This is a genomic window from Microbacterium helvum, from assembly GCF_014779795.1.
Lineage (GTDB): Bacteria > Actinomycetota > Actinomycetes > Actinomycetales > Microbacteriaceae > Microbacterium > Microbacterium helvum.
In genome coordinates, this window is record NZ_JACXZS010000013.1 from 1 (window position 1) to 56796 (window position 56796).

Below are 56796 nucleotides of genomic sequence, written 5' to 3' on the forward strand. Positions count from 1 at the left end.
GGTTCGCGTGATCGGGCTTGGCCTCATCCAGCATCCGCAACGCGCGCTCACGCATCTCCGCCGAGTACTTCTGATTCATCGTGTTCCATCCTTACTTCAAGAACGGAACGAAACCCAGGGCGATTCAGTATGAGGAGGCCGGCTGGACAATCCTCCCCGAAGTCGTGTCCGGAACCCGCGTGGGAACCTGCATGCTGGCGTCGCACTACCCCTACTTCGGAGACACCCAGAGCGATGATCGCCATGTCTCGCATCGACCCGTCGACCGGGGACTCCCGCTACTGCATGGACACACCCACGATCGCGAGAACGGCCCGATCGGTCACCAGTTCCACGTCGGGGTTGATGCCTTCGCGTTCGCACCGATCCCGATGGCTCTCGTCGATGCCTGGCTCGAAGACCTTCGCCGAGAAGAAGCGGAGATCGCGACCATCGTTCGCGAACGCTCCGCGGCCGGGCCGAGCACACCGCTGTCCGAGGTGGCGGAGCGGCTCGGGATCAATCTCGACGACTTGTGACCCTATCGACGCGGAGTTCGGACTCGGCGGCCAACGCATCAGCTCCCGTCTGAGCCCCTCGATAACATCGAAGACAGGGGTCGGGATCCCGGATCCCCGCTCCGGAAGTGTGCAGTTCTGCGGTTGTGCCCGTCGAAAAGCAGTGCGAGAACAGGACGTTGTCATGGCGAGACTCAACCTCAAGGCCGTCGAGGAGCGCGTCGCACCATTGGCTGGCCGCGAGAGCTACGACCGCGAGTTCATCTTCGACCTGCTGCTCGCGTACGGCAAGCCGCAAAGCAGCGTCACACGGCTACGCAACGGAGACCTGAACGTCGCCGCCAACCCCGCGACGGAGGTCGCACAGAAGAAGGTCGTCTACTTCAAGGAGACGACCGCTGACCCGCTCGCCGTGCTCGAGGAGTCAAAAACCTCTCCCGATGTGGTGCGCTTCAGCACGCGCTTCGTCATCGTCACCGACTACGACGAGCTCGTCGCGCACGACACCCAGACCGGCGAGACGATCGGCTTCCCGATCCGCGAGATCAACCAGCACTTCACGTTCTTCCTGCCATGGGCCGGCATGGAGAAGGCCCAGTACGTCGCCGAGGCGCACGCCGACGTCAAAGCCGCCGAGCGTATGGGCAAGTTGTTTGACGAGCTGCTCCACGCCAACCCGGGCCTGTTGGAGGAGCCGCACGGCCGACACGCGCTGAACCTCTTCTTCACGCGTCTGCTGTTCTGCTTTTTCGCCGAGGACACCGAGATCTTCGCGCAGAACCAGTTTACGAATGCCGTTGGATCGCACACATTGGCCGATGGCTCAGACACCGCCGAGTTCCTCACCGATCTGTTCTTGGCGCTCGACACTGAGAGTCCTGCAGGCAAGCCGAGCCACGTTGCGGCATTCCCCTACGTCAACGGGCGGCTCTTCCGAGCGGACAACCGGTTCGTTGTGCCTCAGTTCACGAAGGTGGCCCGCGACGAACTGATCAACGCTGGCAAGCTCATCTGGCGTGAGATCAATCCCGACATCTTCGGCTCGATGTTCCAGGCGATCGTCACGCCCGGCAAGCGCAGCGACCTCGGCCAGCATTACACCTCGGTGCCGAACATCCTGAAGACGATCGAGCCACTGTTCCTCGATGCGCTCAAGGACGAGCTGGATGCCGGCCATGACTCGATGAAGAAGCTCGAAGCCCTCCTCGAGCGCATCAGCGCGATCAAGGTCTTCGACCCGGCATGTGGCTCGGGAAACTTCCTCGTCATCGCGTACAAGGAGCTGCGCCGACTGGAGCATGCGATTCTGGAGCGCCTCGCCGCGCTGAACGAGAAGCACCGCGTACTGTTCGCGGAATCGAAGATCAACATCGAGAACTTCTTCGGCATTGAGATCGACGACTTCGCCGTCGAGGTCGCGATCCTGTCGCTGTGGATCGCCAAGCACCAGATGAACTCTGAGTTCAAGGACAAGTTCGGCGTCTCGATCCCACTGATCCCGCTGAAGGAGACCGGACAGATCAAGCACGGCAACGCGACCCGCGTTGACTGGAACGAGGTCTGCCCGAACGACGGCGGCGAGATCTACCTCATCAGCAACCCGCCGTACGTCGGATCGAGTATGCAGACAAAGGAGCAGAAGGCCGAGTTTAGGTCGGTCTTCGGCGCGAGGCCCTTCTCCGCGAACCTCGACTACATTTCGCTCTGGTTCGTCAAGGGGTCTGATTACATTCGGGGGTCACGGGCACGACTCGCCTTCGTGACGACGAACTCAGTCTCGCAAGGTGACCACGTGGGTTTGATGTTCCCGACAGTGCTGTCCGGTGGTATCGAGATCGGGTTCGCGTACACCTCTTTCAAATGGGAGAACAACGCAAAGCGCAACGCGGGCGTGACGGTCGCTGTGATAGGCCTTCGGAATGCCTCGACGACGGAGAAGTACATCTACACCGACGGTCTACAGATCGCGGCTACAAGCATCAACGGATATCTGGCTGACGGACCAAGCGTTTACCTCGGACGCCGCTCTGCTCCTCTCGCCGCTGGGTTCCCGAGAATGGTGCGCGGATCCCAGCCGTCCGATGGCGGCCATCTCATCATGGATGCGGCAGGGCGGGCAGAGCTGCTTTCGACCGCATCTGAAGCGGTCCAGTTTGTGAAGCTGTACATGGGATCGTCGGAGTTCATCAACGATGCGGAACGATACTGCCTTTGGGTGGAGCCCCGCGAGGCCAACCATGCAATGTCGATCCAGGGGATGCTGCCGCGACTGAACCGAGTAGCCGAGTTTCGCAGCAGTCCGGACCGAAACGACGAGACAACGAAGGAGCTCGCCGCCAAGCCCTGGCAGTTCAAGCAGCCGGCGTACAAGCCGACAGACTCGATCATCGTTCCTCGGGTGTCATCCGTACGGCGACCGTACATGCCCATGGGCTTTCTCGGGCCGGACACCGTGATCTCGGATGCAGCTTTTGCTGTGTACGACGCAGAACCGTGGGCATTCGCCGTGCTGACCTCCTCGATGCACATGGTCTGGACCAGAGCTATCGGTGGCCGAATGAAGACCGACTACCGCTACTCGAACACAATTGTCTACAACAACTTCCCGGTGCCGCCGCTCTCGGACGCAGTGAAGGAGAAGCTCACGGTCGCGGCGCTGCGCGTGCTGGATGTGCGCGAGTACCACTGCGACCATACGCTCGCCGAGCTCTACGATCCGGACAAGATGCCCGACGATCTGCGCGCGGCGCACGCCGAGGTCGACGCACTGGTCGACTCGATCTACTCCAAAAAGCCGTACGAGACCGACGAGCAGCGGCTCTCCGATCTGTTCGCGATGTACGAGCGCATGACCGCCGCAGAGGCCGTCAAGACGCCGGTGAAGAAGACCAGAGGAAGCCGGAAGTGAACGCGAGCAAGAAGCCCGTCAACATCGTCAACGTCACCTACGCGCAGACCAAGGCGTCGGTGAACACCGACAAGCTTGGCATGCGCGAGATGCAGCAGCGGGTGTTCGCGCAGCGTGACGCCCAGCACCTGCTGGTGAAGGCCCCGCCGGCTTCGGGCAAGTCGCGCGCGTTGATGTTCGTGGCGCTCGACAAGCTGTACAACCAGGACCGCAGGAAGGTCATCGTCGCGGTGCCTGAGCGCTCGATCGGCGCGTCGTTTGCTCCGACGGCGCTGACGAAGCATGGCTTCTGGGCCGACTGGGAGATCAAGGACGAGAACAACCTCTGCGACGCGGGGTCGTCGGCCGGAAAGGTCGACGCGTTCCTCAGGTTCCTCGAGGGCTCCGACGCGACGCTGGTCTGCACGCACGCGACGCTGCGGTTCGCGTTCGAGAAGCTGGCGCCTGACGCTTTCAACGGCACGGTGCTCGCGATCGACGAGTTCCACCACGTCTCCGCTGACACGGAGAGCTCGCGCCTGGGCGCGCTGCTGCGCGACGTGATGAACGGCTCCGACGCGCACATCGTCGCGATGACGGGCTCGTACTTCCGCGGCGACTCGGTGCCCGTGCTCTCGCCCGAAGATGAGGCGAAGTTCACGCCGGTCACGTTCAACTACTACGACCAGCTCAACGGGTACGAGCACCTGCGCTCACTCGGTATCGGTCACCACTTTTATCAGGGCCGGTACACCGACGCGATCGGCGAGGTCCTCGACCTCGACAAGAAGACCATCGTGCATATCCCGAACGTCAACTCCGGGGAGTCTACGAAGGACAAGCTGGAGGAGGTCGGCCATATCCTCGACACCATCGGCGAGGTCGTTAACGAGGACGAAGACACCGGCATCATCAGCGTGCGCCGGGGCGACACCGGCGAGATCGTGCGAGTCGCGGACCTCGTCGACGACACCGACCAGAAGAAGCGAGGCGACACTCTCCACTTCCTGGCGCACACGGCCTCGAAGGACCGCGACGCAGTGGACGTGATCATCGCCCTCGGGATGGCGAAGGAGGGCTTTGACTGGCCGTTCGCCGAACACGCGCTGACCGTCGGGTACCGAGCCTCACTCACCGAGGTCATCCAGATCATCGGGCGGGTGACGCGCGACAGCCCCGGCAAGGCGCACGCGCAGTTCACGAACCTCATCGCTGAGCCGGATGCCTCGCAGGGCGAGGTCAAGGTGTCGGTGAACAACATGCTCAAGGCGATCACCGCATCGCTGCTCATGGAGCAGGTGCTCGCGCAGAACTTCCAGTTCAAGACGAAGAAGTTCGACGGCGACGATGTGAAGAAGCCTGGAGAGCTAAAGGTCAAGGGCTTCAAGGAGCCCTCCACCGCGCGCGTGACGCAAATCGTCGAGACAGACCTGAACGACCTAAAAGCGACGATCCTGCAGGACGACACCTTCGCGAAGGCCGCGGCCGGCTCGGTGGATGCTGAGACGACGAACAAGGTACTGATTCCGAAGATCATCCGTGAGAAGTACCCGGACCTCAGCGAAGCTGAGGTCGAGCAGGTGCGTCAGCAGGTGGTCGTCGATTCGGTGATCAAGACCGGTGAGGTGCGCGAAGTCGGCGACAAGCGCTTCATCAAGCTCGCGGAGAAGTTCGTGAACATCGACGAGTTGAGCATCAACCTCATCGACTCGGTGAACCCGTTCCAGCGCGCGTTCGAGGTCATGTCGAAGTCGGTCACGCCGTCGGTGCTGAGGATCATCCAGGACCAGATCGCGGCCACCCGGATCGAGTTCACCGAGGCAGAGGCGCTGGCGCTGTTCCCGAAGATCCAAACCTGGGTGAAGGTCAACGGGCGCCGTCCCGACGTGCGCGCTGAGGACCCGAACGAGAAGCGTCTCGCGGCCGCCCTGCTGTTCCTGCAGAAGCTCAAGCAACAGCGCGAGGCCGAGAAGCGCGCAACAGAGACGGCGACCGAAGCGTGAGCACGAATGAGAACATCGGGCCCGTCGACTTCGTCCTGACCGACTTCCAGGCGGTTCTCGACGCCGACGTTGACGGCCTGCTCGATGCGCCGGAGAAGCCCCGAAAGGTCACCTCGTCCGATCGCCTCGCGCGAGCATTCCTGGAGATCGTGGAGTTCTACCGGGCCCACGGCCGGGTGCCGAGCTCGATCACCCGCGAGATCGCCGAACGCAAGCTCGGTGCGAGACTCGACGGCTTCCTCGCCAGTGAGGAACGCGCGACCGCCGTCAAGCATCTCGACGAGTTCGGTCTGCTCGAAGCGCCGCAAGCACCGGCATCGATCGACGAACTCCTCGAGGGGGACGACCTTGACGACCTGCTGGGCGATGACGGCGGCATCCTCGACGTTTCGGACCTCCCAATCCGCCGGAGTTCTGACGCGCCCGACTCTGTGGCGAAGCGCACGAAAGCGCAGGACTTCGAGAGCTTCGAGCACCTGTTTCGCGCCAAGCACGCCGAACTGAAAGAGGGAACGATCACGCTGGCACCCTTCAAAGGCGTGCACACCATTCAGGAGGGCCGGTTCTTCGCCCTCAACGGCATGCTGCTCTTCGTCGCCGAGGTCGGCGAATCGCTGTCAATGGTCGTCGGCGGCAAGGCCGAGCAGAAACAGCGACTCCGTGTGATCTTCGAGAACGGGACTGAGTCCTCGTTGTACCGGCAGTCGCTCTCGATCCGGCTGCACGAGCAGGCAGGGCGGGCGCTCGTCCGAGCTGGAGCGTCAGCTGACGACATCCTCGACGGCGATGTCGAAACCGGACACATCTACGTTCTTCAGTCGCTCAGTACCGACCCTCTGGTTGCGAACATGAAGGATCTGCACAAGATCGGCTTCTCGACCACGAGCGTCGAGCAACGCATCAAGAACGCGGAGAAGTCGCCGACCTACCTCATGGCCCCCGTGAAGGTTGTGGCCGACTACCGGCTTTACAACGTGAAGGCGTCGTGGCTCGAGCATCTTCTGCACCGGGTTTTTGCGGAGGTACGGCTGGACCTCACCCAGGTCGATAAGAAGGGCCGGAACTACGACCCCTCGGAGTGGTTCGTCGTTCCCTATGATGTGATCAACCAAGCCGCGACGATGATCATGTCCGGCGAGATCACGAACTACGTCTACGACAGGGCGGAACGTCGACTGGTCGAACGGGATTGATAATTTGTGGGCCGCGGCGCGCCGCGCAACTTCCTAACCGGTCGGCGATTGCAACGGCAAGTAGTACGCGTCCAGATCGATCGCCAACGCCGTGCCGAGGCGGGAGAGCGCGCGATACAGACGTGTGGCGAACCAGATCAACTCCTGCCCGGGTGTCGCGTAGGTAAGCCCCTCCGTGCGGTCGAACGCGCCACCACGGACGGCGATGCCGAGATCGAGCGCCGTGGGCACGGTCTCTGTGATTGCGCCGACACCTGCGGCGCCGCGGATGTCGCTCCAGTCGAGGTCTGTGCTGAGAAAGACACCCAGAATCGGCTTGGTGTCCGGGTCCTGTGGCGGGTAGGTGCCGCCGGCGTGCCGGATTTCTGCTGAGGTTCGGTGAAGCCGCCGGACGCTCGCGACCTTGTCCCGAGCGTAATCGAGATTGTCCTTGTTCATGCGAGGTTTCACTTCGCACACGGCGTACACGCTTTCCGCGGGCACGAAGCTCACATTCCCCTGTTCGAAGAACAGAGGTGAGTACTGCCGATCGTAGATGCCGATATCGATCTGCCCGCTCTGCTGCCCGAGGGAGTCGATCGCGAAGATCGGCCCCACGCCGTACCGCTGAGGAAGGAACTCTCGGAGCACGCTGGTCCACTGCTCCTCGGTCGCGTCGCCCTTCGTCCCGGGATGATCGGTGAACTGGGGCATGAGTCCGAGCCCGGTGAGCATGTGATCCTGCTTAGCCGTGTAGGCCTTGGCGAGGTCGAACGGTTCAACCATGTGTGTGCTCGTTCTCTGTCGACGGGACGGGCAGATCGCCCGTGGGGATGATGGCACACGTCCGCAGCCGGACACCGCGCGCGAGGTGCAGGTCGATCGCGTACTGGTCCTCGACGCGTCGTGCGATCAGCAGCAAGGTCGGCTGCATCGTGCGGACCGCTGTCGTAACGGTGGTCAGCCTGTCAGTCGCGCTGGCGGGGACATCCATCGGGTGAGAGTGCCAATCCCCGAGATACCCCACCCGCGGATCCAGATCGCGCAGCCGGCGCACCGCTCGTCGCGTCACGCCGGCGGGGAGGCGATACGCGGTATGCCCTCGTTCGACGGTGGCAAATTCGACGGCGTGGGTGACCCACGGGTACCGGCTGGTGTGGACCCCGACGAGGATCCCTCCGGTCTCCAACGGATGGGACAAGGTCGCCGCCGCGCGGATCGTGTCGAGGGCCGACTCAGAGACATGCACCGTCGTGCTACGCATTTGCCCGCTCATGATCCCACTCCTCTGCCGCCGGAAACACGAAGCTGCCTCGCGTATCGAACGGTGCGGCATCAATCGGATGGAGAACGGTGACGACGTCCTGCGCGCCGGTGTCGCGACCCGTGAGGAGTTCCACCGCCAGGAGCGCTGCGTCGGCGGCCGCTCGGAGGACGGCAGTCGGCGGCGCGTTATGTACCGGGGCGGTGCAGCCGAGCTCCAGGAATCCCTCCGTCTCCTCGTCGTCACCAGCAGGGATCGCCGGGAACGCCGGGCTCGTGCGCTGGAGAATCGGCACGTCCCCGTGGGTTTGCCGCTGGATGCGAAACAGGCGGCCGCCACGATGCAACGACACCGAGACAAGCGGAACGTTCTCCAGCTCGCATGCGCGGGCGAGCGCGAGAGTTGCAGCGAACATGCCCGTGCAATCGACCACAAGGTCGAACCCTCGAATGATGATCGCAACCTGTTCCGGGGCCAACGGAAGCGCTGCTCCCTCCACCGTCCGACACCACGGTGCAGGACCCGCGATCCTCACGCTCATTCCCACGGTCTTCGAGTAGCCGACGAGGTAGTCATCGAGGACATGCCGGGCAAGGTTCACCGATCGGAGATCATCGTCATCACGAAGGTGAAGCTCACCGACACCGCTACACGCCAGCGACAGCGCGACCTGACCGCCCACCGCTCCCACACCGGCCACGAGTACACGCTTGTCTTGCAGAATGCTGGCGTCAGGCCCAGCGCGACGAATGCGGCTAGCCACATCACTCGGAGAGGTCGAGTGCGGAGACGCACCCAGCTCCGCTCCGGCGCCAGCGAAGGAGAGCACCAGCGCCTCGAACTGCCCGTACTTCGGCCAAGCGAGAACCGCGAAGTCATATCCACCGCTCGCCTCTCCTTGAGCCGCGCCGTCGCGCCGCCCAAGACCGTGATTGAGATTGTCCCGCTGCCGACGCGTAAGAGCGGCGCGGAATTCGTCGAGCGACCGGGGGGCCACCCGGACACTGTCGCGGTACATCACCACACCCTCCAGCGGGTGATCGTCGCGTGCGTTCTTCGTGAGAGTAAGGGTCGCTTTGGACTTCCCGTGGACGACATGGATGTCACCGTTGCGAGGCGCCCCTAGAAGTGCCGGCAAGTCGAGCTCGGCGCGCACAGCGGCGATCCCGGGGAACAGGACCCACGAGTCAAGCGCACGGTCCTCGAGTTCGAACCCGTCCCGCGCACTGGCGGCCCAACGATCCAGACGCGCGGAGAACGCGGCCCACGTCTGCCCGTGGATCTGCGCCGGATCGTCGTCGGCCCACAGGCAGATGTATCCCGATTTCGGCAGCACGTGATCAGCGATCAATCCCGGGACGAACGCCTTGGCTGCCACTGCCGGCCACCCGTCGGTGATCGCGATCTCCATCACACGCGCGTCAGTGAGCGGCTCGAGCGACTCAGGAATCGCTCCCGTCCAGTGGCACCCATCCGAGCCGACCGTGGGGCTGAATCCTGCGCGGACCAACTCCGCACAAAACGCCTCAAACGCCGCCTGGTCGTACACGAAGGACCCCGACACGACGCAGTCACCCGTGCGATCGAGCGAAGCCCCGTGCCCGCGCCGGCCCCGTCGCGCTCACCGCCGCAACGCCAAGGATCGGCCTCCCGTCCGCTCCGCAACCGGGCGGAAGGGGAAGCACCTGGCCGCGGTCATTCGAACCAAGGATCTCTCGCCAGATCGCGGCCGCGGCGCACGCATCTGCACGGAGCGCTTGCTCGGCCCGGGACGCCAGTAGAACGAATCGCTTCGAAGCGATATGCCACTGAGCCTCGGATAGTGCGGGACGAAGCGGCGTCCCCAGGATGGGGTCGGACAACTCCGCCGTTGCCGCCCGTTCGAACTCGGTGGCGACTTCGCGGAGCGAGCCGGCAAGCAATTCGGCCCACGAACCGCCGACCACGCGACCAGCTTTCCACGCGTAGTACGCGGCGATCTCGACATACAAGCCGCCCGGCTTTGCTTCAGCCAGGTGTGTGTGGCGCACCTGCCGCAACAGTCGCACCACCGGCTTGTACGCATTCCGAGTTCCAACCGTCGGACTCGATGCACTCGTCGAAAGCGCATCCGTCTCCGCGGCGAACAGCACTGGACTCGTCTTGATCCATCGCGTCGACGGCTCCGACCAGGAATCGCGGTCCCGAGTCGGGATCCCCCAATGCTCCCCCCACGGGACGGCGGGAACAGCATCAACGCTGAACGCCAAGTCAGCCTGCGACCCCGGCGCCGCGAAGTCGATCTTCACGCTCCGCGCTTGCAGGGTCACCCGGCCACCCTGCCCAACTAGCCCGTAGTGAGCAATCAAGACCTTCGCAACCCGGTCGTAGATCGTCGTTGGATTGGACGACGTCGACAGTGCCTTGAAACGAAGAAAGACATCGACATCTTTCCCCGGGTAGCGACCGGTCTCACGCGCATACGACCCGATCAGGATCGTGTCGATACCCCATTCCTTGAGACCGGAATCCGTCTCCAGCAGCTCTCTGACCTCAGTGTGAGCCGCAATGGCACGCTGTCGCTTCTCCCCGCTGATTGACACGTTCGATACGGCGCCTTCGAACTGATCCCCCAGGATCTCCATGGATCGCATCCTCCCAGTGCTCAAGCGGTCGACAGATTGGCGGTTGATTGACTGTCATCTGACCCAGCGTCAACCCCAGACAGTAGCGGCGACCCCAGACACCGGCGGTTGGCGACTGTCGAAACGAAAGTCCAGCTGGCACTCACCGCGCCCCACCGCATTCTCTGGAGCGTCCCGGAGGGCCAGCTAACCGGCCCTCCACCATCATCGCCGGGAACCCACAAGATGCCATTACGGCTTGGGACAGACGCGCGACCCAACGACTCGAAATGTCCATCTGGACACCGCGTGGACATTTCACCCGCGAAATGGACATCTCAGAAAAATCCCTACACTACCCGAAGTCGCCGGGTGCCATGTCGGTGAAGCGCGAGAAATGACCCTGGAACGCGACCGTGATGGTGTCGGTGGGGCCGTTGCGGTGCTTGGCGACGATGAGGTCGGCCTCGCCGGCACGCGGCGAGTCCTTCTCGTAGGCGGCCTCGCGGTGCAGCAGCACCACCATGTCGGCGTCCTGCTCGATCGAGCCCGACTCACGAAGGTCGGACAGCGCCGGCTTCTTGTCGGCGCGCTGCTCGGCACCACGGTTCAGCTGCGACAGCGCGATGACCGGAACGCCGAGCTCTTTCGCGAGCAGCTTCAGCGCGCGCGAGAACTCGGAGACCTCTTGCTGACGCGACTCGACGCGCTTTCCCGACGTCATCAGCTGCAGATAGTCGATCACGACGAGCTTGAGGCCGGCGCGCTGCTTGAGGCGGCGGCACTTGGCGCGGATCTCGACGAGCGTCATGTTCGGGCTGTCGTCGATGTAGAGCGGCGCGTCGTTGATGCGGCCTCGGGTAGCGGCGACCGTCGTCCAGTCGCGGGAGTCGAGCGTGCCCTTGCGCATCGACTGCAGCGGGATCGCACCCTCGGCGCTCAGCAGTCGCATGGCGATCTCGCTGCGCCCCATCTCGAGTGAGAAGAAGATCGTGGGCATGTCGTGCTTGACGGCCGCCGAACGCGCGAAGTCGAGTGCGAGCGTCGAGTTGTGCGTCGGGATCATCGACGTGCCCGCGAGGTACAGGTGGTCGTCGTTGTCGACCTGCACGCATCGGACGGGAACGCTTGCGATCGGGCGGATCGCCTTCACATAGCGAGTGCCCGTGCGCAGTGTGTTCGCGGGTCGCTCCTGCCGGTGAAGGTTACGCTTGCGCTCCAGCCAGAAGACGTCATCCGTCGTCGAGAAGTTCAGGATGTAACAGGTCGACGACGCTTCGGTACGCCCGTTCACACGCTTCGTCGTCCGGCCGCACCGGTAGCCGAGGCTGACGATCAGCTCGTACACCGAATCGGCGAGCTTCTTGCTCGTGACGGCGAACTGGCACGAACCGACGCCCCTGACGACGGTGCCGTCGGTGTCGAGCAGCCCTGCGAGCAGTTCACGCCGCTGCGCCTCGGATGCACGCAGGTACGCCGCCGGCACATGCTTGTCACCGAGCACTCCGGCCTTGCGCAACAGGGCAGTGAACGACCCGTGGTCGCGATAGCACGCAGCGCACTGCTGCGCCTCGCCCGAGAACGGCTCGCCGCAGTCGGGGCACGACAGCCGTTCGGGATGCGCGCCCTTGTTCTTCGGACCGCACGTACGACCGCACGTGCGCACGTGCGGGTGGCGCGCGAAGAACTCGACGCCGCACACCTCGCAGTTGCGGACGAGGGCTTCTCGTTCGAGGAGCTGGAGCGAATACAGCATCCCGCCGCGCGACTCCACCCGCAGACCGCCGCTGCGCGCGACGAGCGACGGGATCTCGTCCGTCTCGCTCGTCATCCGCGCGCCGTCGCTGTGGCCATCGCCCAGCCAGGCACCCAGTGCGTAGGGAGCAACAGGAAGATCGGCCTCGGGCGCCTGCAGCGCGTGAGCGTTGCGCACGGAGTGGTTGGCACGTCCGTCGGCCGCCACGGTCAGCGTGGCCAGCATCTGCTCTGTCGTGATCACAGCCGGACCGCGACCGCCGCGCCTGGCCGACCGGGTCTCGGTGACCCACTGGTGCTCGGCGTCGGCGATGATCGTCGAGCCATCCGAGAACTCGACCTCGTAGCAGGGGCGACCCTCCATGATCTCGGTCGCGGCGACCACCTTCGTCGGTCGCCCGCCGGCGTCGTACAGCTCGTCGCCGACCTTGACCTCGCCCATCGTGGTCCACCCCGTCGGCGTGGCCAGCGGAGTGTCGAGGGCGAGCGCCTTACCCATCGCCGGTCGCGCCGCGATGATGATCATCTGGCCGGGGTGCAGGCCGTTGGTGAGCTGGTCGAGACCCGAGAAGCCGGTGGGGATGCCGGTCATCTGACCGTCCCGGCCGCGGGCGGCCTCGATCTCTTCGACGGCGGCATCCACGGCGATCGTCAAGGGGACGTAGTCCTCGGCCTGCTCGGCACCGGTGACGGAGTAGATCTCGGCCTGCGCGTTGTTGACGAGGTCGAGGGCCTCGCCTTGGCCCGAGTACCCCATCTGCACGATGCGCGTGCCAGCCTCGACGAGCCGGCGCAGCAGCGCGCGCTCCGACACGATCGACGCGTAGTAACCGGCGTTGGCCGCGGTGGGGACGATCGAGGTCAGGGTGTGCAGGTAGTCCGCACCGCCGGCACGCTGCAGGTCGCCGGTCTTGATCAGCTCGTCGGTGACGGCGACGACGTCGGTCGGCTCGCCGTGCGAGTAGAGGGTGAGGATCGCCTCGAAGATGAGCTCGTGCTTCGGGATGTAGAAGTCGCTGCCCCGGAGCGTCTCGATGACGTCCGCCACGGCATCCTTCGAGAGCAGCATGCCGCCGAGCGCGCTCTGCTCGGCGAGGAGGTCGTGAGGGGGCGTTCGCTCGTAGTCGCTGCGGCCGTTGTCACGGGGCCCGCCCATGCGCTCTTCGGAGATGTCGGCGATCGACATAGGGTCGGGGCCTCCTATCGTTCGCTCTTTCAACGAAGACGCGCGCGATCCTGCGCCCCCGGGTAGCCGCAGACCACGCTAAGGACGGCCTCCGACACTCGCAACACGGCCTGTGGATAACTGTGTGGAAAGCCTGAGAGAAACGCCGACACACCTGTGAAGAACCTCTGTGGAGAACTCCTGGGGTTTCTGGGGGATATATCGCGGAAATCCCCTCTGATCAGGCATCCACGAATTCACACCCTGTGGAGGGATTCGTGGTTGAAGTCGAGGTTGAAGGTTGGGTGCGACGCTGTGGCCTGTGCACAATTCCGGGGACACCGCATCCGCTCGCGCCCCGCGGCTCCGCGAGGCCGTCGATTCGGAAGACGCCCTGGACACGGCGAGGAACGCTGCGCTACCCTCGGAGCACCAGGCACCCTCACGCACGATCCGTTCGGCCGTTCCACTGTCCGTTCTGGATGTGCGGCTTATTCGTCGTGGGAGGTGAACGTGGAGATCGCAACCTCTGTCGGTGCAACAGCACCGTTGCCGAGGATCGTGCGGCTGGCCCTCATCGGGGTCGGGACCGCGTTCGCCTGGATCGTCGTCTCGCTCCTGCTGGGCCTCGGGCTCGGCCAGGCGCATGCAGACGACAACGACCACGACGGACTGCTCGGGGGTGTCCTCGGTGCCGTGACCTCGACGGTCGATACGACCGCGTCGACGCTGACCAACACGGTCACCGACACCGTCTCGACCACCACGACGACCGTCACCGACGTCGTCGACACGGTGGTCGCGGTCGTCCCGGCGCCGGTGCAGAAGCCGGTGAGCGAGGTCGTGCAGACGGTCGGCTCGACCGTCACCGACACGGTCGCGGCCGTCACGGAGCCCGTCACCCAGGTGGTGTCGGGGGGCGTCGTCAGCGGGATCACTCAGCCTGTCATCGACGTCGTGACGCAGGTTCCCGTCGTCGGCGACGTCGTCACCGGAATCGGCCTCGACGACACCGTGGACGACCTCGGCGAGACCGTCGACGAGACGGTCGGCGGGGTTGTGGGCGGGGTCGTCGACGCCGTGGAAGACACCGGCTCCGCAATCGGCGGGACGCCGGCGGAGAACCCCGGAAGCGGCGTGGTTCCGGCGCTGCCGGAGCTGCCGATCGTCTCGGAGCTTCCAGAGCTCCCGATCGTCTCCGAACTCCCCGAACTGCCCATCGTCTCCGAGCTCCCGCTCGTCTCGGGGCCGCCCGCCGGCGCGGAATCTCCGACGGCTCCTCCGCTTCCTGAGGATGCCGGCGCTGCTGCCTCCCCCGACCAGCCCTCCGCGGGTTCCGCCATCATCGTCGATGTCGTGGATGCTGCCGACGCTGCGTTCGCGCAGCCCGCGAGCATCCGTGACGCGTGGGGTGCGGCATCCGTCAGCGCGACCGGCTCGCCGGCGGTCATCGTCACTTCTTCCGCGGCGCTGCCTGGCAGCGCGGGCGGTACGACCAACAGCGGTGGCGCAGGGCTCTGCCTGCCCACGTCATCGACTTCTGCGGGACCCGGCGGTGCGGGTCCCGGCGCCTGGGCGTTCGACGCCCTCGATCCTCTCGACGCAGACCGTGCCTGGGTGCGTCGCGCAGGACCCGAGGACGAGCACGCGCCACCGGCGCCTATCGGCTCCACCGACGTCTCCCCCGACTGATCGGCTCGCGGCCGTCTTCCGTGCTCCTCGGAGCCCTCATGACGGCAGAGCATCGGCGTGCCTTCGCACGCCTGCAGCGCTGCGCTCTCTCGCGCGCGCCGCGAACCGATCAATCCTTGAAGGGGAACATCATGCGCACTATCTACAAGCGCGCCCTCTTGGGCACGCTCATCGCCGGCGGCATCACGCTGCTCGGCGCGACGGTCGCGAACGCGGCCGAACCTCCCACCGACCCGGACCTGCTCTCGTCCGTGGTCGCCGACGACGGACTCGTCGACTCCATCGTCGGCGACGGCATCGTCGACCCGCTGCTCGGCGACGACGGCGCTGCCGCGCCCGTGACCGATGCCGTCGCCGAAGTCGTCGACGGCGTGACCGGCACGACGGCCGGCACCGCGATCACCGAAGCCCTGACGGGCGACGACAGCGCGCTCAACGACGTCGTCGGCGACGGGGCGCTTGTCGAGGGCGGCACGGCAGGCAACCTCGCCGCCAACGGTGATGCGGTCCTGAACGACGTCGCCGCGGGCGACGTGCAGGCCGCGGTGACCGACCTCGGCACCACCGTCGAAGACATCGGGTCGGACGTCGGCCAGACCGTCACCACGGCGGCCGCGAACGTCGACGACCAGGTCGTCGACGGTGTCGTGGCCGATGCCCTCGCCGACACCGCGGGCATCCTGGCAGGCGGTGATCCCGCTGCCGGCCTCGACACTCTCGTGCAGGACCTCGGCGACAACACCGCCGACGCGATCGACACGAGCGGTCTCGCGGAGGACGCGCTGGAGCAGACGCTCGAAGGCGGACCGACCGCGACGCCCGCCACGCCGGTCGACGACGCGGACGGTCTGCTGACCGGGCTGACCGAGGACGACGGGCTCGTCGACGGCCTCGTCGGCGACAGCGTGCTCGACCCGATCCTCGGCGAGGACGGTGCCCTCGAGCCCGTGACCGACGCCGTCGGCGACCTGCTCGACGGCGTGACCGACACGACCGCCGGGAGCGATCTGCTCGACGGCCTGCTCGGCGAGGACTCGGGCCTCAACGACGTCGTGGGCGACGGCATCCTCGTCGAGGGCGGACTCGTCGGCAACGCCGTCGACAACGCCGACAACACGATCGACGACCTGCTCGACGGCGATGTGGACGGCGTGGTCAACGACCTCGGCACGACTGTCTCGGACCTCGGCTCGGACGTCGGCACCACGGTGACCAACGCGACCGAGAACACGGCCGACCAGGTCATCGACGGTCTCGTGAACGATGCCCTCGGCGACGCCGGCACCATCGTCGACGAACTGCTCAACGGGGGCGACGTCGTGGGCGCGGTGACCGACACCGTGCAGCACGCGGGTGACAACCTGACCGATGCCGTCGACAACACGGGACTCGTGGACGACCTGCTGACCGACGTGCTGGGCGACACCGATCCGACCGATCCCACGGACCCGACCGATCCGACGGACCCCACGGACCCGACCGATCCCACGGACCCGACGGACCCGACCGACCCGACCGATCCGACCGATCCGACGGACCCCACGGACCCGACCGATCCCACGGACCCGACTGACCCGACCGATCCGACCGATCCGACCGATCCGACGGACCCTGGCACGCCAGGAACCCCTGGAACGCCCGGCACCCCCGGAACCCCGGGAACGCCCGGCACCCCCGGCACCCCCGGCACCCCGGGAGTGAACGGATCCAACGGTTCCAACGGTTCCCACGGCGCGACCGGCTCGGCGGCTGACGCCGGCTCGGCCACCGCACTCGCTGCGACAGGAGGGGCGGGCGCGTTCCCGTTCCTGCTGCTGGGACTCTCGCTCCTGGCGGCGGGCGCGTTCGCGCGCGCGTCGCGGCGACGCTCCGCGTGACCCGGCGGGGCAAGTCGACGTTCCCCAGACGCCCCTCGCCCCGACTCGCGTGAGCAGGCGGGAGGACCGCCCCCACCGGTCCTCCCGCCCCTGAACCGCCCTCGGCCGTGTGACCGGCTCTTGCCTGGACCGGCCGCGGCCGAGGGTGCCACACCGATCCCGGTTCGTATCGTCCGTCACTGCCTGGACCGGACGATACGAACCGAGATCCACCGAGCGGATGCTGCGACCCGGGGGGCTCGCAGCATCCGCTCCGGCATGTCCTGCCAGAGCTCCCGCGGTCTGGGCGTCTTGTCCTCGCTCGCGCCTCGCTCCGCGGGGCGACCGGAAGCAGGGCGACCGGAAGCGGAGCGTCCGCGTTGCGCACCCCACCACGGGCAGCCAGAGTGGAGGGATGCCGCCGCCTGAGCCGTACTCCCTCCAGCCCATCGGCGAGGACCGCCACGACGACGTCCTGCTGCTCGACGTCTGGGCGTTCCCGACCGGCGACACGGTCGAGGCGCTGCGCGACCTTCCCAGCCCACTGAGCTGGGACCGCACGTACGGCGTCGTCCATGCCGACGACCCGACGCTGCTCGCCGGTTTCCACGGCGCCTATCCGCTGCGTGCCTACCCCGTCCCCGGAGCCGAGGCGTCGTGCGGCTGGCTGACGTGGGTCGGTGTGCACCCGGCGCACCGGCGGCGCGGCATCCTTCGCGGCATGATCGAGCACCACTTCGCCGACTGCCTCGCGCACGGCGAGCCGATCTCGGGCCTCATGGCCGCCGAGACCCCGATCTACGGACGCTTCGGGTACGGCATGGCCTCGACGCAGCTGAACCTCACCATCCCGCGCCGCGCGGCCCTGCGTCCGGTCGCGGGATCGGCGGATCTCGCCGTGACCCTGGAGGTGTGGGATGCCGCGGCCCACGGCGACCTCGTCGCCGGCATCCACCGCGACTATGCCCGCCTGCCCGCCGGCCTCGGCCGACCGGGCTGGGCGACGCGCGAGACGCCCGCGCAGCGCACCGCTCGCAACACCGACGCCCCGATCCACCGCGGCGGCAAGGAGGCGCTGCGCGTGCTGCTGGTGCGCGATGCCTCAGGCACGGCGATCGCGTACGCGACGTTCCGTCGGTCGAGCTCGTGGGAGCGCGCCGGCGCCGAAGGCACCGTGCACGTGCGCGAGGCCGTCGCGCTCACGGCTGCGGCCGCGCACCGCATGTGGTCGGTGCTGCTCGACCTCGACCTGACCAGCAAGGTGCAGATCGCGAACCTGCCTGTCGATGACCCGATCGTGACGCTGCTGGTCGACATCCGCCCCGCGCTGCCGGACTACCAGGACAACAGCTGGATCCGCATCCTCGACCTGCCGGCCGCCCTGTCGCAGCGCGCCTACGCGGGCGACGTGGACCTCGTGCTCGAGGTGACCGACGCGATGCTGCCCGCCAATGCCGGCCGCTGGCGCGTGCGCGCCGAGGCATGGGGCCACGCCGAGGTGACCGCGTCCGAGGCTGAGCCCGACCTGATGCTCGACATCCGCGAGCTCGGCGCCGCGCACCTCGGTTCGGTGACGCTGTCGTCGCTCGCCCAGGCCGGCCTGGTCACGGCGCGCACCCCCGAAGCGCTGCGCCAGGCCTCCGCGGCGTGGTCGTGGCCCGTCGCCGCCGGCGCGAACTGGATCTTCTGACGGCCCCGGCCGCCGGCATCCCACCCTCCCCCGCGAGACGCCACACCCTGACAGGAGCCGCCACACTCCACGCGACGAAGTGCGGCGTCGCGTGCAGGAATGCGGCGCCTGGCCCGGAAGCGGGCCGGAAGCGGGCCGGAAGCGACCCGGAAGCGGGCCGAAACGACGGATGCCGCGGCCCTGACCTTCGAGAAGGTCGGGGCCGCGGCATCCGATCCGCGCCAGGATTACTTGGCGGCGACCACCTGCAGGGTGATCACGGCGGTGAGGTCGTCACGCAGGCGAACGGTCGCCTCGTGCTCGCCCACCGACTTGATCGGCGAGGTGATGTGGATCTTGCGCTTGTCGAGCTCGCCGAGACCGGCGGCCTTGACCGCGTCGGCCACGTCGACGGTCTTGACCGCACCGAACAGGCGGCCCTCGGCGCCGGCCTTGACGGCCAGGCGGACCTTGTTGGTCTCGAGGTTGTTCTTGAGCGCCACAGCCTCTTCGTGGTCGTGGATCGCGCGGGCGTCGCGGGCGGCGCGGATCGACGCCACCTGCTTCTCGCCACCGCGGGTCCACGCGACCGCGAAGCCCTGGGGGATGAGGTAGTTGCGGGCGTACCCGTTCTTGACCTCGACAACATCACCGGCGCTGCCGAGCCCGGCGACCTCGTTCGTGAGAATGAGCTTTGCCATGTGGGTACTCCTTAGCGGCCAGCGCCGGCGTAAGGCAGGAGCGCCATTTCGCGCGCGTTCTTGATCGCCTTGGCGATCAGACGCTGCTCCTGCACCGAGACACCGGTGATACGACGGGCGCGGATCTTCCCGCGCTCCGAGATGAACTTGCGGAGGGTGGCGACGTCCTTGTAGTCGATGACGCCGACACGGATCGCCTTCGCGGGAGCGGCGTTCTTCGCGCCCTTCCGCGGCTTCCGACGGTCGCCGGTTGCCTTTCCAGCCATGGTGTTTCCTTAGTTTTCTTCGATCGGATGCCTGGGCCCCAGGCATCCGGAATCTGTATCTGAGATCAGAACGGGGTGTCGTCGCCGTAGGCGCCCGGAGCCGCCCACGCGTCGCCGCCGCCGCCGTTCGAGGAGCCGGGCGTCGACCACGGCTCGTCGGCGACCTGTGCCGGGCGCGACTGACCGCCGCCACCGCCGAAGCTTCCGCCGCCACCGCCGGAGCCGCCCGCGGCGCGGGTGACCGAAGCGGTCGCGTAGCGCAGCGACGGGCCGATCTCGTCGACCTCGAGCTCGATCGCGGTGCGGTTGTTGCCCTCGCGGTCCTGGTAGCTGCGCTGCTTGAGGCGGCCGGTCGCGATGACCCGCATGCCCTTGGTCAGCGAGCCGGCCACGTGTTCGGCGAACTCACGCCACACGCTCGCGCGGAGGAACAGCGCTTCGCCGTCCTTCCACTCGTTGCTCTGACGGTCGAAGTTGCGGGGCGTCGACGCGATCGTGAAGTTCGCGACGGGGAGGCCGTTCTGCGTGTAACGCAGCTCGGGATCAGCCGTGAGGTTGCCCACGACGGTGATGATCGTCTCGCCGGCCATCTGCCTTATGCCTTCGCAGCCTTGGCGGTCTTGCGGGCGGCACGCTCGTCGGCACGCTGCTTCTCGGACGCGATCATGGCGATCGCCTCTTCGGCGCGGAGCACCTTGGTGCGCATGATGCGCTCGTCGAGGTTCAGCTGACGGTCGAGCTCCTGCGTGGTCGCAGCGGTCGCCGTGAAGTTGACGACGGCGTAGATGCCCTCGTTCTTCTTCTGGATCTCGTACGCAAGACGGCGCTTGCCCCAGATGTCGATGTTCTCGATGGTGCCGCCGTCGGTCGTGATGACCTTCAGGAACTTGTCGAGGTTGGCGCCGACCTGGCGCTCGTCGATCTCAGGGTTCAGGATGACCATGAGTTCGTACTGGTGCGTCACTAACCCACCTCCTTCGGACTAGAACGGCTGTCGGGCATTTCCCGGCAGCAGGAGGGTGTGTTTGCACGTCGTCCGATAGGCGCGCGGGTGCGCACTCACACGGACAACCCTCCTATGGTACCGGATGCCGCAACGGGCGCCGAATCGGCCCGTCAGTGGAACGCGTTCAGCCCGGTCAGGTGCTGGCCGAGGATGAGGGTGTGCACCTCGTCGGTGCCCTCATAGGTGCGCACCGACTCCAGGTTCGCGGCGTGACGGATCGGGGAGTTCTGCAGCAGCACGCCCTCGCCGCCCAGGATCGTGCGGGCCTCGCGGGCGATCGCGATGGCCTCGCGCACGTTGTTGAGCTTGCCGAGCGAGACCATCGCGGGGGTCAGGGTTCCGGCATCCTTCGCGCGTCCGAGCTGCAGCGCGAGCAGCGCGCCCTTCTGCAGCTCGACGACCATGTCGACGAGCTTGCGCTGCGTCAGCTGGAACCCGGCGACCTTCCGCCCGAACTGCTCCCGCCGCAGCGCATGCTGCAGCGCCGTCTCGTAGCTGTCGCGCGCCGCGCCGAGCGCGCCCCACACGATGCCGTAGCGGGCCTCGTTCAGCGCCGAGAACGGCCCGCGCAGTCCGCGCGCGCCCGGAAGAAGAGTGGATGCCGCCACCCGCACCCGATCGAAGGTCAGCTGCGTCTGCACCGACGCCCGCATCGACCCCTTCGGCTCGAGCACGGCGATGTCGAGCCCCGGCGCATCGGTGGGCACGAGGAAGCCGCGCACGCCCTCGTCGGTCTGCGCCCACACGACGACGAGCTGCGCGATCGAGGCGAGGCCGATCCAGCGCTTGGCGCCCTCGATGATCCAGTCCGAGCCGTCACGGCGCGCGAACGTCGTCATGCTCGCCGGGTCGGAGCCCGCACCCGGCTCGGTGAGCGCGAAGCTGCCGATGACCTCGCCCGCGGCCATGCGCGGCAGCCACTCCTGCTTCTGCTCGTCAGACCCCCAGCGGTGGATCGACCCCATCGCGAGCGACCCCTGCACCGAGACGAACGTCCGGATGCCGGAGTCGCCGGCCTCCAGCTCCAGCGCCGCCAGGCCGTACTCGACGGCACTGGCGTGACGGCATCCATATCCCTCCAACGTCATGCCGAGCACGCCCAGGCGTCCGAGAGCGGGGGCGAGCTCCGTGGGGAAGACGCCCCGGTCGAACCAGTCCGCGATGTGCGGACGGATCTCGGCGTCGACGAACGAGCGCACGCCGTCGCGGGTCTCGCGCTCGGCCGGGCTCAGCAGCGCGTCGATGCCGAGGACGTCGGAGGCCGCACGCAGGGCGTCGAGGTCGTCGGGGTCATGAGCGACATCGGTCATGGCCTCGATTCTGCCCCGGGTAGCGTGTGCGCATGGAGTGGACCGGCGACACCGCAGCGGGAGACTGGCTGCGCCAGGACATCGATCAGCCGTGGCGCGGGACGATGAACGACATCGTGCCTCGCGGGTTCGAGGGGTACGCCCGGGTGTTCCACCGCTCGACGCGCGAGCGCCCCGTGGGGCGGCCCTGGCCGGCCGAGCCGTATGAGCGGCACCGCGCCGAGTGGGACGCGGTCATGCACGGCGACATCGACGTCGAACCGGCGCGCTGGGCCGACGCCGCAGCGGCGTTCGGCACGACGATGCACGCGGGCGCGCAGTGGAACCGGCTCGTACGGGGCGACTTCCGCGCCCGCGGCGTAGAGCCGCTCGACGGTGACGGCTGGCGCTACTCCGAACCGCGCGAGGGATGCCTCGACCCCGAGTCCGTCGCGGCGCTCGCGGCCGTGGCGGCCGAGTACACGACGACCCCCGACGACGCATACGTGGCGGTGTGGGAAGGATGGGGCGGGCTCGTCGGATCGTTCGGTCCGGCGCCGACGGCAGCACTCGCCGTATCGGAGCCGCAGCTCGCCGACAACGAGATGGAGTGGGTGTCGCTCGAAGAGCACCATCGCCGGATGCTCGGATTCGCGGTCACCGACCCGTTCAACAACGTCTTCCGCAAGCCGGTGTGGCGGCCCGGCCGGCTCTCGGACGAGATCTCGCGGGCAGTGATGGACGGCGCGCGGCTCGACCTGCCAGGTCGTCCGCACGTGCTGTTCCGGGCTCGGCTCGACGAGCTCGCGACGCCGGAATGGGCGACGCGCGTGCCCTGGGCCGACCAGACGCCCGAGTGGACGGCATCCCCGAGCTGGATCTGGCCCTCCGACCACGCCTTCGCGATCGCGAGCGAGATCGACTGGGACTCGACGATCGTCGCGGGCTCGAACGCGTTCGTGCGCGCCGTGTGCGCGCACCCCGGGCTGGAGGCGCTGCCGATCCGCGAAGGCACGATGCTCACCTGGGACTCCGACGACCTCAACCGCTGATCCGCCGGACGTTGAGCGACACTTCGACTCCAGGCGGCGGATCCGCTCAACGACCAGGAGGGGGGTCAGCGGGGCGACCCGCTGCGTGCACTCGCGGGCGGGACACGACCCAGCTCGCCAGCAGCTGCGCGCCGATCGCGGCGCCCACGCCGACGACGAAGGCGAACCAGCCCCACGGCAGCACCGCGACGGCGACCACGACGCAGAAGGTCGCGAGGCCCACCATGCCGGTGAGCGCACCGGCGAGGGTCGCGCGCACGTGCGCTGCACCGGCCTGGGCGTGCACGAACGCCGCGATGATGCTGACGCCGATCGGGAAGGGCGCGAGCGCCCCCGTCCAGAACGGTCCGAGCACACCTGCCGCCGAGGTCACGGCGAGCACGAGACCGCCGGTCGCGACGGCGCGGGCGGCGAGGTCCCACCGGGGCGGCGCCGGCGCCGGGGGCAGGTCCGCCTCGGCCGGCGGCAGCAGCGATCCTGCCGTCGCGATCGCGGCCAGGGCGACCCCGAACGCGACGACCGGCGCCAACGAGACGGCGGAGGTGGCGGCATCCATCCCCAGCACGACGACCCAGCCGATGAGCAGCGTCAGTGCCCACGGCAGGCGGCGCGCGACCCACGCGTAGACGAGGGCGAAGGCGGCGAGCGCGGCAACGCCGGTGAGGGATGCCGTCGCCGCATGGCTCGTGAACACGGCGCCGTGCTGCACGAACACGATGAAGAGGATGGGACCGGCCACCACCGGCTGGCCGATCAGGATCCCCGCGACGCCCGGACCCCAGCGACGGCCTGCGAGTGTCGAGGCCACCACGAGCGCCGGTGCGAGCAGGAGTTTGAGAAGCAGTGTCTCCACTTGCAGTCAGTATTCCAGCGGCCGACGTGTCGCCGTGTGCACGTTACTCGCCACGAATGCCCTGAAGGCGATAAGTTCGCGACGACAGCCTCGGGTGTTCCGGCGGCGGCGCGGGTCACTGGGGACCCCGCAAGCGATTATCGATTATGCTGACGGAACACGCTCCAACGATGGGAAGAACGGATGCCTCGCACCACCACGCTCGTCTTCGCCGGCGATTCGATCACCGACTCCGGGCGCGACCGCGACGACATCGCCTCGCTGGGGGACGGGTACGTCCGCCTGATCGCGCAGACGGTCGACAGCCGCGGCGAGACGGTGGTCAACAAGGGCATCTCGGGCAACCGCGCCGTCGACCTCGAGGCCCGCTGGGACGACATCCTCGCCGCAGGGCCCGACGTGCTCACCGTCTACATCGGCGTGAACGACATGTGGCGTCGCTTCGACAACGACGACCCGACGTCGGCCGAGGACTTCGAGACGACCGTCGCGGGCCTGCTGCAGACGGCTCGGGATGCCGGCGTCCCGCGCATCCTGCTCATCGAACCGTTCTTCGTGCCGGTGCGGGACGACCAGGTGTCGTGGCTCGACGACCTGAACCCGAAGCGCGACGCCGTGCGGCGCCTGGCGGAACGGTTCGACGCGACGCTCGTCGAACTGCACGACGCCGTGACCGCCGCGGCCGCCGAGCACGGCGCCGCCGCGATCGTTCCCGACGGCGTGCACCCGACGCCGCAGGGATCGGCGATCATCGCCGACGCGTGGCTCGCCGCCCACCTGGGTGCGGTGGTCGAGACCCCCGGGAAGGCAGGTTCCGCATGACCGATGCGCTCAGTTCCGTCACCGAGCTCAAGCGCGGCCTGCTCTCGGACCAGATCTACGAGCTCGTCAAGACGATGATCAAGGACGGCTCGCTCGAACCCGGCGAGCAGCTCGTCGAGTCGCAGCTCGCCCGCCGCCTGCAGGTCAGTCAGGCGCCGGTGCGCGACGCGCTCAAGCAGCTGGTGCACGAAGGTCTCGTCACCCACGTGCGCCACCAGGGCAGCTTCGTCACGAGCTACACCGACGAAGAGGTCGCGCAGGCCCGCCAGGCGCGCGCCGAGCTGGAATCGATCGTGGGCCGCCTCACCTGCGGCACGCTGTCGGCGTCGACGCGTGCCCGGCTCGAAGCCCTGATCGCCCAGATGCACGAGGCCGCGGACGAGAAGGACCTCGGCGCGTTCCGCGAGCTGGACTTCGCGTTCCACCGCTCGGTGGTCGAGGCCAGCGGCAACGTGTACCTGCCGCGCATGTGGGACATCATCGAGCCGAGCCTGCGCTCGTTCCACGTGCTCGCCGACCCCGACTACCCGGGCGACTGGCACGTCGCGGCGGACTGGCACAAGAGCCTGCTCGACGCGCTCGACGGGGGCGATCCCGAGGGTGCCGCACAGCTCTTCTATGCACACGCCGCGGGCACGCTGCTGCCCGACGAGCAGGCGTAGAGCTTCGGGATTCCGGATGCCGGCGGCCGGGGCATCCAGAATCTTTCACCTTTTCTCGACGCCGATGTAGAGATCGCCCGGTCGGTTCCGTCTCCTATCCGAAGCGGCCAGAATGGGCCGCACGGAACGGGAGGCTGTCATGGCCAAGTATCTGATGCTCAAGCACTACCGGGGCGGTCGCCCGTCGGCGAACGAGACGCCGATGGACCAGCTCACGAAGGAGGAGTGGAACGCTCACGTGCAGTACATGCAGGACATGGAGCGGCGGCTCTTCGACTCGGGCGAGCTGCTGGCGTCGGAGGGCCTGTCGATGGGGGGCGCCTGGGTGCGCTTCGACGGCGAGGGACGACCGCCGATCGTCGACGGCCCGTTCGCCGAGACGAAGGACCTCATCGCGGGCTGGATGATGATCGACGTCGACTCGTACGACCGCGCGGTCGAACTCGCCTCGGAGCTGTCGGCGGCGCCGTGGGCCGGTGGCAGGCCGCTCGGCGAATGGCTCGAGCTGCGCGAGGTCATGTTCTCCACCACCGCCGACGCGGAGTGACATGGATCCCACGGCCCTGCGCCGCGCGATCCCCGAGGTCGTCGGCATCCTCGTCCGGCGCGGAGCAGACTTCGCGTCGGCCGAGGATGCCGTGCAGACCGCGCTGCTGCGCGCGGTCGAGCGGCCACCCGCCGAGGAGGTGCGCGACGTCCGGGCATGGCTCGTCACCGTTGCGTGGCGGGTGTTCCTCGACCAGGTGCGCAGCGAGTCGGCGCGCGCCGAGCGTGAGGAGCGGCTCGCGCGGGAACCCGAGCCCGGGTCGGTGCCGCAGCACGACGACACGCTCGGCCTCTACTTCTTGTGCACCCACCCGACCTTGACGGCATCGTCGGCGACCGCGCTCACGCTGCGCGCGGTCGCCGGCCTCACGACGCGGCAGATCGCGGACGCCTTCCTCGTGCCCGAGGCCACGATGGCGCAGCGCATCAGTCGTGCGAAGCAGCGGCTCGCCGGCATCCCGCTGGATCAGCCGGGCGATCTGTCGCGCGTGATGCGCGTGCTTTATCTCGTCTTCAACGAGGGGTACTCCGGCGAGATCGACATCGCCGCCGAGGCGATCCGGGTGACGCGGCAGCTGGCCGCGCTCACCGACGAGCCGGAGGTCGGGGGCCTCCTCGCCCTCATGCTGCTGCACCACGCGCGACGGCCGGCGCGCGTGGTGGACGGGCGCCTCGTCCCGCTCGCCGAGCAGGACCGCTCGCTGTGGGACGAGCCGGCCATCGTCGAGGGCGTCGCCGTACTGCAGGCGTCTCTCGCGCGCGACCGCCTCGGGCAATACCAGACGCAGGCCGCGATCGCCGCGCTGCACGCGGATGCGCCGACCGCCGCCGAGACCGACTGGGTGCAGATCGTCGAGTGGTACGACGAGCTGCTGGCGTTCGGCGATTCGCCGGTCATCCGGCTGGGCCGCGCGGTCGCCGTCGGCGAGGCCGACGGCCCGCGCGCAGGGCTCGTCGCCCTCGGCGGCGTGGGCGAAGAGGTGCCGAGGTATCACGCGGCGCTCGCCTATCTGCATGAACGGGCGGGCGAGAGGGATGCCGCCACCGCCGAGTACGCGGAGGCGGCCCGCCGCGCGACCAGCGCGCTCGAACAGCAGCACCTGCTGCGGCAGGCCGAGCGCCTGCGGCGCGCCTGAGCCCGGCGCACGCGCGTCACCTTCAGTTCGCCTGCCGTTCGCCGGGACTCACTAGCGTCGCCGAGTGCTCTCTGCCGTCCCCCGCCTCACGCGTCCTCTTCTCATCGGCATCGCGGCCGTGATCGCCGCGCTGCTCGTGCTGCTGCCGGCATCCGGCGCCTCGGCGCACCCGGCGGGGAGCACCGGTGTCTTCATCACGGTGCAGTCCGACGCCGTCGACGTGAAGATGCAGATCCAGAAGGCCGGTTTCGTCGCCGCCACCGGCTATGACATCGCCACCGACCAGGCCGAGCTCGACGCTGTAGCCGACAACCTGATGACATTCATCCTCAACCGGGTGACGGTCGCTGACGATTCGTCGACACTGACCGCGTCGGTGATCGAGCGGCCCCGGTTCGTCACGGTCAACGACGAGGACTCGATCGAGACGGCGATCCGGTTCGCGGACGACGGCCGGCCGATCGAGGGCGCCGTCACGCTCGACTATGACTTCATCCTCGACGTCGTGCCGTCGCACCAGGTGTACGTGGCGCTCGTCAGCGACTGGAACAACGGCCAGGTCGCGGAGGGCGACCCCGAGGTCGTCGGAGTGCTCGGGGGCGGGGTGACCGAGATCACCCTCGACCGCGCGCAGCAGACGCCGCTGCACGGCTTCTTCTCGGTCGTGTGGCTCGGGATGCTGCACATCGCGGAGGGCACCGACCACCTGCTGTTCCTCACGACGCTGCTGATCGTCGCGCCGTCGCTGGCGGTGCGATCGCGACGAGGGTTCCGCTGGACGCAGCCCATCCCGACCAAGCGCGCGGTGCTGCGGGCGGCGCTCATCATCACCTCGTTCACGGTCGGCCATCTGATCACGCTGGCCCTGGTGTCGCTCGGGGTGATCTCGTTCCCGACCAAGCCGGTCGAGATCCTCGTGGCGGTGTCGATCGTGGTCGCGGCCGTGCATGCGATCAAACCGCTCATGCCCCGCGGCGAGCTGCTCATCGCCGGGGTGTTCGGGCTCGTCCACGGCACCGCGTTCGCCACGACGATCCTCGACCTGAACCTCGGCTTCGGCGAGAAGCTCGTCGCCATCCTGGGTTTCAACATCGGCGTCGAACTCGCGCAGCTGATCGCCGCCGTGCTCGTGCTGCCGCTGCTGATCTGGCTGTCGCACGCCCGCGCCTACCCCGCCTTCCGCACCGTGATCGCGGGCCTTGCGATCGTGGCCGCCTCGGCCTGGATCATCGCCATCAGCATCGACGGCACGACTGTGCTGCAACCCGTCTTCGACGGCATCGCCCGATACCCGCTGGTCGGGTACCTGGTGCTCGTCGCGGTCGTGGCGACGCTGTGGCACTTCACGCGTGACACGCAGCGGAAGAGCGGTGTCGACGGCGGTGCGGAGCCGACGAACCCGGCCGGCGCCGCCGAGGCGGCCGCGGAGCACACCCGCGTGTGACGCCCGGAAGCGGGTCCTGCTCCGGGTGAGGCAGGCCCCCGGTCTCGCCGCACACATCCCCGGTCTCGCCGAGCCATGGGATTTCCGCCGAAACCGGGGACGACACCCCCGGGCTCGCGCCGAATCCCCTGCCTCGACGCGTAGACCCCCGCTCTCGACGAAGCAGGAGAGACCGGATGCCGGGCGCCCGGCATCCCGCCCCCACCGGCGTCACAACCCGGCGTCGCACCCGGAACCTGGGGCGCCGGGGCCCGGGCGTTACGGGTCAGTCGGCGACGGCGGCGGGAGCCTTCGCGCGTTCCGCCTCGAGTGCCTTCTCGACGGCCTCGCTCACGCGGGCGTCCTCACGCTCCTGCGCGACGGCCCGGCGACGGCCGCGACGGCGCAGCACCAGAACGACTGTCGCGGCCACGAGTGCCACGACGATCAGCAGCATCCACGGCACGGCGGCACCGACACCCGCCGCCGACACCTCGGCGATCGGGGAACGCGAGCCTGCGGCATCCGTCACCACGGGCGTGACCGCCGTCGACGCGAGCAGCGCGAACAGCGGCGGGACGTTGGGGACGACCACCGTCTGCGTCAGGCTCTCGCCGGGCAGCAGCTCGGGGATCGCGTCCGCCGCAGGCGCCTCGGTCGCGAGCAGCCCGAACACGCCGCCCACGGTCGAGGACGGGTCGGCCGAGATCGCCGCGTTGCCGGTGTTGTGCAGCGTGTAGGTCAGGGTGGCGTCGCCGCCCGCGAACGGATTGAGACCGCCGTTCCACGAGACCGACAGGTCCTCGACGGCGAGCGCGGGGGCCAGCTCGCCGCCGACCCGGAGGGTGACGCGGATGCCGAGACGGCGGTCGACGTTCACGCCGCTGTCGGCGTCGGGCACGGTGAGCGACGTCACGATGCCGCCGGCGTAGTCGCCGGGCGTTGCGTCGTCGGGGATGGACACGGTGAACGGGATGCTGGCGGTCGCACCCGCCGCGAGGGTCACGGTGTCCTGGCCCGGGGTGATCCACGCGCCGACGGCCTTCGACTCCTCGCCGGCGACGACGAGCGAGAGGGCGCCGTCGTCGGAGGTGAAGCCGTCCGCCGCGTACACCTTGAGGTCGACCGGCTGATCGCCGTGGTTGGCGACCACGATGCCGTCGGTGAGCGAGCCGCCGGGGTCGATCGTGTAGCCGTAGTTCGTGCGGTCGGCGCCGAAGTTGTTGGACTCGGTGCGGACGGTCCAGTTGACGTCGGACGCGTCGGGCGCCGCGGCAGCCGAGACAGGCGCGGCGGCCATGGCCGGGGCAGCAGGGAGGGCGATGACGAGCGCGACGGCGACGGCCGCGAACAGGGCGCGGACGCGGAGACGCGGTCGGGGGGAGGCGGGGCGTGCGTTCACGGTGGGCTTTCGGGGTGGAGCGGAAACGGGACTGTCCGTGGGAGAGAGGAAGGCCCTCTCTCCCACGGACGTCGGTGTGGCGACGGGGGCGATCAGCCGGCGAGCGCCGTGATCGTCAGGGTCGCGCGGTAGCTGCCCGTCTGGGTCTCGGTCGGCAGCTTCAGGTCGAGGTCGGCGCCGAGCAGCGCCTCGCCCTTGTCGTGGCCCTGCACGGCTGCGCCGAGCACACGGTCGACCGACAGGCCGGCGCCGCCGTCGAAGCCCGACGTGACGGACGCACCCGCGACCGCACCGGCGCCCGGCGTGACGACCTTCGGCGACCAGCCGAGGTAGCTGCCCGAGAACGTCTTCTTGCCGTCGGCGAATTCGCCGAGCACCGACGTGATCGACCACGGCGCGAGCGACGAGCGGGTGTCGGACACCGCGATCGGGTTGATCGCGCCCTTCGCCTCGAAGTAGCCGTCCTTCTCTTCAGCCGTGCCGAGGTCGACGAGGCCGTTGTGACCTTCGATCGTCCACCCGAACTCGCCCGGGGCGGCCGTGGGCACGACGACCTGCAGCTCTTCGCCGCCGTCAGCGTGGTGCGGGTGGATCGTGACCGAGTCGATCTTCGACTCGACGCCGCCATTGGCGGACGCCTGCGAGCGGATGCCCTCGACGACGAGCTCGTCGGCCTTGACCTGCACCTTGACGTAGCTGCGGGTCTTCTCCTGGCTCTGCACCGAGTTGTACCAGTAGCTCGACGGGTTCAGCGGGTCGGCGCCGTTCCCGGCACCGCTCGTGCCGCTGTTGTCTGGCGCGGTGATGTCGTAGTACTTCGAGCCCGAGGCGGAGTTGGCCGTCATGTAGATGACGCCGCCCTCGCCGACGAACACGTCGTTGGCGCCCGGCTGCTCGTCGGGGTTGGCCTTCTCGCCGTCCTTGATCTCGTAGCTGCGGGTGTACACGTGGTCGTGGCCCTGCAGCACGAGGTCCACCCCGAGCTGCGAGAACGTGGTCGGGAAGTCGACGCGACGCACCTTGTTGTCGCCGTCCTTCGCGTGCGAAGCGGCCGAGTAGATCGAGTGGTGGTACACGAGGACGGTGTACTTGGCGTCAGCGCCGTGGGCCTTCACGACGTCGGTCACGTACTGCACGTGAGCCTCGTCGCCGCCGCCCGTGGCGTTGTTGTAGCTGTTGCTGTTCAGGTCGATGAACAGCACGTCCTTGTAGATGTACCAGTAGTCGCCGCCGGACTCCGTCGCGGTGTTGCCCGCGCGGTAGTAGTCGGCCGAGTAGTCGGTGTTCGGCGTGTAGAAGTGCTGCTCGTACGCCTTTCCGCCCACGTCGTGGTTTCCGATGGTGGCGGCCCACGGGTACGAGCGCAGCTGCTCGGGCGCGAGGAACGCGTCCCACTGGGCCTCGGTGTTCGCCGTCTCGACCTGGTCGCCGCCCGAGACGAGCAGCTCGGTGTCGGGGTTGGCGTTCAGCGCGACATTCATCGTGTCGACCCAGCCGGCCTGGTCGTTCGCCACGTTGCCCGAGGCGCCGATCTGCGGGTCGCCGAAGAACAGGAAGTCGAAGTCACCCTCGAACGACTGCGTCTTGAACGAGTAGGTGGGCGACCAGTTGCCGTCCGAGCCGACGCGGTACGAGTACTGCGTGTTCGCCTGCAGGTCCGACAGCGTGGCGTGCCGGTTGAAGCCTCCGCTGGACGCGATGTTGGCGGACCCGGTCGCGGCGAAGCTCGTCACCGAGGCGACGAACTGGCCGCCCACGAGCGCCGAGGTGGGGGCGATCTGCACGACCTGCGCGCTGTCGGCCGAGGAGTACCAGGTGACCGTGCGCTGGGTCTCGTCCGCACCGACGCCCAGCACGATGCCGGTGTAGTTCGCCGTGGTGGCCGCCTGCGCACCGGCGGGCGCGGCGAACGCACCGCCGAACGCCAGCGCGGCGCTGACCGCTGCGGCCGAGAGCCACAGGGCCGCACGGCCCGAGGGCCGCGATGTTGCTTCCGAAAGCATGTGTCTTCCGTTCTGTCTGGAAGCGGGTGGGGGAATGGCGTCGGGTGTCGCCCCGGCTCCAACAGGCGAGCCTCGCGGCGGCACGTGACGCTCGACATCCGGCTCCGTGAACGGATACTGCCGGCAAAGCGAACAGTCGGCGAACGCGGACACCTGCGGGACATGCCGGGGGCCGGCGTCGCGCATGCTGGAAGCATCCCGCTCTCCATCCGCTAGGACGACCGTGCTTCTCCGCGCCCTTTCAGCGACGGCTGCCGTCGCTGCGCTTGTGCTCTCGCTGACCGGCTGCGCCACCGACGACTGGTCGACCCCGCGCGCGCAGCCGACGATCGTCGGTACGCCGGCCGCGGGGTTCCTGCCGGCCACCGCGCCCTCGCCCGAGGCGACGGTGACCCCTGAGGACGGCTCGTGGAACGGCGTCTCGCCGTCGGCCGGCTACCGCGTCGTGCTGCTCACGAGCGGTTCGGATGCGACGACCGGCGTGCTCAACACCGCGGTCGCGGAGTGGGCCTCGGATGAAGGTGCGTCGCTTCGGACCGTCGCCGCCGAGGAGTCGGACCCGATCCCCGCGATCGTCGACGCGATGGACATGAATCCCGACCTCATCGTGAGCACCGGCGAGGCTCTGGTCGACGCTCTCGCCCTGGTCAGCCCCAACCATCTCGACGTGTCGTTCCTCGTCCTGGGCGCCGAGCTCGCCGAGCCCACGTACAACGTCACCTCCGTCGACTGGACCGGCGCCGGCTTCCGCGGCGAGGGCCTCGGCTCGGCGACGCACTTCGACGAGGATTCGTTCACGCCGGCACGTGCCGATGCGGCGATCCGCGCGGGGTCGGCGGCCGTGCTGACCGGCATGACCGGCGTCGTGCTCTGGATCGATTGATCCGGGATGCCGGCGGCCGGGCCCGCCGGCCGGCGCGAGCAGGAGAGGATGGAAGCATGTCCTCCTCCAACGAACGTCAATCGAACCCGACGGCGTGGGCCGCATTCTGGCTTGCCCTCGCCGGCCTTGTGCTCATGCCCATCCCGCTGTTCATCGGCCTGATCCTGGGCGGCGCTCTCTCGGTGATCGCCGCGGTCCTCGCCGTCATCGCACTTCTCAAGGGACTCGCGCGCAGCGGCAAGGGGATCGCTCCGGTCGTCTTCGCCGCGATCTTCATCGCGCTCACGTGGGGCGGCATCTCGATCGGCGGCGGCACCGTCTGGTGAGTCCGGATGCCGGAGACCACGGGTTCGCGTGAGCCGCGGTCGTCGCTCACAATGACCCCACGCAGGCTCTGGTCCTGCGGTGAGCTGAGGGATATGGTCGCTGCATGGCGGAGAGACTGGTCGAGAAGCTCGCCGGGGCGGTCCCCTCGTGGGGCGCCCGCATCGCGTACGGAGAGAAGTCGACGGTCGGCGGGCAGGACATCGTGCCCGTCGCGATCGTCGTCTTCGGATTCGGCGCCGGGGAGGGGTCGGGTGAGACGCCTCCCACTGAGAAGCTGCCCCAGGGCAAAGGCGAAGGATCGGGCGGAGGCGGCGGCGGCATCGCGCTGCCTATCGGCGCCTACGTCCCGGGCCCGAGCGGGACCGTCTTCAAACCGAACTCGATCGCCCTTGTGATCGCGGTGACGCCGATCGTCATGAGCGTGGCGGCTGCCATCGCCAGCGTGTCCGCCGTGCGGAGCGCCGTCAAGCTTCTCCGCTGACAAGAGCGCCGACGCGACGAACCGCGGCGGAAGGACGCTCCCACGCGCCGCCTCGAACCCACCACAGGGGCGCGCTCAGAGCTCGGCGACCGACTCAGTCGAGCTCGCGAATCACCCTCGCGGGGTTGCCGACGGCGAGCACGTTCGCGGGAAGATCTTTCGTCACGACGGCTCCTGTGCCGACGACGGTGTTGTCGCCGATCGTCACGCCAGGACACACGATGACACCGCCGCCCAGCCACACGTTGTCACCGATCGTGATCGGCTCCGCGGCTTCGAGCTTGTCGCGGCGACGTTGCGCGTCGAGGGGGTGGGTCGGGGTGAGCAGCTGCACGTTCGGACCGATCTGGCAGTCCTCACCGATGGTGATCGCAGCGACATCGAGCGCCGTCAGGTTCGAGTTGATGGCCGTGCGCGCACCGATGTGGAGGTTGCGGCCGAGATCGACGAACAGCGGCGGCTTGAGCCAGACGTCTTCGCCGAGGGTCCCGACGAGGTCGGAGAGGATGCCGGCTGCCGAGCCGTCGTCGGCGACCACGGCCCGCTCGTACTCGCGTACGAGGCGGACGGCCCGGAGCACGGCGGTGCCGATGTCGGGATCATCGGCGATGTAGAAGTCGCCCGCGAGCATCCGCTCGTAGTTGGTGCGGTCGTCGCCGGCGAAGTAGTCGCTGTCGATGGTGTCCTCCTTGATGCCGGGGCGAGGCACATGCTAACTCGCCGGGGTGGGCGTTCGGCGTCGCTCTTCGGCCTAGCATCGGGATCGTGACCGACGCCGAGCTCGCGAAGACCTTTCTGACGATCGGTGAGGAGTACGAACGGTACCGACCAGGGTTTCCTGACGAGATCGCCGCGGCCGTGGCACCGGAACGGATGCGTCACATCCTCGACCTCGCTGCGGGCACGGGCAAGTTCACGGAGCGACTCGTCTCCCGCGCAGACCGGGTCGTCGCCGTCGATCCGTCCGAGCCGATGCTCGCTGAACTGCGGCGAAAGCTGCCTGAGGTCTCTGCGCTCATAGGCACCGCCGAGGCGATTCCGCTCCCGGACGCCGGCTTCGAACTCGTCACCGTCGCCCAGGCGTACCACTGGTTCGACCCTGAGCCCGCGTCGCGTGAGATCCGCCGTGTGCTGACTCCGACGGGCAGGCTCGCCTTGATCTGGAACGCCCCGGATCCTCGCTGCGCGTGGGATTCGGATGCCTACCGGATCGCCCACCCCCGGCCAGAGTCGGAGTCGGCGTCGGCCGAGCCCGCCACCGTTCTGCCGCGATGGGACGTGCCGGGGTTCACTCAGGTCGACAGCATCCGGTTCCCCTGGTCCGAACAGATCACGCGCTCGGACTATCTCAGCCGTTGGATGACGGTAAGCACGTTCCTCGCGGCCGACGAACGGGAACGCAGCGAGCTGGTCAGAAGAGTGGAAGGCGTGCTCGACGACCACCCGGACACACGCGGCCGTCACGTGCTCCAGCTGCCGCAAGTCACGGACGCACTCCTCTACGAGCAGACGGCCTAGGCAGCTCACCCGCAGGTCGCGTGGTCGTGCGCCCAGCCTTCAGGGCAGGATGAACACGTGCCTTCGTCGTTCACGCTCGTCACCGAGGCATCCATCTCCGCGGAGGCGCTCTTCGACCTCTCGCTCGACATCGATGCGCACGTCGACTCGATGTCTCAGACCGGTGAGCGCGCGATATCGGGCGTCACGACCGGGGTTATCGGGCTCGGCGACACAGTCACGTGGCGGGCCCGGCACTTCGGTATCTGGTGGACGATGACGTCACAGATCACCGCGTTGGATCGACCGAGTCATTTCACGGACCGCCAGGTCCGCGGTCCGTTCAAGACCTTCGTGCATGAGCACCGTTTCGAGCAGCTCGCGACGGGTTCGAGGATGACCGACACGATCACGCTCGCTTCGCCCGTCTTCGGCGCGTTGGTGGAGCGGCTGATCCTCGTCCCCTACCTTCGCCGGTTGATCGCGCGGCGCAACGCGCACCTCGTGGGCTAGGTCCTGTCCGCGGTCGCCAGCGGCGCCAGAAGGCCTCTAGCCGCAGCGCAGGCGCGTGCAACGATCAGCGATGGGTCGACGATCTGCCCGCTCGCGATCGCGGCGTCGAGCTCACTGGTCGTCATGCGAGCGCGGTGGACCTGCTCCGCAGGATCAGAGGTGTCCATCGATCCGGCAACGGTTCCGGCTTCGCAGAGGAAGAGGTGGACCGGCCACGCTGCGCGCCCAGGGTTCACGAAGAACGTGTGCAAGGGGACCAGCTCGTGGGGGATGAGTCCGAGCTCTTCCTCCAGCTCGCGGCGCGCGGCCGCTTCGGGGGTCTCGCCCTGGTCACCTGCACCGCCGGGAAGATCGTAGATCCACCGGTCGAGCGGGTACCGGTACTGCCGAGTGAGCACGACGTGCTCGCCATCGACGACAAGAGTGGCGACGGCAAAGGGAATGCTCTCGTCCACCTCGTAGATCGAGACAGTCCCGTCGGTGAGGAGGACCGTGTGATCGACCAGCCGGACGCGGCCCGCGTAGGCCTCCGCGCGGCCGATCGTCTTCCATCCCTGCTCCGTGCCGCTGGTCATAGGGCCACCGTACGCGCGGACTGAAGAGGTGCCCCGCGTGCCGGCTCCGATCTTCCGCGACTCGGCGCCGATTACGAGAACACCGGGTCCAGGAAGCGGCGCTCGTAGCGGCGGATGCACCCGGTCGTGCGGGCGAACTCGAAGGCCTCCTGGCATTCAGGGTCGGTCTTCGAAGCGGTGCGGTAGACCTCGTACTCGGCCAGCGAGGGGAACGTGAACAGGGCGAACGCCTCGTCACTGTCACCTTCGCTGGGCATGAAGTAGCCGTGGTGGGTGCCGCCGAGCCTGTTGACGAGACGGATCCAGGTGCGGCCGTACTCGGTGAACTCGTCGAGCTTGTCGGGGTCGATCTCGTAGCGAAGGTGGACGGTGATCATCGGGGGTCCTTTGCGTTCGGGCTTGTCCACGAGTCTCGTCGATCTGCGCGCGACGGTGGCGCGCTACCCGCACGACCCGCGCCCGCGTCGCCTGGTCGGCGACCTTCGCAGCGCGAGTCCTGATCTCGAGAAGCTCTGGAACACGGCGACGGGGCCGGCGATCGTGCTGGGTACGCAGACGCTCGTCGAGTAGCGGACGGCGGCGCACCTACTACGGTGATGCCCATGGGTCATGTCCGTAGCGCACGCCGCGCATCGATGCTCGGCGGCACGCTCACCCTTCTCGGCATCGTCGCGCTCCTGGCCGCGTGCGCGCAGTCCTATCCGATCCCCCGTGCGCCTGATGGCGACCCGATCGAGGCGGCGAAGGCGCTGTCAGACGCTCCAGACCTCGTCCACTCGAGTTCCGCCGAGGAGAGTTGCGGAGCGTTCGTGCTCGGTCAGGATGAAGCCGTTCCGACCGATGCGGTGGATTGTCTGTCGGCGGCCGTTTCCTCGGGTGAGGATGCGGCGCTCGCCTGGAGCTTCCCCACCACGGAGGGCGACCCGATCGTCTCTTTCGCGTTCGCAGCGGGTGGCGCCGAGGTCACCGTCTACACGACGAACGCGTTCGATTCATACGGCGGCGATCCGGAATGGACGCAGAGCTCGTGCGATCCCATCACCGCAACGAGCCGCACCGGGTGCCCAGCCTCCTAGCGACGTGATCCGGCCGGCGCTCGCATGCAAGCCGAGGGATGTCCCGAGTCAGCATCGCTCGCGAGTGCGTCCGCGCCTAAGCCCAACCGAGTTCGCGCAGGCGGGTGTCATCCAGCCCGAAGTAGTGGCCGATCTCGTGTACGAGGGTGATCCGCACGCGCAGCCGCAAGGCATCGAGATCTGCGCTGTGCGCCTGCATGTTGTTCTTGAACAGGGTGATCCGGTCCGGCAGTTCCCCGTAGCCGTACACGCCACGCGTCTTCAGCGGGCGCCCACTGTAGAGACCGAACAGCCGCGGCCGCTCGCCCACGGGCTGATTCGCAATGAGGATCGCGACGTTCTCGAGACCCCGCACCATGCCATCGGGCAGGGCCTCGTACTCCTCCGCGACCATCGCCTCGAAATCCGCGTCCGAGATCTCGACCATGCTCACCATTCTGCGCGCCCCGTCGGTCCACGGCGGCGCGCACCCGCATCCGGTCCGCAGAAAGTCAAGGGGGGTGAGCCTCACGCCACGAGCAGGTCAGGCTCCCGGGAACCGCTGCGCTGATCAACAACCAGAGCCAGGGCCTCGATGCGATCCTCTCCAGTCACGAGAACAACGTCGCCGCTCGGCAGAACCAGGACATGCGCACCATCTCGGCGTTCGCCGCGCTGCTCGCCGTGCCCACGCTCATCGCGGGGCTCTACGGGATGAACTTCAAGAACATCCCGCTGGTGCAATGGCAAGACGGGTGGACCGTGGTCGGGCTCAGCATCGTCGTCATCGATCTCATCATCCACGGGCTCTTAAAACGCCGCCGCTGGCTGTGAACCGTCGGCGCTCAGTCGCGCGACGTCGCGTTCACGCTGCCGGAGCGCTCCTGCCCGCTCAGGCGGGCGATGGCGGTCATCATCCGCTCGGTGATCTCGCGACGGGCCTTGCCGTCGGGCACGCCCTCGAGATCCGACAGATCGAGCGGCTCGCCGAAGCGCACCTCGACGCGCGGCCTGCCCGGCAGCAGATGACTCAGCGGCTTGATGCTCCCGGTGCCGATCAGGCCGACGGGAACGACCGCGGCGCCGGTATCGCGCGCCATCCACGCCGCTCCGCCGTGGCCCTCGTGCAGCTTGCCGTCGCGGGAGCGGGTCCCCTCGGGGAACACCGCGAACACGCTGCCGGCTCGGAGGATGCCGGCACCCGCGTCTAGTGCGGCGCGCGCATCACGACCCGTCGCCCGATACACCGGAACGCCGCCGATCGACGTGAAGAACCAGCGCGTGAAACGGCCGATCACTCCCGAGCCGGTGAAGTACGACGACTTGATGAGGAACTGCACCGGGCGGGCCGCAGAGGTCGGGATGATCACGGTGTCGAGCGAAGCCAGGTGGTTGCTCGCCAACAGCACCGGACCGCGCTCGGGCACGTTGCCCCGACCGACGATGCGCGGCCGGTACATCAGCCAGAACAACGGTCGCAGGACCACCCGCCCGACGAAGTAGATGGCACCCGGCCGTGGGGCGGGCGCAGGGGTCGACGGGGCAGGCGCTGTCACCTGGCCACCCTACCCGGCGTCGCCCAGAGGGTTGCGCGGACAACCGGGTCTCTACATTCCGTAGACCCGGGCTGCGACGGCACTCCACAACGCCTCGGGTCGGGTGCCCCACGCGCGCTCGACGCGATCGACCAGCCGCGGATAGGACTCGACGCGGGTCGACATCGGCCAGTCGCTGCCGAACATCAGCCGATCCCCGCCGAAGGCGTCGAACGCCGTTGCGACGAGCGCGTCCAGGCGGTCGACATCGTCGGCACCGGTCACAAGACCCGAGAGCTTCGCGGCGCTGTTCGGGGCGGCAGCGACGCGGCCCAACGAGTCCACCCACTCGGGGGTGGAGTCGGCAGCCCCGAGCCCCAGGTGGCAGAGGATGAACGTGGTGCGTGGATGCCGCACCGCGACTCGTGCGACGGCATCGAGCTGCGCGGGCCGGACGAGCCACTCGATCACGCGACCCGACGCGGCCGCACCCTCGCACAGCGCGTCGAGCCCGGGAACGTCCGACAGGCCGGCGGCGCCACCGGGCGTCGCGACGCGGATGCCGCGCACGCGGTCGTTCAGCACGGTCGTGGCGAGGCCGGCCCAGCCTTCGGTGCCGGGGACGTATTGAAGCACCACCGAACGCACCACGGGGTCGGTCGCGGCCACCTCCAGCAGCCACCGCATCTCTGGCAGCGTGTCGCCGGCTTGCACGGCGATGGCGGTGATGACGGGGCCGGTCGAGAGGTCGGGTTGCGACGTTTCGTCTCGCTGCGCTCGCTCGACGAGCTGGAGCGTTGCCGTCCGGAGGTCTGCGGGCGACGCGTCCCGCGGCAACCCCATGTCATCCCGGAACCACGACAGCGAGAAGCGCGACAGGTCCCACAGATGGACGTGGGCATCGACGATCGTCACAGGTGCTCGATCTCGGTCCAGAGCTCGTCGGGGATCTCGGCGTGCTCTGCCAGCGCGAAGTCGGCGACTTCGGCAGCGGTGCGCGCGCCCACCACCACCGCTTCGACGGCTCGAAGACGCAGCGGGTACCGCGACGCCACGTGGCGCAGCGGCAGACCGTGCGACTCGGCAAGCGCGGCCAGGGCGAATGCGCGCGTGCGCTGCTCGGGCGATGCCTCGCGGTAGTCGAAGTACGGGGTGTTCTCGGGGTCGGCGAGGATGCCCGAGTTGAACACGCCGGCGGCCACCACACCCACACCGCGCGATTCGGCAACGGGCAGCAGCTCTGCCTCGCCGCGCTGGTCGAGCAGGGTCGTGCGCCCCGCGATCATCACGACGTCGATGTCGGCCTCGCGCACGAAGCGTGTCAGCGGATCGGGCCACACCATGCCGACCCCGATCGCCCGCACGACGCCCTGTGAACGCAGCGAGAGCAGCTCGGGCATCGCCGAGCGCAGCGCCTCGTCGACGTCCATCGGGTCGTGCAGGTACAGCAGATCGACGCGGTCGGTCCCCAGTCGCGAGAGGCTCCCCTCGAGGCTGCGCAGAACCCCGTCACGAGACAGGTCCGCGACCGTGTCGGCTCCGACAGCGCCGGACGCCACCTCAGCGCCGCCGGCATCCACGATCTTCCGACCCACCTTGGTCGCGAGCACCACGGAGTCACGCGGCACGCCCGCGAGCGCCCGCCCCAACCGCGCCTCGCTCGCCCCGGCACCGTAGTGCGGGGCGGTGTCGAAGAAGCGAATGCCGGCGTCCAAGGCCGCCCCGACGGTCGCGTCCGCGTCGGCGTCGGCGACGGCCGTGAACAGGTTGCCGATCGGCGCACACCCCAGCCCGAAGGTGTCGGACGCGCCCGGGGTCGGCGTCAGCGGGCGAAGGCCTGCGCGGAACGCCACAGCTCGTACTCCTCACGCGAGTCGGGCGTCAGCGGGTAGTAGTCGCTCAGGCGCGCGCCCTCGTCGAGGCGGCGGCGGCTGAAGGCCTCCCAGTCCTCGTGGTCCTGCGCGGACTCGAGCACGGCGCCGGCCATAGCCTGGGGCACGATCACGGGTCCGTCGCCGTCGGCGATCACGACGTCGCCGGGCATGCACAACGCTCCGCCGACTGCCACCGGCACATCGTACGCCCACGGGAACAGCTCGGTCTGCGACGCGTAGTGCGGCGTGGTTCCGGTCGACCAGACCGGAAGGCCGAGGTCTTTGATGCGGTCGGAATCGCGGATGCGCCCGTCGACCACGATGCCCACGCCGCCCTTCTTGACGAAGTAGCGCGCCAGGATGTCGCCGATGCAGCCCGAGTACTTGCTGCCGAACGCCTGGATCACCAGCACATCGCCGGGCTTGACCTCTTCGAGCACGTGCCACAGGGCCGTATGCCGTTCGACGTATTCCTGGCCGTGGCCCGAGGCGAGGTCCTCGCGCTGCGGCATGAACTGGAGCGTGATCGCCGAGCCGACGACGCGCTGCCCCTCTGCCAGTGGCCGCGGACCCTCAACGAAGGAGCGGGTGATCCCCATGCCATGCAGTTTGGCGCATGCGGTCGCCGACGACACCCGCTCGAGGTCGCGCAGCGTCTGCGGATCGGCGCGGCGGTACGCGTCGCCGCGCACCGGCAGCTCGAAGTCCGGGCGCGGGAACGGGGCGGCGGTGTCAGACATGGGTCACTCCTTCGAGAGGTACAGACAGGGGAAGAGTGGATGCCGCACCCCGGTGCCGCGGCATGACGCCGGAGTTCACCGTGTGCAGAGTCAGGTCGGCGCGGTGCGCGGGCGGCAGGTCGATCACGACCGCATCGTCGCCCGGGTCGAGCTCGCGCGTCACCGAGACCTGGTGCCCGGGGGTCGCCGCGTACGCGGTGCTGCGACCGGGATACACGCCGTCGGCCTCGGTGTGGGCGGTGACCGATGCGATGCGCCGCTCGCCGAAGCGCGAGGCCCGCACCACCACGCGGCGAGCGCGGGTGGTCGACGTGTTCACGAGCGACACGTCGATGTCATCGCCGTCCAGGCGCGACACGAGCGCAGCGACATCGGGCGGCAGTCCCGGGCGGCCGGCCGCGACATCCTCGTAGACCACGGCCGCGAACGGCAGCCCGCCGTTGTAGAGCACCTGCGGGGTGCCTGAGATCAGCTGGCTCAGCACCTCGGTGACCACCGGGTTCACGCGCTGCCAGAAGTGCAGGTGTGCGGCATCCGGATCCGTCGGGGCGCCCTGCATCAGCGCGACGCGACGTGCGACCTGGCCGAGCGCCATCTCGAGCGCGCGCTCCGGGTAGTCGGGCAGCTCGCCGTCGAGGAATGCCAGCCACGGCGCCTCATGCCCCGCCTCGGCCTTGTCGCGGAACGGCTTCACCGGATCGGCCATGGGCGGCAGGCCCTCGACGGCGCGGCGCAGGCGCGCCAGGTCGTCGTCGCGGCGCGACCACCACCACACCCACAGCGGCAGCTCGAGCGGCATGGGGCCGTAGTCGAACCAGCCGTGGCGCCCGAACCGGTGCGGCACCAGGAGCGACGGGGTGGCGGCATCCTCTCCCCAGCGCGCGAGCCAGCCGCCCCGCAGACTGAACGGGGTCTCGGCGATGGGGGCGACGATCGCGTGGTCGAGCACCGTGTCGAGTACGGTGCGCGCCATGTCGAGCGCGGAGTCGTCGCCCGTGACGAACGCCTCGTTGATGCCGGCGATGACCGTGGCCATGCCCACCGAGGGGAGGCCGTGCGGCCACGTCCAGCCGTAGTGCCCGCCGTGCCAGCGACCCTCGTGCAGACCGCCGACGACTCCGTCGGGCGAGACGTTGTCGGGGATCAGCCCGGCGTTCTCGGCGGCACGGGCGCGCCAGCCGTCGACGTAGGTGCGCAGCCACGCGGCCGAGGCCTCGTCGCCGTCGTACAGCCAGCGGTTCGCGACGAGGCTCGTCGCGGCGAGGTTCACCGCGACATCGCCCGCAGCGGCCCGGTGCATTGCCTCGCCCATCGCGGTCGCGAGCGCCGGGTCGGCCAGGTCGTCCCACTCGGCGACGCCGGGCACGTACTCCAGCGGCAAGCCATACGCGCGCATCTCACGGCGGTCGGCCGAGTACGGCTCGGGTTCGTCGCTGAGACCGGGGCGCGGACCGAGGGCGCCGTTGTGGGGCGCGGTGATGATGTTGTGGATGCCGTCATAGTTGCCGTTCGCGGCATCCACATACAGCTGCGCGAACCGTCGGGCGCGCTCGGCGAACACCGGGTCGGCAGGGTCGGCGGCGCACAGCGCGTAGAAGAAGATGAGCGACTCGCCCTGGTGGAACCAGTCGTACCCGTTCTCGTACTCGCCGGTGACCATGCCGGCCTCGGCGAGCTGCGCGGTCACGCCCTCCCAGTGGCGCTTGGCCGCGGCGAGCACCTCGTCGCTCCCGCCCAGCAGGTAGAACGCCGGCCAGTTGAAGTAGGGCTCGTACAGGTCGTCGACTCCGTCGCGGTCCTCGAACACCGCGTCGAACTTCACACCGCCGTCGGGGCGCGTGAAGGTCTCCGAGAACACGCGCCACGCGTCTTCGATCTCGGCGAACAGCCGGCGCTGCAGCACTGCCCAGGCAGGGATCGCCGTCAGCGGACGGACGGGAAGGGGCTCAGGCATCCGTTCAGCCCTTCGTCGCCCCGGCGGCCAGGCCGCCGATGATGTGCCGCTGCATGATGATGAAGAAGATCACCGCGGGCGCGATCGCCAGCAGGAGCGTCGGGAAGAGCACGGTGTAGTCGGTCGAGTACTCGCCCACCGCCGCGTACACGCCGGTGGTGACGGTGTAGATGCCCGAGCCGGGGCCGAGGATGATCTGCGGGCTGACGAAGTCGTTCCACACGCCGATCGAGTTGAGCACGATGATCGTCGCGACCACGGGACGCATGATCGGGAAGATGCACGACCAGAAGGCGCGCATCCGGCTCGCGCCGTCGAGGGCGGCGGCCTCGTCGATGTCGCGAGGAACCGTGCGCAGGTAGGCGGCGAACAGGAAGATCGTCACCGGCAGGGTCGCAGCGGTCTCGAACAGGATGAATCCGGGGATCGTGTTGATGAGGCCGAGCACGCGCAGCACGAACACGACGGGGATGAGCGTCACCTGGCCGGGGATGAACAGGCCAGACACGAACACTACGAGCAGCAGCACGTGCCAGCGGGTGCGACCGCGGGCGATCACATAGGCGACCGGCGCCGACAGCACGATGCAGAAGAAGTTGACCAGCGCGACGAACAGCAGCGTGATGCCGTAGGCGCCGACCACGTTGAACTTCTCGCTCGTGATCGCGGCCCACAGGTGGTCGAACGTGAACATCTCGGGCGTGATCAGCAGCGGATGCAGCACGATGTCGGCCTGCGGCTTGAAGGCGCTGATCAGCAGGATGTACATCGGCACGAGCATGATCAGCGCGAGGGCGCCGAGCAGGATCCACTTGACGATCGTGACGGCCAGCGGCGTGCGCTCGGCGGCGGAGCCCGGGCCGCGACGGCGACCGCTGCGGCGCGGCTTGCGGCGCACATCGGCGAGGTAGACCTCGCCCGCGATGCTGGGGCCGGTGGTCTCGGTCGAGATGGTCATGATTCGCTCGCCTTCTGGTCGGCGCCGCGGCGGGCGAAGGTCACGGCCAGGCCGATGACCGCGGTCACGACCAGCAGCACGATGGACTGCGCCGCGCCGAACCCGAGGTTCGCGTGCGCGAACGAGTCGCGGAGGATCTGGTAGACGATGGTCTGCGTCGAGGCGGCCGGGCCGCCGTCGGTCAGGGCCAGGATGATGTCGTACGCCTTGAGCAGGCCGACGAGGGTGAGCACGAGGTTCACGGTGACCACCGGAGCGATGAGGGGCACCGTGATGCTCTTGAACTGCTGCCAGCGGGATGCCCCGTCGACTGTGGCGGCCTCGTAGTACTCGGCGGGAACGGACTTGATGCCGGCCAGGTACAGGATCATGTTGAAGCCGAAGTGCGACCACACGATGGTGGCGATCACACTCACCTTGGCGAAGGTCACATCCGTCAGGAAGGGGAGAGGGCTCACCCCGAACTGCGTCAGCAGGGAGTTGACCGCCCCCTGCGGCGAGAGGATCGCCGACCACAGGAACCCGATGATAAGCGCGCTGATGATGTACGGGTAGAAGAAGATCGTGCGCATCACCGTGTTGGTGCGCGTGTTGCCGGCGATGAGGGCGGCGACGCCCAGCCCGATGCCGTTGCACAGGATCGTGCCGGCCACCGCGATGACGGCGGTGAAGATCGCGGCGTCGATCGTGCGCGGGTTCTTGAACGCCTTGGCGTAGTTGTCGAGCCCGATGAAGTCGAAGTGCAGGCTGTAGCCGTTCCAGTCGGTGAAGCTCAGCACGACGGCCAGCAGCATCGGGATCAGGAACATCGCGATGAACACGATGAGCGCGGGCCCCGCCATGATCGCCCCGGCGAGGCGGTCCTGCCACGAGGTGAGCCCGCGTCGGCGAGGCGTCGCCTTCGCCCTCGGACTCGTGGTGCCCGCGAGCCGGGCCACGGTGTCGGCCATATCAGTCTGCTTTCGTGTCGTCATCGAAACGAGGGATGCCGGGCCTCGGGGCCGCCGGCGTGCCCGGGGTCTTGCGGGAGTCGGGGTCGGGGAGGTTGCCGCCGCGCCGGATCGGCGGCGCTCATCGCGTCACCGGCGCGGCGGCAGGTCATCACTGGATGTTGGCCGTGAACCAGGCGTCCATCGAGCTGTTCACGTCGGCGGCGGAGGTGCCGCCGAGCAGCGCCTGCGTCTGCGTGTTGATCTCGCCCGAGTAGCCGTCGGGGAGCTTCTTCTCGCCGTAGCCGCCACCGGTCGGGGTGTACGCCGACGCCGGGGTGTCGGACACGATCTGCAGCAGCTCTTTGCCGAGGTCGGTCATGTCGTACTCGTAGCCGTCTCGGTAGTTGCCGTCGACCTCGAGCTGGCTCATGACGGCGTCCTCGTCGGTGACGAGCCACTCCACGAGGTCGGCCGCCGCGTCGGCGTGCTTCGACTCCTTCATGATCACGTACGGGCTGGCGATGTTGGCGCCCATGGCCGGATCCTTCACGCCGTCGACCGCGGGGCCGCGGAAGACGCCGATCGGGGCCGGGTCGGTGGCCTTCGCCTCGCTGCCGACGAACCAGCTGCCCATCGGGTAGATGGCTGCACCGCCGCTGAGGAAGGTCTGCTCGGCGTCGACGTACTTCACGCCCAGCGCGTCGGCGTTCGTGTACCCCTCGGCGATCCAGTCCGCGTAGAGCTCGGTGTAGTCGCCGTAGCTCTTCGAGAACGTGGTCTTGCCGTCGTTCATGTCGGCGTACCAGTCGGCGTTGTCGCCCACGACCGACGGCAGCGCGAGCGTCTGCAGCGCGTAGCTCGACATCCAGTCGCCGCCGGTGAGGATCGGCGTCCAGCCGGCGTCCTTGAGCTTGCCGAGGTCATCGGTCAGCTCGTCGACCGTGGTGGGCACCTCGTCGATGCCGGCCTCGGCGAACGCGTCCTTGTTGTAGAACCAGAGGCTCTGCAGCTGCACGCCGACGCCGGCCATGTAGTACTTGCCGTCGATCGAGTACTGGTCGGCGAGCGGACCGCTCGTGGCCCAGTCGTAGTCCGACAGATCGACGAGCTCTTCGGCGAGCTCGGGCGAGGGCGCCACCGACTGCACGATGTCGGGCGCCTGGCCGGCGGCGAGAAGTCGCGGCACGGCAGCGCTCACGCCCTCCTGGCCGGGGTTGTCGATCACGACATCGACGTTCGGGTGGGCCTTCTCGTACGGCGCGACGAGCTCGTTCCACCAGTCCTCGGTGAGGTTCGGCGTCACGTTGACGAGAACGCGAAGCTGGATCTTCTCGTCGTCCTTGCTGCTATCACCCCCGCTCTGGGGGCTGGAGGAGCAGCCGGCAAGAAGCGTCACGGCGGCCGCTCCGGCGCCGATCGCTGTGAGGGTACGTCTGCTGATCATCGTCGATCCTCTCGTGGGCACATCATCGGGACGGGTCGAACATACACTAATCGATAATCGGTTATCAACAATGGAGATCTCATGACGTGAGGAATCTCACGACCGCCGGGCCGACGGCCTCGACCGGCACCTCGACGACGAGCACGTCGCCTCGCCGCTCGGCCGCCACCGGCGCTCCGTCGACCGTCACGGCGGTGGCGGCATCCACTCCCGACGGGCTCGCGATCTCGACCCGACCGGCCGCGTCGACGATCGCGTTGGCGCGGTCGCCCGTGCGCGTCCAGCGCACCCATGGCCCATCGGAGGACGGCGCGCCCTGAAGGGGCCGCGATCCGAACACGGCATCGCCGTGGCGCGCGTTCCACGCGCCGAGCGCGCGCAGCGTCGCCTGCTGCGGGGCGGGGAGGGTTCCGGATGCCGTGGGGCCGACGTTCAGCAGCAGGTTGCCGCCGCGCGACACGACGTCGATGAACAGGCGGATCGCCGCCGGTCCATCCAGGTTGTGCTCGGAACCTTCCAGGCGGTTGTAGCCGAAGGAGTACCCGATGCCGCGGCAGTTCTCCCACGCCGCCGACCCTTCGTTCGACCGGCCGCTCTCGTACTCGCTGGTGAGGAAGTCGGCGTGCACGCCGCTCCAGCGGTCGTTGACGACGCCGTCTGGCGTCGCGGTGTAGAAGCGGTCGAACACGTCGGCGAGGCTGAACGGCCCGGGCGCGTGGCCCGCGACGGGCCAGCCGATGTCGCCCCACAAGAGGTCGGGGCGGTACCGCTCGATGAGGTCGACGAGGTGATCGTGCGCGTAGCGGGCGTACTCGTCGCCCGCCGGCGGCACCAGCTGCGCATCGGACTCGATGGGCGCCGCCGCCCCCACGTGCCAGTCCAGCCCGCCGGAGTAGTATGCGCCGAAGCGCAGGCCGGCTGCGCGCGCCGCCTCGGCGAACTCGCCGACCAGGTCACGTCGAGGCCCGCGGCCGACAGCGTTGCGATCACCCGTGTGCGGAGCATCCCACAGCGCGATGCCGTCGTGATGCTTCGTCGTCGGCACGACATAGCGCGCGCCGGCTGCGGCGAACATCGCCACCAGCGCGTCGGCATCGAACGCGTCGGCGGTCCAGTCGTCGAGGAACTCGTCGTACGGCCGCCCCTGATAGGTCTCGCGGTGATGCTCGGCCGCGGGACTCCCGGCGATGCGGATCGTGTTCGCGTACCACTCGGCGTACGGGTTATGGCGGTACCACCGGGTGTCGTCGATCGTGCCGAGCGCGCCGATCGGCTCTGCCCACGCCGGCACCGAGTACGCCCCCCAGTGCACGAAGATGCCGAGCTTCGCGTCGCGGAACCAGTCCGGCACCGGCCTCTCGAACCGTTCATACTCTCGGGGTCGGGTGTCGACGTCCTGGTCCATTCCGGGTCCTCCTCGCCAGGTCCCGCAGCGGCGCGGGCCGGTCATCGATGCTATCGATAACCGATGAGAGTCGGGATGCGGGGCGCCCGGGTAACGTGGCCGCATGACCAGCCTCCCCCCGGCCCCGCCCACGTTCGACGCGCGGCCGCTCGTCGAACCGGTGCCGCCCGGCGCGGCGCGGGCGTTCACGCAAGAGCTCAAGCGCACCGGGCGGCTGCCGTCGGCCTCGAACGCCGCCATCGTGATCGTCGGCGTCACGCTCGTCGGCGTGGTGGTGTTCGGCTCGATGGTCGTCACGATGATCAGCGCCGTCTTCGGCGCGATCATGGGCGCCATGCAGGGTGGATCGCTGGTCGCGCTCTTCGGTGCGCTGGTCCCTGTGCTGTTCTTCGGCGCGATCATCGCCGTCGCGGTCGTCCTGATCGTGCGCAGCGCGCGCACGGGCGACGAGCGCCGCTACCGCCTCGATGGGTTCGCGCGCGCGAACGGCATGTCGTACGTGCCGCAGTTCGGGAACCCCGGCCTGCCGGGCATGATCTTCTCGCTCGGCAGCGCACGCAACGCGACCGACCTGGTGCGCGGCGACCGGCCCCGTTTCGTCGAGTTCGGCAACTACGCCTACACGACCGGCTCAGGAAAGAACAAGACCACGCACCGGTGGGGCTACGTCGCCGTCAAGCTCGACGTTCCGCTGCCCAACATCGTGCTCGATGCGACCAGCAACAACTCGCTGTTCGGTTCGAACCTGCCGGCGTCGTTCGACAAGGACCAGCGGCTGAGCCTCGAGGGCGACTTCGACCGCTACTTCGACCTGTACTGCCCGGCCGGCTACGAGACCGATGCGCTGTACCTGTTCACGCCCGACATCATGGCGCGCTTCATCGACCACGCCGCGGCCCTCGACGTCGAGATCGTCGACGACTGGCTGTTCCTCTACGCGCGGCGCGACTTCTCGACGCTCGACCCGGCGACGTGGGCATGGCTGTTCTCGGTCGTCGGCGCGCTGCTCGACAAGTTCGCGCAGTGGGCGCGCTGGCGCGACGATCGCCTCGCCGCCGCGGCGGCTGCGACGCCGGCGACGCCGCAAGCGATGATTCCGGATGCCGCCGCCCCCGGCACCGGCCCGGTCACGGCCGGGGCGGTCCAGGGTGGCGGCGGTGCGGCATCCACCGTCCCCTTCGTGGCCCCGCTGGACGCGCTCCGCCCGCCGCCGGGCGTCGCCCCGCAGGGACGCCGGCTGGAGCGCCGCGTGCCATGGCTCCCGATCATCATCATCGGCGCCTTCGTGCTGTTCTGGATCCTGTCGCAGCTCGGCGTGCTCGGCGGGCTGCTGGGCGGCCTGGTCGGCGGCCTCACCGGCGGCTGAACGATCCGAAGCGTGGGGAATTGTCCCCATCGCAGCCCTCGCGACCGTTCGGCACCGTGGTGAGCGACTGTGTCGAGACGGAGGACGGACCCATGCGCATCACGACGAAGACCGCGACGGCACTCGTCGCCCTGGCAGCCGTGGCCGCGGTGGTCACCGGGTGCAGCGCCCCGGCCGAGTCGGCGCCGACCGAGACGGCCGCGGCCTCGACGCCGGCACCGACTCCGACCACGCCGTCCGCGCCCTCGGGCTGCCCGGAGCTCGCGGTCGGCGTGGTGGTGACCGCCGATCAGCTCGACGACTGCGCGGCGCGGCGCATGGTGGACTCGGCCGGGTTCGCGTACGACACGCTCACCAACGACGAACCTGGCACGAACCGCTACGACACCGCGACCGGGGACTTCGAATCGCTGACCGCGTCGCTCTCGATCATCGTGGTCGATGGCGAGGCATGGGTGAAGACCGCGGAGTCGGACTGGCAGGCTCCCGATCAGGATTCCGAGGATTTCGGGATCGCGGCGGGGAGCCAAGTCGCCGCGAACTACACCTCAGGCGACCCAGATCACGCGGTCCGCACCTTCGTGGGCGCCATGGACGGGCCAGGCGCGGGCGGCGAGTTCACCGTGACCGGCACCGGCGAACGCCTCGGCGAAGAGGTCTTCGTGATGACGGGCACATCGTTCATCGGCAGCACCGGTTACGACGCGACCCGCGAGTACACGGCCGACTACGTGCTCATGGCATCGTCCGGCAGCGGCAGCTTCAACACCCGAGACTTCACCAGCACGGTAACCATCACCGAGTTCGACAAGGCGCAGAAGATCACCGCCCCGAACTGACCGGGATCGCCCAGGACCAGGGGCGTATGCTGTCGGGCGTGCAGAACTCGGTCACGACGCCCCGCGGGCGTAAGGGGGTCCTCGGCGCCAGACGCGCCGAGGGGATGTAGCTGTGCGCGTCGCCCGGTCTTCGACCAGGGGTGACGCAGCCCGCATCCTCCGCGAGCCGTCGGCTTGCGGCATCCCATCGTTCGCCGAAACCGGCGATCCCTCGTGAATCAAGGAATCATGCACGCATTCACCGAGAAGGACATCCGCGCGTCCTTCGTCAACGCCTCGCTCCGCGAGCGCAATTCGCTCATCGTCCCCGATCTGCGCGACATCGAGTGGGACAAGCTGGACTACTTCGGCTGGCGCGACCCCAAGCAGCCCCTCGCGGGCTTCCTGGTCGTGGCGGTCGATGACGCTCCCGTCGGCATCCTGCTGCGCCAGACCGAGCAGCGCACGCGCACCCGCGCGCAGTGCTCGTGGTGCGAGGACGTCACCCTGCCCAACGAGGTCGTGATGTTCAGCGCCAAGCGCGCCGGCAAGGCCGGCCGCAACGGCGACACCGTCGGCACCCTGCTGTGCGAGAACTTCGAGTGCTCGGTCAATGTGCGCCGACCGGTGCCGCCCGCTTACCTCGGGTTCGACGTGAAAGCCGCCCGTGACCGGCGCATCGCGGCCCTGCGCGAGCACGCCGTGGGCTTCGCGCGCGACATCCGCGACAGCGCCTGACGTCAGGAACGTGGATGCCGGCGGCCCGGGCCCGCGTCGGCCGGGGTGCCGGCATCCACTCACCGAAGCCACCTTGTCGTTGAGCGAGCGCCAGCGAGACGACCGGGCGCCCGGCATCCACCCATGACGGATGTCACGGGCACGTCGTGACGCACGTGTGAGGAGCCGGCCGCCCCCGGCCGGGACCATGAAGTCATGGAGATCACACAGACCACGACGGCGACGCGGAACGCGCCGGCCGCCGCCCCGCGCTGGGCCGTCGACGCGACAGAGCTGCGCAAGAGCTTCGGCGCCGTCAGCGCCGTCGACGGCGTCACGCTGCAGGTGCGGCCGGGCGAGATCGTCGCGTTCCTCGGCCCGAACGGCGCCGGCAAGACGACGACGATCGACATGATGCTCGGCCTGTCGCAGCCCGACTCGGGCGCCGTCCGGGTGTTCGGCGAGTCGCCGCGGGCCGCCATCTCGCACGGGCTCGTGAGCGCCGTGCTGCAGACCGGCGGACTGCTGAAAGACATCACGGTGCGCGAGACCCTCGACCTCACCGCGAGCCTGTTCGCCGACACCCGGCCCATCGCCGAGGTCATGCAGCGCGCGGGCATCGCCGAGATCGGCGACCGGCTGGTCGGGCTGTGCTCGGGCGGTCAGCAGCAGCGGCTGCGCTTCGCGATGGCGCTGCTGTCAGACCCTGGCCTGCTGATCCTCGACGAGCCCACGACCGGCATGGACGTCGAGGGTCGCCGCTCGTTCTGGAGCGCGATCCGCGCCGACGCCGCCCGCGGCCGCACGGTGCTGTTCGCCACCCACTACCTCGACGAGGCCGACGAGTACGCCGACCGCATCGTGCTCATGAGCCGCGGCCGCATCGTCGCCGACGGCACGACCGCCGAGATCAAGAACCTGGTGTCCGGGCGCATCGTCCACGCCACCCTCCCCGGCGCCGACCCGGTCGCGATCGCGGCGCTCCCCGGCGTCGAGGAGGTCGAGGTCAAGGGCGACCGCATCGCCGTCCACACCAAGGACTCGGACGCCGTCGCCCGGCACCTGCTCACCCAGACCGAGGCGCGCGACCTCGAGATCACCGCCCAGAACCTCGAGAGCGTGTTCCTCGCCCTCACCTCGGAAGGGGACAAGTCATGACCACCACCACCTCCGGCACCGCCGGCATCCAGGCATCCACCGCGGACCGCGTGCAGCTCGACCGGCGCGTGCCCCCGTTCGGCGGGTTCACCCTGACGTACCTGGGCATCGAGCTCAAGCGCAAGCTGCGCAACCGGCGCACCCTGATCTTCACGGTCGCATTCCCCATCGTGATGTTCGTGATCATCGGGCTGCCGCTGCGCGACACGCAGCTGACCGCGACTCCCATCGCCGACGGCGGTCCCTCCGTGGCGGCGTACATCATGGTGTCGATGGCGATGTACGGGGCCATGATGTCGGCCACCCAGACGGGGGCGACCGTCGCCGTCGAGCGGCAGCAGGGCTGGAGCCGCCAGCTGCGCCTCACCCCGCTGAACCCCCTGGTCAACGTGCTCATCAAGATGATCGCCGGCATGCTCTTCGGCGTGATCGCGATCGTCGCGACCTTCGCCGCGGGTGCGATCGCCGGCATCCAGCTGTCGCCGGTCCAGTGGATCGCCACCGGCCTCGCGTCGTGGCTGCTCGCCGGCGCCGTCTTCACCACCCTCGGCCTGATGGTCGGCTACATGGTGCGCAGCGAGAACGTCGCCCAGATCACGAGCCTCGCGATCGTGGTGCTCGCCTTCCTCGGCGGCCTGTTCTACCCGGTCGAGACGATGCCCGAGCTCATGCAGGTGATCGCGAAGTTCACGCCGGTCTACGGCATCAGCGAGATCGCCCGCGAGCCCCTCACCGGCGCCCCGTTCGACGCCCTGGCGCTCATCAACGCCATCGTGTGGCTCGGCATCTTCGTCGCCGGCACGGTGTTCTTCTTCCGCCGCGACACGAAGCGCATGTGATTCGGAGGGGTGGATGCCGGCGGCCCCGGCCGCCGGCATCCACCCCTCGCTTGGGTCCCGCCCCCGCACCGCCCGCCGCAGCGAACGCGGTTTCTCGCCGAAGACGCATGTCATCTACGTCGACGACGTGGTGCCTCGGCGAGAAACCGCGCTGTCGACGAGGGGTGAGGACGGCGGGACGGAGGACGGGAGGACCGAACGCCGAGCCGGACCACGAGGCCTGAGGACCAGGGCCGGAGGACCAGCATCTACCTCTCTCTTGGGTCCCGCCCCGCACCCCCCGCCGCAGCGAACGCGGTTTCTCGCCGAAGACGCATGTCATCTACGTCGACGACGTGGTGCCTCGGCGAGAAACCGCGTTGTCGACGAGGGGTGAGGACCTCGGGCACAGACGGGCGGCCGGAGGACGGAGAACGGGCGGCCGGGCGGCCGGAGGACGAGCGGCCGGAGGACGAGCGGCCGGAGGACGGAGAACGGGCGGCCGGGGGCGGAGCCGGGAGGCAGAGCCGGGGCCGGAGGCCGCGGCCGGAGAACCGCGGCCCGAGACGGGGCCGGAGAACCGCGGCTCAGGACGGCATCGAAGCGACGACGAAGGGCGGCCCTAGGGTGAAAGGCGAGGTGAGAGCGTGAGCGACGAGTCGGATCGGCAGGCGTGGGGACCGCTGTGGATCATGCGGCCGGGCGGCGGACGCCCGATCGACGGCTACCGGATTCCGTCGGTGCTGTGGTCGACGGCGGCGCTGCGGTGGTACGTCGGCGGCGGCATCTCGCTGCTGTGGATGTTCAGCGCGGGCACCGAGATCGTGCACGCGGCGGGCTCGACGGCCTCGGCCGTGCTGGGCGTCACCGTGCTGTGCGTGTACGCGGCGGCGTTCCTCGTCGCGACGCCGATCAACTGGACGCTGCCGCGCCCACGGCGCGTGGTGTCGATCGCGGCGGTGTTCGCGCTGTCGTTCGCGCTGTGGCCCTGGCTCGGCTGGGGGATCGGGACGCTCTGGACCTACGTCGGCGTGCTGATCGCGACCGCCCTGCTGCCGTGGCCGGTCACGTGGATCTCGATCTTCGCCCTGGCCGCACTCGCGCTCCTGTTCGACGTGATCGACGTCGGCTGGAACGCCGACGTGCTGTGGGTGCCGGCGATCATCGCCTCGATCTCGCTCATGATGGCCGCGTTCATGCGGTCGATCGACTCGCTCGGGCGCATGCGCATGGCCCAGCGCGAGGTCGAGCGCCTCGCCGCCGAACGCGAGCGCGGACGGGTGGCCCGCGACATCCATGACATCCTCGGGCACTCGCTCACCGTGATCACCGTCAAGACCGAGCTCGCGCGCAGGCTCGTCGACGCCGACCCCGAGCGTGCCAAGGCCGAGCTCGCCGAGGTCGAGGCGCTCTCGCGTGGCGCCCTCGCAGACGTGCGGGCGACGGTCGCGGGCTTCCGCGGTGTGAGCGTCAGCGGCGAGCTCGCCGCAGCCCGCGTCGCTCTCGCCGCCGTCGACATCGCGCTCGACGCCCCGGCCACCACCGAGGCCGTGCGCCCCGAGCATCGCGAACTCGCCGGCTGGGTCGTGCGCGAGGGCGTCACGAACGTCGTGCGGCACGCGCAGGCGAGCCGCTGCCGCATCCGCCTCGAGCCTCGCCGCGTCGCTGTCGAGGACGACGGCATCGGCCCCGTGGAGGGTGAGGCCGGCACCGGACTGGCGGGCCTGCGAGAGAGAGTGGATGCCGCCGGCGGGCGTCTCGCCGTCGGCCGCAGCGATCTCGGCGGCTTCCGGCTGGAGGTGACGCTGTGATCCGGCTGCTCATCGCCGACGACCAGGCGCTCGTGCGCGGAGCGCTGTCGGCGCTGCTCGGGCTGGAGGGCGACATCGAGGTCGTCGCCGAAGTGGGGCGCGGCGACGAAGTCGTGGCCGCCGCCGTCGAGGCGCGGGCCGATGTCGCACTGCTCGACATCGAGATGCCGGGAATGGACGGGATCGCCGCGGCCGCCGCCCTGCGCACCGCGCTGCCGTCGTGCCGGGTCCTGATCGTCACGACCTTCGGTCGCCCCGGGTACCTGTCCCGAGCGATGCGCTCCGGCGCCTCGGGCTTCGTGGTGAAAGACACGCCGGCCGCTCAGCTCGCCGACGCGGTGCGCCGCGTCGCACAGGGCATGCGCGTGGTCGACCCGGCGCTGGCGGCGGACTCGCTCGCACAGGGCGTCTCGCCGCTCACCGAGCGCGAGACCGACGTTCTCGCGACCGCGCGCACCGGCGGCTCGATCGCCGACATCGCCCGCATCCTGCACCTGTCGGAGGGCACCGTGCGCAACCACCTGTCGAGCGCCATCGGCAAGACCGAGGGCCGCAACCGCGCCGACGCCGCTCGCATCGCCGAAGAGAACGGCTGGCTCTAGCCCGGGAGACCGGGGATCCGCGCAGCGAACCAGGGGATTCACCTCGACACAAGGGACGTCACCCTCGGTCTCGGCGGGAATCCCCGGTCTCGCCGAAACAGGGGATTCCCGCCGAGCCCCGGGGTCAGCCGCGCAGGCCGAAGTGGTCGAGCTCGGCGTCGTCGAGCATGCGGCTGCGGATGATGAAGCGATTGCCGGTCGGCCCCTCGACGCTGAAGCCGGCTCCGCGGCCGGGCACCACGTCGATCGTGAGGTGCGTGTACTTCCAGTACTCGAACTGCGCGGAAGAGATGAACACCTCGACGGGGTCGTCCAGGCCCACGTCGAGGCCGCCCAGCCGGACGTCCGACGGCCCGGTCATGAACATGCCGACCGGGAAGCACATCGGCGCGCTCCCGTCGCAGCAGCCGCCGGACTGGTGGAACATCAGCGGTCCGTGCTGAACCGTGAGCTGACGGAGAAGGGATGCCGCAGCATCCGTCACCGCCACACGCGAGTAGGTGCGGGTCTCGGACATCGGGACTCCTTGTCGTGTTCCGGTCGTTGAGCGGAGCGAGGACACTTCGTCTCGTCGCTTCACTCCTCGCTCAGTGACCGACTCGCGAAGGCCAAACGCCGTGAGCGCACGGGCGCTGGAGCGCCCTCCGCGGGGCGACCAGTGGAAGATGACCCGGGCGGAGCGTCTGGGGCGCGCTCCGCCCGGGCCGGGGATGCCGGTCCCGCAGCCCCCCGGTGGCGGGACCGGCGTGGGGCTCAGAAGAAGCCCATGCTGCCTTCGGCATACGACACCAGCAGGTTCTTGGTCTGCTGGTAGTGGTCGAGCATCTTGAGGTGGTTCTCACGACCGATGCCCGACTGCTTGTACCCGCCGAAGGCCGCGTGCGCGGGGTACTGGTGGTACGTGTTCGTCCAGACGCGGCCTGCCTCGATCGACCGTCCGGCGCGGTAGGCGGTGTCGCCCGAGCGGCTCCATACGCCGGCGCCGAGGCCGTAGAGCGTGTCGTTGGCGATCGAGATCGCGTCGTCGAAGTCATCGAACGACGTGACCGACACCACCGGCCCGAAGATCTCCTCCTGGAAGATTCGCATGTCGTTCGTGCCCTCGAACACCGTCGGCGCGACGTAGTAGCCCTCGGACAGGTCGCCGCCCAAGTCGACCCGCTCGCCGCCGGCGAGCAGCTTCGCGCCGCCCGCCTTGCCGATCTCGATGTACGACAGGATCTTCTCCAGCTGGTCATTCGACGCCTGCGCGCCGATCATGGTCGCCGGGTCGAGCGGGTTGCCCTGCACGATCTTGGACACGCGGTCGAGCCCGTCGCCGAGGAAGCGGTCGTAGATCGACCGCTGGATGAGCGCGCGCGACGGGCACGTGCACACCTCGCCCTGGTTGAGCGCGAAGAACGTGAAGCCCTCGAGCGCCTTGTCGTAATAGGCGTCGTCGGTGGAGCGCGCCACGTCTTCGAAGAACACGTTGGCGCTCTTGCCGCCGAGCTCGAGCGTGACGGGGATGAGGTTCTGCGACGCGTACTGCATGATGAGGCGGCCGGTCGTGGTCTCGCCCGTGAACGCGACCTTGCGAATGCGCTTGTGCTGCGCGAGCGGCGCGCCC

Annotated in this window: 56 protein-coding genes (1 of these 56 only partly in view); 28 read left to right on the plus strand and 28 right to left on the minus strand. The window is 68.7% G+C overall.

The features are described from left to right. The first annotated feature begins 80 nt into the window (after positions 1-80). The 4 genes from IF188_RS17105 (at position 81) to IF188_RS17120 (ending at position 6580) form a co-directional block, all read left to right on the plus strand. Entirely contained in the window at positions 81-518 is a 438-nt protein-coding gene (locus tag IF188_RS17105) for a metallophosphoesterase family protein (RefSeq protein ID WP_191173019.1), read from the plus strand. A 163-nt stretch (positions 519-681) separates the two neighbouring features. Continuing rightward, on the plus strand, positions 682-3405 hold the full coding sequence (locus IF188_RS17110) for a DNA methyltransferase (protein WP_191173020.1): 2724 nt from the start codon (positions 682-684) through the stop codon (positions 3403-3405). Then, positions 3402-5387: a DEAD/DEAH box helicase gene (locus tag IF188_RS17115; protein ID WP_191173021.1), complete on the plus strand. Its 1986-nt coding sequence runs from the start codon at positions 3402-3404 to the stop codon at positions 5385-5387. The genes IF188_RS17110 and IF188_RS17115 overlap by 4 nt, the downstream gene beginning before the upstream one ends. Beyond that, positions 5384-6580, plus strand: a complete 1197-nt coding sequence (locus IF188_RS17120; RefSeq protein ID WP_318152921.1) for a GIY-YIG nuclease family protein — start codon at positions 5384-5386, stop codon at positions 6578-6580. Before IF188_RS17115 ends, IF188_RS17120 begins: the two co-directional genes overlap by 4 nt. 33 nt (positions 6581-6613) lie before the next feature. Here the strand turns inward: IF188_RS17120 and IF188_RS17125 are convergent, their stop codons facing one another. The 5 genes from IF188_RS17125 to dnaB form a co-directional block, all read right to left on the minus strand. Beyond that, a complete protein-coding gene (locus tag IF188_RS17125) occupies positions 6614-7345 on the minus strand; it encodes a DUF6602 domain-containing protein (RefSeq protein WP_191173022.1) in 732 nt (243 codons plus the stop codon). Next, complete coding sequence (locus IF188_RS17130; RefSeq protein WP_191173023.1) at positions 7338-7835, minus strand: Mov34/MPN/PAD-1 family protein; 498 nt, start codon at positions 7833-7835, stop codon at positions 7338-7340. The genes IF188_RS17125 and IF188_RS17130 overlap by 8 nt, the downstream gene beginning before the upstream one ends. Next, complete coding sequence (locus IF188_RS17135) at positions 7816-9234, minus strand: HesA/MoeB/ThiF family protein (protein WP_191173024.1); 1419 nt, start codon at positions 9232-9234, stop codon at positions 7816-7818. Before IF188_RS17135 ends, IF188_RS17130 begins: the two co-directional genes overlap by 20 nt. 160 nt (positions 9235-9394) lie before the next feature. Beyond that, positions 9395-10447 carry a nucleotidyltransferase domain-containing protein gene (locus IF188_RS17140; RefSeq protein WP_191173025.1) on the minus strand — a complete coding sequence of 351 codons (1053 nt, stop codon included), beginning with the start codon at positions 10445-10447 and terminating at the stop codon, positions 9395-9397. A gap of 334 nt (positions 10448-10781) precedes the next feature. After that, complete coding sequence (gene dnaB / locus IF188_RS17145; protein WP_224752069.1) at positions 10782-13367, minus strand: replicative DNA helicase; 2586 nt, start codon at positions 13365-13367, stop codon at positions 10782-10784. Positions 13368-13859: 492 nt separating this feature from the next. Between dnaB and IF188_RS17150 the strand changes: the two genes are divergently transcribed. The 3 genes from IF188_RS17150 (at position 13860) to IF188_RS17160 (ending at position 18584) form a co-directional block, all read left to right on the plus strand. Further along, positions 13860-15038 carry a hypothetical protein gene (locus tag IF188_RS17150; RefSeq protein WP_318152922.1) on the plus strand — a complete coding sequence of 393 codons (1179 nt, stop codon included), beginning with the start codon at positions 13860-13862 and terminating at the stop codon, positions 15036-15038. Between the two features lie 131 nt (positions 15039-15169). Next, positions 15170-16915, plus strand: a complete 1746-nt coding sequence (locus tag IF188_RS20275; RefSeq protein ID WP_224752070.1) for a hypothetical protein — start codon at positions 15170-15172, stop codon at positions 16913-16915. 394 nt (positions 16916-17309) lie between these two features. Beyond that, positions 17310-18584, plus strand: coding sequence for a GNAT family N-acetyltransferase (locus IF188_RS17160; protein ID WP_191173026.1), 1275 nt, complete (start codon positions 17310-17312; stop codon positions 18582-18584). Positions 18585-18811: 227 nt separating this feature from the next. Here IF188_RS17160 and rplI read toward each other — a convergent pair whose 3' ends face one another. The 5 genes from rplI to IF188_RS17185 all read right to left on the minus strand — a co-directional run bounded on the left by rplI (position 18812) and on the right by IF188_RS17185 (position 21846). Continuing rightward, positions 18812-19264 carry a 50S ribosomal protein L9 gene (rplI, locus tag IF188_RS17165; protein WP_141896286.1) on the minus strand — a complete coding sequence of 151 codons (453 nt, stop codon included), beginning with the start codon at positions 19262-19264 and terminating at the stop codon, positions 18812-18814. 11 nt (positions 19265-19275) lie between these two features. Continuing rightward, positions 19276-19530 (minus strand): 30S ribosomal protein S18, encoded by a 255-nt coding sequence (gene rpsR, locus IF188_RS17170; RefSeq protein WP_005054609.1) that lies wholly within the window; start codon positions 19528-19530, stop codon positions 19276-19278. Between the two features lie 65 nt (positions 19531-19595). Continuing rightward, positions 19596-20120, minus strand: coding sequence for a single-stranded DNA-binding protein (locus tag IF188_RS17175; RefSeq protein ID WP_191173027.1), 525 nt, complete (start codon positions 20118-20120; stop codon positions 19596-19598). Positions 20121-20125: 5 nt separating this feature from the next. Continuing rightward, on the minus strand, positions 20126-20494 hold the full coding sequence (rpsF, locus tag IF188_RS17180; RefSeq protein WP_191173028.1) for a 30S ribosomal protein S6: 369 nt from the start codon (positions 20492-20494) through the stop codon (positions 20126-20128). A 152-nt stretch (positions 20495-20646) separates the two neighbouring features. After that, positions 20647-21846, minus strand: a complete 1200-nt coding sequence (locus IF188_RS17185; RefSeq protein WP_191173029.1) for an acyl-CoA dehydrogenase family protein — start codon at positions 21844-21846, stop codon at positions 20647-20649. Positions 21847-21878: 32 nt separating this feature from the next. On the opposite strand from IF188_RS17185, the gene IF188_RS17190 reads away from it, so the two are divergent. Next, complete coding sequence (locus tag IF188_RS17190) at positions 21879-22877, plus strand: hypothetical protein (protein WP_191173030.1); 999 nt, start codon at positions 21879-21881, stop codon at positions 22875-22877. Positions 22878-22923: 46 nt separating this feature from the next. On the opposite strand, the gene IF188_RS17195 is transcribed toward IF188_RS17190, so the two are convergent. Beyond that, the gene (locus tag IF188_RS17195; protein WP_191173031.1) at positions 22924-23730 is read right to left on the minus strand and encodes a hypothetical protein; all 807 of its coding nucleotides are present in this window, start codon (positions 23728-23730) and stop codon (positions 22924-22926) included. A 183-nt stretch (positions 23731-23913) separates the two neighbouring features. Here IF188_RS17195 and IF188_RS17200 point away from each other — a divergent pair, with 183 nt between their 5' ends. From IF188_RS17200 to IF188_RS20625, 5 genes are all read left to right on the plus strand, one after another. Next, the gene (locus IF188_RS17200; RefSeq protein WP_191173032.1) at positions 23914-24552 is read left to right on the plus strand and encodes an SGNH/GDSL hydrolase family protein; all 639 of its coding nucleotides are present in this window, start codon (positions 23914-23916) and stop codon (positions 24550-24552) included. Next, the gene (locus IF188_RS17205; RefSeq protein ID WP_191173033.1) at positions 24549-25214 is read left to right on the plus strand and encodes a GntR family transcriptional regulator; all 666 of its coding nucleotides are present in this window, start codon (positions 24549-24551) and stop codon (positions 25212-25214) included. The genes IF188_RS17200 and IF188_RS17205 overlap by 4 nt, the downstream gene beginning before the upstream one ends. Positions 25215-25353: 139 nt before the next feature. After that, positions 25354-25761: a YciI family protein gene (locus tag IF188_RS17210; RefSeq protein ID WP_191173034.1), complete on the plus strand. Its 408-nt coding sequence runs from the start codon at positions 25354-25356 to the stop codon at positions 25759-25761. 1 nt (position 25762) lies between these two features. After that, a complete protein-coding gene (locus IF188_RS17215; protein WP_191173035.1) occupies positions 25763-26896 on the plus strand; it encodes an RNA polymerase sigma factor in 1134 nt (377 codons plus the stop codon). 64 nt (positions 26897-26960) lie between these two features. Continuing rightward, positions 26961-28340 (plus strand): HupE/UreJ family protein, encoded by a 1380-nt coding sequence (locus IF188_RS20625; RefSeq protein ID WP_191173036.1) that lies wholly within the window; start codon positions 26961-26963, stop codon positions 28338-28340. 265 nt (positions 28341-28605) lie between these two features. Here the strand turns inward: IF188_RS20625 and IF188_RS17225 are convergent, their stop codons facing one another. Both IF188_RS17225 and IF188_RS17230 read right to left on the minus strand, forming a co-directional pair. Beyond that, a complete protein-coding gene (locus IF188_RS17225) occupies positions 28606-29721 on the minus strand; it encodes a WxL protein peptidoglycan domain-containing protein (RefSeq protein WP_191173037.1) in 1116 nt (371 codons plus the stop codon). A 92-nt stretch (positions 29722-29813) separates the two neighbouring features. Next, complete coding sequence (locus IF188_RS17230) at positions 29814-31724, minus strand: purple acid phosphatase family protein (RefSeq protein WP_191173038.1); 1911 nt, start codon at positions 31722-31724, stop codon at positions 29814-29816. A 223-nt stretch (positions 31725-31947) separates the two neighbouring features. Between IF188_RS17230 and IF188_RS17235 the strand changes: the two genes are divergently transcribed. The 3 genes from IF188_RS17235 (at position 31948) to IF188_RS17245 (ending at position 33415) form a co-directional block, all read left to right on the plus strand. Next, the gene (locus IF188_RS17235) at positions 31948-32607 is read left to right on the plus strand and encodes a type 1 periplasmic-binding domain-containing protein (RefSeq protein ID WP_191173039.1); all 660 of its coding nucleotides are present in this window, start codon (positions 31948-31950) and stop codon (positions 32605-32607) included. A 56-nt stretch (positions 32608-32663) separates the two neighbouring features. Then, positions 32664-32933, plus strand: a complete 270-nt coding sequence (locus IF188_RS17240; protein ID WP_191173040.1) for a hypothetical protein — start codon at positions 32664-32666, stop codon at positions 32931-32933. Positions 32934-33037: 104 nt separating this feature from the next. Then, entirely contained in the window at positions 33038-33415 is a 378-nt protein-coding gene (locus tag IF188_RS17245; protein WP_191173041.1) for a hypothetical protein, read from the plus strand. A 94-nt stretch (positions 33416-33509) separates the two neighbouring features. Here IF188_RS17245 and IF188_RS17250 read toward each other — a convergent pair whose 3' ends face one another. Next, positions 33510-34094 carry a sugar O-acetyltransferase gene (locus tag IF188_RS17250; protein ID WP_191173124.1) on the minus strand — a complete coding sequence of 195 codons (585 nt, stop codon included), beginning with the start codon at positions 34092-34094 and terminating at the stop codon, positions 33510-33512. A gap of 86 nt (positions 34095-34180) precedes the next feature. On the opposite strand from IF188_RS17250, the gene IF188_RS17255 reads away from it, so the two are divergent. Together IF188_RS17255 and IF188_RS17260 are read left to right on the plus strand one after the other, a co-directional pair. Next, complete coding sequence (locus tag IF188_RS17255; protein WP_191173042.1) at positions 34181-34933, plus strand: class I SAM-dependent methyltransferase; 753 nt, start codon at positions 34181-34183, stop codon at positions 34931-34933. A gap of 57 nt (positions 34934-34990) precedes the next feature. Next, on the plus strand, positions 34991-35425 hold the full coding sequence (locus tag IF188_RS17260; RefSeq protein ID WP_191173043.1) for an SRPBCC family protein: 435 nt from the start codon (positions 34991-34993) through the stop codon (positions 35423-35425). On the opposite strand, the gene IF188_RS17265 is transcribed toward IF188_RS17260, so the two are convergent. Together IF188_RS17265 and IF188_RS17270 are read right to left on the minus strand one after the other, a co-directional pair. Then, positions 35422-36000, minus strand: coding sequence for an NUDIX hydrolase (locus tag IF188_RS17265; protein ID WP_191173044.1), 579 nt, complete (start codon positions 35998-36000; stop codon positions 35422-35424). The genes IF188_RS17260 and IF188_RS17265 overlap by 4 nt on opposite strands. Before the next feature lie 71 nt (positions 36001-36071). After that, entirely contained in the window at positions 36072-36377 is a 306-nt protein-coding gene (locus tag IF188_RS17270) for an NIPSNAP family protein (RefSeq protein WP_191173045.1), read from the minus strand. A gap of 22 nt (positions 36378-36399) precedes the next feature. Here IF188_RS17270 and IF188_RS17275 point away from each other — a divergent pair, with 22 nt between their 5' ends. Beyond that, complete coding sequence (locus IF188_RS17275; RefSeq protein WP_224752072.1) at positions 36400-36570, plus strand: MmyB family transcriptional regulator; 171 nt, start codon at positions 36400-36402, stop codon at positions 36568-36570. Between the two features lie 32 nt (positions 36571-36602). Further along, positions 36603-37076, plus strand: a complete 474-nt coding sequence (locus IF188_RS17280; RefSeq protein ID WP_191173047.1) for a hypothetical protein — start codon at positions 36603-36605, stop codon at positions 37074-37076. A 76-nt stretch (positions 37077-37152) separates the two neighbouring features. Here the strand turns inward: IF188_RS17280 and IF188_RS17285 are convergent, their stop codons facing one another. Beyond that, a complete protein-coding gene (locus IF188_RS17285; protein ID WP_191173048.1) occupies positions 37153-37503 on the minus strand; it encodes a metallopeptidase family protein in 351 nt (116 codons plus the stop codon). A 122-nt stretch (positions 37504-37625) separates the two neighbouring features. Here IF188_RS17285 and IF188_RS17290 point away from each other — a divergent pair, with 122 nt between their 5' ends. Further along, the gene (locus tag IF188_RS17290) at positions 37626-37889 is read left to right on the plus strand and encodes a CorA family divalent cation transporter (protein ID WP_318152929.1); all 264 of its coding nucleotides are present in this window, start codon (positions 37626-37628) and stop codon (positions 37887-37889) included. Positions 37890-37900: 11 nt separating this feature from the next. On the opposite strand, the gene IF188_RS17295 is transcribed toward IF188_RS17290, so the two are convergent. The 9 genes from IF188_RS17295 to IF188_RS17335 form a co-directional block, all read right to left on the minus strand. Beyond that, on the minus strand, positions 37901-38611 hold the full coding sequence (locus IF188_RS17295) for a lysophospholipid acyltransferase family protein (RefSeq protein WP_318152923.1): 711 nt from the start codon (positions 38609-38611) through the stop codon (positions 37901-37903). A 51-nt stretch (positions 38612-38662) separates the two neighbouring features. Beyond that, positions 38663-39505 (minus strand): amidohydrolase family protein, encoded by an 843-nt coding sequence (locus IF188_RS17300; protein WP_191173049.1) that lies wholly within the window; start codon positions 39503-39505, stop codon positions 38663-38665. Further along, the gene (locus IF188_RS17305) at positions 39502-40443 is read right to left on the minus strand and encodes an aldo/keto reductase (RefSeq protein ID WP_191173050.1); all 942 of its coding nucleotides are present in this window, start codon (positions 40441-40443) and stop codon (positions 39502-39504) included. Before IF188_RS17305 ends, IF188_RS17300 begins: the two co-directional genes overlap by 4 nt. Then, the gene (locus IF188_RS17310; RefSeq protein ID WP_191173051.1) at positions 40413-41204 is read right to left on the minus strand and encodes an RraA family protein; all 792 of its coding nucleotides are present in this window, start codon (positions 41202-41204) and stop codon (positions 40413-40415) included. Before IF188_RS17310 ends, IF188_RS17305 begins: the two co-directional genes overlap by 31 nt. Beyond that, entirely contained in the window at positions 41197-43158 is a 1962-nt protein-coding gene (locus IF188_RS17315) for a hypothetical protein (protein ID WP_191173052.1), read from the minus strand. The genes IF188_RS17310 and IF188_RS17315 overlap by 8 nt, the downstream gene beginning before the upstream one ends. A gap of 4 nt (positions 43159-43162) precedes the next feature. Then, positions 43163-44116 carry a carbohydrate ABC transporter permease gene (locus IF188_RS17320; RefSeq protein WP_191173053.1) on the minus strand — a complete coding sequence of 318 codons (954 nt, stop codon included), beginning with the start codon at positions 44114-44116 and terminating at the stop codon, positions 43163-43165. Next, complete coding sequence (locus tag IF188_RS17325; RefSeq protein WP_191173054.1) at positions 44113-45066, minus strand: carbohydrate ABC transporter permease; 954 nt, start codon at positions 45064-45066, stop codon at positions 44113-44115. Before IF188_RS17325 ends, IF188_RS17320 begins: the two co-directional genes overlap by 4 nt. 151 nt (positions 45067-45217) lie before the next feature. Continuing rightward, entirely contained in the window at positions 45218-46492 is a 1275-nt protein-coding gene (locus IF188_RS17330) for an ABC transporter substrate-binding protein (protein ID WP_191173055.1), read from the minus strand. Positions 46493-46571: 79 nt separating this feature from the next. Then, on the minus strand, positions 46572-47897 hold the full coding sequence (locus tag IF188_RS17335; RefSeq protein WP_191173056.1) for an alpha-L-fucosidase: 1326 nt from the start codon (positions 47895-47897) through the stop codon (positions 46572-46574). Positions 47898-48000: 103 nt separating this feature from the next. On the opposite strand from IF188_RS17335, the gene IF188_RS17340 reads away from it, so the two are divergent. The 7 genes from IF188_RS17340 to IF188_RS17370 all read left to right on the plus strand — a co-directional run bounded on the left by IF188_RS17340 (position 48001) and on the right by IF188_RS17370 (position 55187). Next, a complete protein-coding gene (locus IF188_RS17340) occupies positions 48001-49263 on the plus strand; it encodes a hypothetical protein (RefSeq protein WP_191173057.1) in 1263 nt (420 codons plus the stop codon). A 92-nt stretch (positions 49264-49355) separates the two neighbouring features. Continuing rightward, complete coding sequence (locus IF188_RS17345) at positions 49356-50102, plus strand: hypothetical protein (protein ID WP_191173058.1); 747 nt, start codon at positions 49356-49358, stop codon at positions 50100-50102. Positions 50103-50330: 228 nt separating this feature from the next. Then, positions 50331-50819: an FBP domain-containing protein gene (locus IF188_RS17350; RefSeq protein ID WP_191173059.1), complete on the plus strand. Its 489-nt coding sequence runs from the start codon at positions 50331-50333 to the stop codon at positions 50817-50819. Positions 50820-51014: 195 nt separating this feature from the next. Beyond that, the gene (locus tag IF188_RS17355) at positions 51015-51956 is read left to right on the plus strand and encodes an ABC transporter ATP-binding protein (RefSeq protein WP_191173060.1); all 942 of its coding nucleotides are present in this window, start codon (positions 51015-51017) and stop codon (positions 51954-51956) included. Then, positions 51953-52795 carry an ABC transporter permease gene (locus IF188_RS17360; protein WP_191173061.1) on the plus strand — a complete coding sequence of 281 codons (843 nt, stop codon included), beginning with the start codon at positions 51953-51955 and terminating at the stop codon, positions 52793-52795. Before IF188_RS17355 ends, IF188_RS17360 begins: the two co-directional genes overlap by 4 nt. Before the next feature lie 626 nt (positions 52796-53421). Next, entirely contained in the window at positions 53422-54585 is a 1164-nt protein-coding gene (locus tag IF188_RS17365) for a sensor histidine kinase (RefSeq protein ID WP_191173062.1), read from the plus strand. Further along, entirely contained in the window at positions 54582-55187 is a 606-nt protein-coding gene (locus IF188_RS17370; protein WP_191173063.1) for a response regulator transcription factor, read from the plus strand. The genes IF188_RS17365 and IF188_RS17370 overlap by 4 nt, the downstream gene beginning before the upstream one ends. Positions 55188-55311: 124 nt before the next feature. On the opposite strand, the gene IF188_RS17375 is transcribed toward IF188_RS17370, so the two are convergent. Both IF188_RS17375 and exaC read right to left on the minus strand, forming a co-directional pair. Next, positions 55312-55704 (minus strand): DUF779 domain-containing protein, encoded by a 393-nt coding sequence (locus tag IF188_RS17375; protein ID WP_191173064.1) that lies wholly within the window; start codon positions 55702-55704, stop codon positions 55312-55314. A gap of 236 nt (positions 55705-55940) precedes the next feature. Beyond that, positions 55941-56796, minus strand: partial view of an acetaldehyde dehydrogenase ExaC gene (gene exaC, locus IF188_RS17380; RefSeq protein WP_191173065.1) — the 3' portion only. Its footprint extends 695 nt past the window's final position; 856 of the gene's 1551 nt are visible here — the last part of the coding sequence; the start codon falls outside the window, past its right edge; its stop codon occupies positions 55941-55943.

Bases quoted from the DNA above. Each gene is read 5' to 3' on its own strand.
- IF188_RS17190 (WP_191173030.1), top strand. From the start codon at position 21,879: ATGGAGTGGACCGGCGACACCGCAGCGGGAGACTGGCTGCGCCAGGAC.
- IF188_RS17350 (WP_191173059.1), top strand. From the start codon at position 50,331: ATGCACGCATTCACCGAGAAGGACATCCGCGCGTCCTTCGTCAACGCC.
- IF188_RS17200 (WP_191173032.1), top strand. From the start codon at position 23,914: ATGCCTCGCACCACCACGCTCGTCTTCGCCGGCGATTCGATCACCGAC.
- IF188_RS17125 (WP_191173022.1), bottom strand. From the start codon at position 7,345: ATGGTTGAACCGTTCGACCTCGCCAAGGCCTACACGGCTAAGCAGGAT.
- IF188_RS17280 (WP_191173047.1), top strand. From the start codon at position 36,603: ATGGGTCATGTCCGTAGCGCACGCCGCGCATCGATGCTCGGCGGCACG.
- IF188_RS17215 (WP_191173035.1), top strand. From the start codon at position 25,763: ATGGATCCCACGGCCCTGCGCCGCGCGATCCCCGAGGTCGTCGGCATC.
- IF188_RS17310 (WP_191173051.1), bottom strand. From the start codon at position 41,204: ATGTCTGACACCGCCGCCCCGTTCCCGCGCCCGGACTTCGAGCTGCCG.
- IF188_RS17185 (WP_191173029.1), bottom strand. From the start codon at position 21,846: ATGACCGATGTCGCTCATGACCCCGACGACCTCGACGCCCTGCGTGCG.
- IF188_RS17205 (WP_191173033.1), top strand. From the start codon at position 24,549: ATGACCGATGCGCTCAGTTCCGTCACCGAGCTCAAGCGCGGCCTGCTC.
- IF188_RS17110 (WP_191173020.1), top strand. From the start codon at position 682: ATGGCGAGACTCAACCTCAAGGCCGTCGAGGAGCGCGTCGCACCATTG.
- IF188_RS17325 (WP_191173054.1), bottom strand. From the start codon at position 45,066: ATGGCCGACACCGTGGCCCGGCTCGCGGGCACCACGAGTCCGAGGGCG.
- IF188_RS17210 (WP_191173034.1), top strand. From the start codon at position 25,354: ATGGCCAAGTATCTGATGCTCAAGCACTACCGGGGCGGTCGCCCGTCG.
- IF188_RS17270 (WP_191173045.1), bottom strand. From the start codon at position 36,377: ATGATCACCGTCCACCTTCGCTACGAGATCGACCCCGACAAGCTCGAC.
- IF188_RS17130 (WP_191173023.1), bottom strand. From the start codon at position 7,835: ATGAGCGGGCAAATGCGTAGCACGACGGTGCATGTCTCTGAGTCGGCC.
- IF188_RS17340 (WP_191173057.1), top strand. From the start codon at position 48,001: ATGACCAGCCTCCCCCCGGCCCCGCCCACGTTCGACGCGCGGCCGCTC.
- IF188_RS17360 (WP_191173061.1), top strand. From the start codon at position 51,953: ATGACCACCACCACCTCCGGCACCGCCGGCATCCAGGCATCCACCGCG.
- IF188_RS17265 (WP_191173044.1), bottom strand. From the start codon at position 36,000: ATGACCAGCGGCACGGAGCAGGGATGGAAGACGATCGGCCGCGCGGAG.
- IF188_RS17245 (WP_191173041.1), top strand. From the start codon at position 33,038: ATGGCGGAGAGACTGGTCGAGAAGCTCGCCGGGGCGGTCCCCTCGTGG.
- IF188_RS17230 (WP_191173038.1), bottom strand. From the start codon at position 31,724: ATGCTTTCGGAAGCAACATCGCGGCCCTCGGGCCGTGCGGCCCTGTGG.
- rplI (WP_141896286.1), bottom strand. From the start codon at position 19,264: ATGGCAAAGCTCATTCTCACGAACGAGGTCGCCGGGCTCGGCAGCGCC.
- IF188_RS17335 (WP_191173056.1), bottom strand. From the start codon at position 47,897: ATGGACCAGGACGTCGACACCCGACCCCGAGAGTATGAACGGTTCGAG.
- IF188_RS17345 (WP_191173058.1), top strand. From the start codon at position 49,356: ATGCGCATCACGACGAAGACCGCGACGGCACTCGTCGCCCTGGCAGCC.
- IF188_RS17175 (WP_191173027.1), bottom strand. From the start codon at position 20,120: ATGGCCGGCGAGACGATCATCACCGTCGTGGGCAACCTCACGGCTGAT.
- IF188_RS17355 (WP_191173060.1), top strand. From the start codon at position 51,015: ATGGAGATCACACAGACCACGACGGCGACGCGGAACGCGCCGGCCGCC.
- rpsR (WP_005054609.1), bottom strand. From the start codon at position 19,530: ATGGCTGGAAAGGCAACCGGCGACCGTCGGAAGCCGCGGAAGGGCGCG.
- IF188_RS17375 (WP_191173064.1), bottom strand. From the start codon at position 55,704: ATGTCCGAGACCCGCACCTACTCGCGTGTGGCGGTGACGGATGCTGCG.
- dnaB (WP_224752069.1), bottom strand. From the start codon at position 13,367: ATGTCGATCGCCGACATCTCCGAAGAGCGCATGGGCGGGCCCCGTGAC.
- IF188_RS17315 (WP_191173052.1), bottom strand. From the start codon at position 43,158: ATGCCTGAGCCCCTTCCCGTCCGTCCGCTGACGGCGATCCCTGCCTGG.
- IF188_RS17140 (WP_191173025.1), bottom strand. From the start codon at position 10,447: ATGGAGATCCTGGGGGATCAGTTCGAAGGCGCCGTATCGAACGTGTCA.
- IF188_RS17135 (WP_191173024.1), bottom strand. From the start codon at position 9,234: ATGGAGATCGCGATCACCGACGGGTGGCCGGCAGTGGCAGCCAAGGCG.
- IF188_RS17240 (WP_191173040.1), top strand. From the start codon at position 32,664: ATGTCCTCCTCCAACGAACGTCAATCGAACCCGACGGCGTGGGCCGCA.
- IF188_RS17160 (WP_191173026.1), top strand. From the start codon at position 17,310: ATGCCGCCGCCTGAGCCGTACTCCCTCCAGCCCATCGGCGAGGACCGC.
- IF188_RS17285 (WP_191173048.1), bottom strand. From the start codon at position 37,503: ATGGTCGAGATCTCGGACGCGGATTTCGAGGCGATGGTCGCGGAGGAG.
- IF188_RS20275 (WP_224752070.1), top strand. From the start codon at position 15,170: ATGCGCACTATCTACAAGCGCGCCCTCTTGGGCACGCTCATCGCCGGC.
- IF188_RS17330 (WP_191173055.1), bottom strand. From the start codon at position 46,492: ATGATCAGCAGACGTACCCTCACAGCGATCGGCGCCGGAGCGGCCGCC.
- IF188_RS17320 (WP_191173053.1), bottom strand. From the start codon at position 44,116: ATGACCATCTCGACCGAGACCACCGGCCCCAGCATCGCGGGCGAGGTC.